This is a genomic window from Pseudoalteromonas sp. S408, assembly GCF_005886645.1.
Taxonomy (GTDB): domain Bacteria; phylum Pseudomonadota; class Gammaproteobacteria; order Enterobacterales; family Alteromonadaceae; genus Pseudoalteromonas.
On sequence record NZ_PNDY01000001.1, the window covers coordinates 403700 to 461370 of the forward strand.

Below are 57671 nucleotides of genomic sequence, written 5' to 3' on the forward strand. Positions count from 1 at the left end.
ACCGGTTTTAAGGTCGCTTTTCGCTCGTTATAAAATGCAATTAAATCATCAACCGTTGCTTGGCAGTATTCACGAATACCCGACACCACCATGTGCTTTTCACCAAAACCGACTTTTTCGCCGTTTTCTAGTAAATTAAAGCGTAAGGTAATTTTGCCGCGCTTGCCTGTGTATTCAAAACTTGGCTCAGCAAATTCAAGCGTTGGTGCTTTAATCTCAATGTTATCGAGGTTAATAATCATTGACTCGTAAATAACCATAGGCCGCGCAGGGTTAATCATCACCTCTTGCTTGCCCATTAGTGGAATAATGACATGTGGGAAAGCCGTACCAGAAAACTCAACATAGTTTTTTATTAAGCTATTAGTAAGTGTTGGGCATTTGCTTGTTTTACCTTCGCGTTTTACCTTTAAAATTACTTTATCGCCATTGGTTACATCAAACTCGTCCCCCCCTTCAGGGAAGCTAAGTTTGGTGTTTTCGTCAACCATACCAGCAAAGGTAAATTCCATTCGCTCACTAATACCATAGCGGTCTAACACTAAAGAAAAAAGCAAGTCTCCTGGCGCGCAAAACTTTTTGGCATCTTTATCATGAAGTGGATTGTAATCATCGGCAACGCATTTTGCGAAACGACACCCTTGCTCACGAGAAATAGAAACATAATCAGCGTGCTGCTGAAAGTAAGGACTTAACATAGTTTGTTCACTGCTTAAACTGCTTATAACTTACCCATACTACCAGAAAAAAATTAAAGAGAGGTCGAATCACTTACAAAATGATACAACTTACTTTTATTTTTGCTTTGCTTGCTTTTGTTTTTATTGATAATTTTTTGATGGGCCTACAAATAATAACTAAGGGATTGATCATTATGCTGCGTATTTTTGCTTTAACCTGTGTAATAACAACATTAACAGGGTGTTCTGGCGTTACCTATCATACCAATATAAACAACGATGTTTTAGCTGATGAAATTGGTACTTATGTAAATAAAAGAGATCTGCATCAATTTTATAGTGACCAACAAGCTCACGAAAGCGGTGCTTCATTGTTAGGTCGAATTGAAGGCGAGAGCTGTAATGGAGATGGCCGAGGTGAAAGCAGTAACGTTAGTTATAATCGCGCAAAATCAAGTGCCATAGATTCACTTAAAGCGGATGCAATGCGCAGAGGCGGTAATGCCTTTACTATTAATTCTTGTAGTGAAACTCCTCAATCTTATTGCGACATTTCGGTTACTTGTACGGGTCAAGCTTACGATTTGGAATAAATGCAGTAATACCGGAACTATTTAACACTGGCTCCCAAAAACAAAAAAGCCGAACTTATTTACTAAGCTCGGCTTTTAAAAATGCATCATTTAGTCATTATGCACTTGGATATGTGCGGTACGCACGCTCAATATTTTTAGCCTGCTTTTTAGAAATACCTAAATGAGCAAGCGCTACACGTAAACGCGCACGTGATAGGTCAGAGCCCAAAATTTCCATTGCATCAAGTACCGACGTCGATGACGTTTTACCGGTAATTGCTACAAATATCGGCTCTAAAAAGTCTTTAATTTTAAGCTCGTGGAATGTAGCAACCTCTTTTGCAATGGCAAAAATAGCTGGCTTTTCAAAGCTACGTAAGCCTTCTAATTGCCATACAAAAAATTGTAGCGCTTGGCGTATTACGTTTTCGTCAGCTTTGCCCGCTGTTAACAGTGCAGGGTCGTAAGTTGGAATACCGCCAACAAAGTGTCCGGCTAAATCAACCATATCCGACAGCGTGTTAATACGCGTTTTAGCTTCTGGTAATACTTTAGCTAGCATGACACCGTTAAACTTCCAATCAACAAAGCGCTTCACAAGCTCTTCGTCGGTTAGGTTTTCGCGGATCCACGTACCGTTTAACCAGCTTAACTTATCTACGTCAAATACTGGGCCACCAAGCGATACACGCTTCATGTCAAAGTGTTCAATCATTTCATCAAGTGTGAATTTTTCACGCTCGTCTGGCATTGACCACCCCATGCGGCCTAAGTAGTTGAGCACGGCTTCTGGTAGGTAACCCATTTCTTTATAGTAATTAATACTCGTTGGGTTTTTACGCTTAGAAAGCTTTGATTTATCTGGGTTACGTAATAATGGTAGGTGGCCAAGTACCGGCGCTTCCCAACCAAAATCTTCGTAAAGTTTTAATAGTTTAGGTGCTGAGTTAATCCACTCTTCGCCACGAAAAATATGGCTAATTTGCATGTGATGATCGTCTACCACATTAGCTAAAAAGTACGTTGGAAAACCATCGGCTTTTAATAGCACTTGCATGTCTACGTTTTCCCACGGGATCTCAATTTCGTCGCGTAGGTAGTCGTTAAATTTAAAGGTGCCTTCGCTTGGTATTTTCATACGTATAACGTAAGGCTTACCTGCAGCTAAGTTTGCTTTAATTTCGTCTTCGGTGTGGTTCAAACCACGACCATCGTACTTAGGGCGCAGACCTTCGGCCATTTGCTCTTCGCGCATTTGGTCAAGCTCTTCACTGGTTGCAAAACAGTAAAATGCTTTACCTTGCTCAACTAACTGATGCGCGTATTTTTTATATAAATCGCTACGTTCAGACTGACGGTACGGGCCAAAATCACCACCTACATCAGGGCCATGATCCCACTCAAGGCCTAACCAACGCAGGCTATCCATAATAGCTTGCTCTGATTCTGGTGTGCTGCGCACTTGGTCGGTGTCTTCTATACGAAGCACAAACTCGCCGCCTTGCTGTTTAGCAAAACAGTAGTTAAATAAAGCAATGTAAGCTGTGCCAAGATGCGGATCACCTGTTGGCGACGGGGCAACACGAGTACGGATTGTCATGGTAATGTCTCTTTAAATAAGTGAGATAAAAATTATATGGTTACGTTTAAGCAGCTACTTTATTTAAGTACGCAATAATATCGTTAGATTCGTAAAGCCATTGAGTTTGGCCATTTTGCTCTATACGTAAGCAAGGCACTTTAACTTTGCCACCTTGCTCTAATAACTCTTGTCGATATTGCTCATTGTCTTTTGCATCGCGTGTTTCTATGTTCAAGCCTTCGCGCTTAATAGCACGGCGTACTTTCACACAAAACGGGCATGCTTTAAATTGATAAAGTTTAAAATGAGAGGTTTGCAGATCAAGCTTGGCTTGCTCGTCGCTTGCACGCTTTTTACTACGAGGAGTAAATATAAAATTAAAGAATAAAATTATACAACCTAAAAACCAACGAACGAATTTCATGCTTAATACTCTGACTACAACAATTTAAGGAGCCAGATTTTAGCACAAATTTACAATCAAAAAAGCTCAATACTAATGAGAAACCCTGACTTGTTCGCTGAGCGTAAGCTCGTAACATGATGTCACCTTATTCCGTCCTGTTTTTTTTGAGTGATATAACGCCATGTCGGCTTGGTTTACTATGCTTGAAACGGTATCAGCGCTCTGCAGCTTTAAAAAGCCAATACTAATTGTTAACTGCTGTATGTGCTCAAAATCATGGCTGGCCACCCGCTGTTGTAAACGAGTTAGCGCATTAAGTGCATCCGTATTTGTTTGCGACTGAAATACGATTGCAAACTCTTCCCCTCCGTATCTAAAAGCATAATCTTCAATTCTAAAATTATTTTTTATGAGTTTAGCAACTTGTGCAATAACACCGTCGCCAACTACATGGCCAAATGTATCGTTAACATTTTTAAATAAATCAATGTCAACAATGGCTAAATACCAACAGCGTTTTTTATGTACTTGCTCTCGGGGTAATAAAAAACCATTGCCGGTGACTATTTCCATTACTTTTTTGTCAAAGGTTTGACGATTTAAAAGCCCCGTTAAAGGGTCTAAGCGCGACTTATGCAAAATCCATAATTGATTCGCGTATACATTTAAAATGTACATAGCTAATGCACTTATTCTATCGGTTATTAACTGCTTGGTTTTAATAATTAAAACACCCAGAATAGTATCGCTATGATTAACTGGGATGTATGTTGTTACATCATCAGTCGTATGAATAACTCTTGTTTTACTAGGCGTTGCTTTATTGAGTATTAATTGGGCTTGACTGGGCTCTAAGTATGTTAAGTTGCTTTGAGTGTTTAAAAGCAGAGGTGGGGCTTTCAAAGTAACGTGCTTATTTATGTAAATCGCAAAATTATTTTCGCTTAGTAAGTCACCTAACACGTCTATTAAAGCCGAATCTAAATGGCTTTCGTCTTCCTGACAAGTGAGTTCGACTACCCACTCGTGGCCACATGAATTGGCTTGCATTGCCACACCCTGTCTTGAATAATTTTTAACCAGTGTAGACGTAATCTATAACTTTACTAAATAATTAGACAGTTAATTAAAATTCATTCTTTTTAGTTAAGCATTAAAGTAGTACCAAGTCGTCTCTATGCAATACTTCTGAACCAGCGTCATAACTAAGCAACTGAGCAATATTATTTGAATGTGCGCCTTTAATTTTATTAACCTCCGAGCGACTAAAGCGGGTTAAACCGCGCGCAATTACTTGGTTATTTGTATCAATCAAATCTATTAAGTCCCCACGTTCAAAATCCCCAAAGGCATTGGTGACCCCTTTGGCCAATAAACTTGCCCCATTATTTTGCAGCGCACTAATAGCGCCTGCGTCTATTGCTATTTGCCCATTACTTTTAGGCCCGGCTAATAACCATTTTTTGCGACCATCTTTAGGCGCTGTTAACTTTAAAAAGCGCGTACCCGGTAATTTCTCGCTCATGCATTTTAAAATAACGTTGCTGCCAGCGCCTTTGGCAATAATAACTTCAACGCCTGCACGCCTGGCCACATCGGCCGCTTGCAGCTTTGTTGCCATACCGCCGGTACCTAAGTGTGTTCCGCTGCCACCAGCAAGTAGGCGAAGTTCATCGTTTATGTGAGCTACTTCGTCAATAAGCTTTGCATCGGCATTGATGCGCGGATCGCTGGTAAACAAGCCGTCTTGGTCGGTTAATAATAGCAATTTGTCTGCGTTGGCTAATATTGCCACCAAGGCTGATAGGTTATCGTTGTCACCTACTTTAATTTCGCTTGTGGCAACGGCGTCATTTTCATTAATAATAGGCACTACATCGTAGCTTAGTAAGGCCGTTAATGTATCGCGTGCGTTTAAGTAGCGCTCTCTGTCATCAACATCAGCGCGTGTTAACAGCATTTGCCCTACGTTTACGCCATACAAGGCAAATAAACTTTGCCATATATGAATAAGTTGGCCCTGCCCTATTGCGGCTAACATTTGTTTATCAACTAAGCTCGTACCACAGGGTTTTAATAATTGTTCGCGGCCTGCAGCTACAGCCCCACTTGATACTACAATAACCCGATGCCCTTGTTTTTTAAGCTCACAACATTGGCGAACTAACTCAACCATATGGGCTTTATCTAGTTTATCGGTGCCACCAGTTAGTACGCTCGTACCTAACTTTACAACTATTACCTGTTCCCTTTGCATTGTTTTTAGCTATTAAAATTTTATTATGATTTAATTTATACCAGCTCGGTATTTTTGAACAAGTTAAAAATTTTCATGCTAGGATCGCGCTATATTTTATCGTTTAAATAAGTCTTATGCCTGCTAGTTTATGTTTAATTATTGCCACTTTTTTATGGGGCAGTTCGTTCATAGCGCTTAAATACGCCATTGCCATTTACGATCCGGCATTAGTGATATTTTTACGTATGCTTACTACGCTCGTTATTTCATTGTGTTTATGGCGTTATGTTATTCGCTTTGAATATCAAAAAGGTGATTGGAAGTATTTAGTGGGCATGTCGCTTGCTGAGCCTTGCTTGTACTTTTTATTTGAAGGCCACGCAATGGAATATACATCGGCATCTCAGGCGGGTGTTATTGTGTCGTGCTTGCCAATAATAGTCGCATTTTTAGCATTTTTTATGCTCAAAGAATACATAAGTAAAGCCATTGTGGTGGGCTTTACGCTATGTATTGGCGGCAGTATTTTACTTACGCTTCTCTCTCCTAGCTCAGAACAAGCGCCTAACCCTATATTAGGTAACTTTTTAGAGCTAATGGCTATGGTGTGCGCTGCTTTTTATACCGTTAGCATTAAACACTTAGCAAACCGGTATTCACCACTGACTTTAATTGCATTACAAGGCATTAGCGGAAGTTTGTTTTTTGCCCCCATTCTATTTTTTATTGACCTACCCAGCGAAAATCAACACGACCTAACAGCACTTATGAGTATTTTATATTTAGGCTCTTGCGTTACCCTAGGCGGCTACGGTATGTATAACTATGCCATTAGCAAGGTATCGGTGCTTACAGCGGCGGCGTATTCAAATTTAATCCCCATATTTACACTTATTTTATCGGCTATTATTTTGGGAGAGGTACTTACACTTTGGCAGTGGCTTAGTATTTTTGTAGTCTTTATTGGCGTTATGGTTAGCCAGCGCCATCAAGAGCTTGTTGTTGATATACCACTTAGTGAATCCGGTGAAGATATTTCTGCCGATACCAATAACCTCAAATCGGTGCCCGACGCTAATGCATCAAAGGGATAACAGGTAAGTAAATAAAGCCCCGGTGTGCGTAAAAAATCATGCTGCGATTGATGAATTATATCAACCGCCGTGACTGTATACTGCTGTAATTCCCCGCTTTGTAACTGCATAGTAAACTGTTCACCCACTTTAGCGTGCTGCAAAAACGCAAAGTGGGTGTCGTTATGGCCTGCTATTAACGCTCCCTTTTGGCGATCACCCAATTCCCCAGCGGGCAAAAAATGGCTTGGTGCAAATGCTAAATTTCGACCACTCGCACCACCGAGCACACTTAATGTTTTATTATGCGATGGAAAATGAAGCTGCGCGGTTACAAAACTGTCAGCATAAAACCACGGTTTTACTTTTTCACTGGGCCGGCTTAGGGCTTGCTGCCACGCACGCTCAATAAGCACTTGTGCAAACCATGCCTTTGTTTGCATATAAGCTCCGTGGCCAAACAAGCTGAGCCCTATAATTAATAGCCCTGCACTTAACCACTTTTTCATGTTTTAACGCGTCTTTTTAATTTAAGTACACCAAGTGTTATAAGTAACATACTACCTAACATTATATGCAGCCTACTTTGACCATCGGTTTGCGGCAAACGCATTTTCATCCCTTGCGGCACTTGGTTAGCGACTTGAGCAGTTTGATCTGCAACGTCTTTAATTTGAGCATGTTCAATGGCAATAAACGCAGTAAATGGACTTAATAGTTGATGCGTTAATGCTAATTTTTGCACCTTGTCTTTAACACTACTTTGCTCGTTATATAAAAGTAGTGACTTAATTTTTTGACGCGCCCACAGTTTCGCTATGCCTTGAGCACTTGAGCTATTTTGTGTGCTTAATTTAATACTTAAAGGCCCTTGTGCTGTTTGCCCTGTAAGTATCACACTTTTAGCATCATTAAGTTTTATAGCGACCATGATAGGCTCGCCAAAATATAAATCAGGTAAGGGTGATGGCCAAAAATCTAAAGGGTTACCGTTTTCATCGCTTAAAGCTAGCTCAGTAATGGCTGGGTGGGCGAGCTTATCAAATAACTGCTGCATTTTAGGCTGTACTTCTTGTGTGCTGCCAATAAAAGTAAATGTGCCTTTTCCTATATCTGCTGCACGGCGCATAAAAAAGCTATTAGGGGCGCTACCAATTCCTACTGTAAATAAACGGCTATCACCTAATTTAGCCTGAATATTTTTAAATAAAGTAGCTTCGTTACTTACACTGCCGTCGGTTAAAAACACCACTTGGCGTACAAAACCATCAAACGAACTGCCATCAAGTACCGCATCAAGCGCGCCTTGTATTTCTGTGCCGCCATCGGCCTCTAGGCTGTAAATAAAACGCTCAGCTCGGCGTAAGTTAAAATCACTGGCTATAAGAGGCCTATCACTCATGGCTGTGACATTATTATCAAAACCAATAATGTTAAAGCTGTCGTCGCTTTCAAGTAACGACAGCGCATAAAATAACGCTTTTTTTGCCTGCTCAATAGACTGCCCATGCATTGAGCCTGAGGTATCTACTACAAATACCATTTCTCGGGGTAAGCGTTGAGTTTGCGTAAAGTGATCAGCAGGCGGCATTAGCATTGCAAGTCCGTATCGATCGCCATTGTCAAACTGCTGGGTAAAAAAGGCAGCTTGCGCGCTTTCTTTTTGCAGCGGTTTAAACTCAAGAACAAAGTCGCGGTTTATGGCATTTTGCTCGTTTAATGCAACGGTGTATTGGCCAAATGCAGGGTTATGAATATCTACGTTATGAAATTTAGAGTTTATATCCACCAACTCTAACCCAACGTCTATATCTATATTTAAACTAAATTTACTACTAGGTTCGTCGTCATCGTTACACGCCGCGCTTTGTATACTGTAAACAGGGCTTAACCAGCCGCTTGGTGCAGTATTGACGGGAGCTTGGTTTTGCTCATTAAACTCAACTTCACCGCTAATTGCGTGGTAACGTGGCGTAATGGTGGTAGGAAAACGAATGGCAAAAGTGCCACTGCGGTAACTAATAATTTCTTGATACTCAAGCTCAATAACCACCTGCTCACCAGGACCAATATTTGACACATTAGTGACAAACATATTTGCCCGTTGTTGACGCACAAGTGCGGCCTGTTTCCCTGCCTTTTGTGCGTGTGCGTATTTTTTTTCAGCCTCTATTTTTTTATCAATTTGGCCTTTGATGACTCGCTCACCTACACGCATTGTCATGGCATGTACTGCACTTTCGTCGGGTAAGGGAAATACATAACGCGCATTCACCGCAAACGGGTTTTCGTTTTGATAAGTTTGCTTGACAACAACATGGTTAATTAACCCTGTTACAGTCATTTGTGCGTCGCTTTTTAATATAATAGCTGGGCTAACGGGCTTACCTAAGGTGTCGGTTAGTTCAAGCTTTGGCGATTGCGCATAGCTGCTTTTGCTTGCTAATAGCGATATAGCCATGAATATAAAAATGCTTGCCTCAACAAGCATTTTGGTTGGGTTACTCAACATAAAATCACTCCATCGAACGCTAAAGTTAGTTACTCGCCGTTTGGCCATTTACAGATGTTAGTGAACGGGTAGTCAGCGTTACTCGACGGTCAAAAAAGTTATCTTCTAGGGTATTACTGTTTGCCAGTGTGTGTTGCTCACCAAAGGCTTGCGCGCTTAAACGTGTGTGGCTAACGCCGTGTTTTATTAAATAACTTTGCACTGCATTTACACGTTTTTTAGACAGTAAAAAATTAGCCTGTTCATCTCCTCGTTGGTCGGCAAAGCCACTTAAATCAAGCGCTAATTGAGGTTGGTTGTTTAAAAGCACAACTAACTGGTCGAGCTGTTTAGCGAAGTGGGGGGCTATTGCGCTTGAACCCGTTTTAAATTGAACGGTCATCGCAAGCAGGTTATTAATTTGAGATTGTGTTAACTGCTCATTTTGCTGTGCAAGGACCTCTAACTGCTGCTCTAACAGATTGTTATGATTAAGCACATGTTGGTAATCTTTAGTTTTTTGTTTCATTACTGCCAAGGCGCGTTGCTGCTCGTTAATTTTGTTGTCAGCAACCTTTGCATCCCCTATTAATCCACCAGCAAATGCGCCTATAAATGCGCCAATTGGTCCACCAACCACACCCCCAACAATCGCGCCTGCACCTAAGCCTATTGCAGTTTCTTGGGTTGCTTCTTTTGAGGGCGAGTGCTTAGACGTTGCTGACAATGCCGGTGCAGAAAAACTAGCAACAAGCGTTAGCGCGATTAATGCCTTCTTCATAATATGATCCTTAAAATTGATGTTAACTTTGTGATGTTTTGTTTCGATAGATGTATTAAAACAACCTCAAGTGGCAACAAAGGGGATCAAAAATGGCAAACCGCTGAGCAATTGTGGCAAAAAAATGGCAATTGCCTTTTTAACCGTACATAGCTAAAAAACTTCGATATAGTGCGCTTTATAATAAATAGGGGTGTGTAAAATGAAAAAAATAGCCATCATTGAAGATGAAACCGCAATCCGCGAAAACTACATGGAAATGTTAGGCGCACAGGGCTATCAGGTAAGTGGTTACAGCGACCGCATAACAGCAGAAAATGCATTTAAAGACGCACTCCCCGATTTAGCCATTGTTGATATAGGCCTTGGCCACGAAATTGATGGCGGCTTTTTACTATGCCAAACCCTGCGTACCTTATCTAAAACGCTCCCTATTATTTTTTTAACCGCACGCGATAGCGAAATAGACACAGTTTGCGGCCTGCGTATGGGCGCCGACGACTACCTAACAAAAGACATTAGCTTGGCTCATTTAGCTGCCCGAATAGGCGCATTGTTTCGCAGAATGGAAGCCCTTGAACAACCCGCCAATGCCAATGCACTTATAACCCGTGGGCAGCTGGTGCTCGACACACAACGCATGCAAGTGTTTTGGCAGCAGCAATTAGTGGATTTAACCGTGACCGAATTTTGGATGCTGCATTCACTGGCGCAACGCCCAGGCCATGTAAAAAGCCGTAACGACTTAATGAGCGATGCAAAAATTTATGTTGACGACAGCACCATCACCTCTCACGTAAAACGCATTCGTAAAAAGTTTATCGCCCTCGACTCACAATTTGACTGTATCGATACCGTGTATGGCATGGGTTATAGGTGGGAGCAACATTAATGCTTAGATTTGGCCTGCGCAGTAAGTTTATTGTGCTTTCTTGTTTTTTATTTTTACTGCCATGGCTAGGTTACGAATACGTGTGGGAAATGGAGAAGTTTTTACGCCAAGGCCAAGAAAAAACCCTCGTAGGCACAACGCGTGCACTTGCCACAGCTCTGCACGAACGTCCTGCTTTATTTGACGAGCAAACCAACTTTTTAGACCAAGTAATAAAAGGCCGCGATTTATACGCCTACAACCTAAAAAACCCTATTCAACTTGATGGCAAACTAACCGACTGGGAACCCTACAAAGCGTTGTTCTGGCATTACGATAAACGCTATTTACAAAAAACCAATAAAAACCACCAAGCCAGCGATTTATCGTTCGACCACATGGTAGGTAAATTTGATAACTACTTATACGCCGTTTTTAATGTGACCGACAACACACTTATCTATCGTGCTAAAAACAGCTTAAGCATCACCAATAACGACCATTTAAAAATTGGTTTAAAAACCCCTGATGGCCAGTTTAATACGTATATCATAGCCCCTAGGCAAGACGGCTGGGTTAATGCATTTAATGCAAACACCAAAGCACCATTTACAAAAATTCAGGGCTATTTTAAACGCACCCAAACAGGTTACACCGTTGAACTGCGCTTTCCGTTAGCCATGCTAGGAAACAAACTGGGTTTTGCTATTGTAGATACCGATAGCTTAAACGAGTTACCTAACGTTATGTCGACCTCCAACTTAAATAACCCAAGCGATTTAGGCTCGGTGCTAGTGCCTTCACCAGAAATTAGCCGAATTTTAAAAGGAATGGGCCACAGCGGCAGCCGTATATGGGTGGTAGATAATCACCACCGCGTGCTTGCACAATCGGGCACCATTCAAAACGCTGATGGTGTATGGGCAGATGGCCTTAAAAATCAGCCGCCTCAAAATGCATGGCAACGTTTTGAGCAAACCTATTTGCACCCACTTTATTATAAAATTTTAACCCGCCCTGAAAACGAATTTATAGATACCCTACACGACGTAGCATCTATGCAAGGCAGTCATTTAGCCAATGCACTAAAAGGCCAACCTGCATCGTCTTGGCGGCTCACCCCCGATAGCAAAGCCGTTATTTTATCAGCGGCCTACCCTATTTGGATTGAAGACAACGTTATTGGTGCAGTAATAGCAGAAGAAACCACCAACGGCGTGCGCACGCTTCGTAATAAATCGCTCGAAAAGTTATTTAACGTTATTTTAGCAGTCATGCTAATAGGGACTGTGACTCTATTCTTTTTTGCATCACGAATATCGAGCCGCATTAGGCGCCTTCGCGATACCGCAGAGCAAGCAATAGATGCACAAGGGCGTGTTACAGGCAGTATTAGTTACAGTGATTCTAATGATGAAATTGGCGACCTGTCGCGTAGCTTTGCAAATATTGTAAGCCGATTGGGCGGCTATACCGACTATTTAGAAAATATGTCGTCGCGTTTATCTCACGAACTACGTACGCCGGTTGCGGTAGTGCGCTCTTCTCTTGAAAACTTACAAAGTTTGGAGCAAACCGAACTCAACCAAAAATACCTCGATCGCGCCAGTGAAGGCGTAGAGCGCTTAGGTAAAATAATTACCACCATGAGTGAGGCCACTCGGCTTGAGCAAAGCATTCAAAGCAATGACCCCGAACCATTTGACCTGCGATCTGTTATTAACGGCTGCATGCAAGGGTATTTACTCACTTACCCTAAGCAATTATTTACGCTTGATATATGCCCCAATTCATTACCTATGCAAGGCGCACCAGAGTTTATAGCGCAGCTGCTTGATAAGCTCATTAATAATGCTTTGGAATTTAGTGAAGCTAACACAGCAATTGAAGTCAACCTGAAGCAAAGCGAAAACAAAGCAACATTAACGGTAAGTAATACAGGTACTTTATTGCCTGAAGGGTTGAGCGAGCATATATTCGATTCTATGGTGTCTGTGCGCAGCCAGCACATGCAGCAGCAACCGCATTTAGGATTAGGTCTTTATATTGTAAGGCTAGTGTGCGATTACCATAAAGGCAGTGTAACTGCGCAAAATAATACACAAAATAATGGGGTCACTTTTACAGTGAGTTTGCCGTTAGCAAATTAGTTTTTAGCCTGACTGAAAGATCTAATAAAATGCAAGAAACAAATAAGTGTAATTGGCGGGTAAAATACTAAGCGAAGCGCAGGAAACCTACGTACATTTGTACCACGCGAGCTAAGCGAGTGTTTATGCGCTTGTTATACACCTCTCACCAATTCCAAAACAGCCTTGATTGCTGTAAAAGTAAATTCAGGGTCTTGGATTGGTAAATTGTGACCCACTTTGTCTGTGACAATATGAATTGATGCTGGATTGTTTGAAATAAGTTCTTGGTGCAGTGTTCTCCAAGCAATTTTTCCCTTCTTACTGTGCCCAATCCACCAATCAGATTCTCCCACTTGAGATGATGTCACAATTACAGTTGGAATATTATGAGTAGGTTGTGAAGAGAAAAGTGCGTTGTGAGCGTAGATATCCTGAAGAACTTCCCATTCAGATTGATTTTTTAACATCGAATTAAGTCTGGCATTGTCTTTTGTGGCTTTTTCAAGGTCAATTGATTCGAGCTTTCTTTGAAAAAGCTCGTGACTAGGATCCAATAAGACCAGACCGGAAACTTGATCAGCAAAATTGTGAGCAAAGTTTCTTGCATGAAAACCACCAAATGAGTGGCCAACAAGTATTAAGTTGTCTTGTGCTTTTAGCAGAACTAAAAGTTTCTCTAATCGTAACAAAGAGCTTTTTAAAGTAACTTTAGGTGAATCACTAGATGAACCATTTCCAGCGCGTGAATATATAATTATTCTAGAATTTAGTTCGTCGGCAAATGGTAGAAAAGAATCCCAATAGCTGACCCCCATGCCGACACCTGATTCAAAGACGAAAGTGTATTTCCCTTTTCCAAAATCTAAATATTCAATTGAAATATCGTCCACTTGAACTTGTTTAGTTTGTCCAAGAGCAGAAAATGAAATCGTAAAAATCAGAGCTACAACATATCGAAACAACCACTTAATTCTCCTTGGTGTATAATAACACCCAAATAAGGGGCACAAACATGGCGGCAATAATCGGAACGAAGTGACACAGCCGCCATGTTTGTGTCCCAGCGAGCTTGCGAGCGACTTTATTTGTTTGTTATATTTTTTTTGCTCGAGCCTTTTCTCTACTTTTAATTAAGCCCTGCTCATATTTATCGTAGCTTCTGGTTACGAGATTAGTTCTTACTTGAAATAGTTTTTTAAAATGATTTTCAAAATCACGTTCAAAAGTAGCTGGGCTTACAACTAAGTCATGTATGGCGTCAGCTAAATGACCAACCAAAGCTAGTTTAAACTGCAAAGATTGAAGATTCTCTTGATTTATAAGCCGATATTTTTCTTGTTCTACGGCCGTACCCTCATTGTTAAATGGGTAAACCCATTGGCCATGAGCTAGTTTATTTCTAATTTCTATTAATATTTTTAGCTCATTATCTAATACATCTAATAAAGCGGCTCTTCTAGCTGCGTGCGCAACACCAAGATTGCGCTCATCGAGCGGTGCTTTCCTTATTTTGTGATGTTTTCTAAAAGCTAAATCTACGGTAAAACGCCACTGTTCTGATTGAGATGATTTTGAATTGACAAGTTCTCGCTCTTGCTCACTAAAACCGAATTCTTCGTTTAGTAATTTTTTTAGTCGAGTTTCTGCCCATGCACCAATTAAAAATGAGTACAGCCTTAATAGCGAGCGTAAGCTTTGTTGTGGATCTTTAGATGCGATTTCAGATCTAGCCAGGCGACTAGTATGACTAAGTGCCAACTCTAACTCTTTTAGATTAGCAACATGCTGTTTGTATAATTTAGAAGGATTTCTTGCCATATTAAATATTCACCACCAAAAGCCACTATTGAAAATGGCTTTTGGTGGTGAGGATTCGAACCTCACAAATACTCTCCATACGGAGTGTGTTTACCCTTACACCATCACCCACAGGCAGATTATCATACCTTGTTGAAATTGCTACCATATTTGTTGAAAAATATAACAACTTTGTATTCGACATATGTCGCTTTATAAGCCGGCACATGTCCAAATATTACAATCAATCTAATGTAACCAGCTAATAAACGCATGTAAACAAATAGTTATGTAGCATTTAAATATTCTAAATGTAGAAATACCCCAAAATGGTAGGGTTCAGTAATATTGAACAAAAAAGTAATGCGCTAATAAACAGTGAGGAAATAAACAGTCACCTTTCTTTGTAACTATTCACTTTTAATTCAGTCGCGTTCACATACTCTGGGGCTATATTAACGCATTAAGCAGTAGGATTTGCCGTGACCCCATCACTTGAACGAGAAGAGCTCGACTTTATTTTTAGTTTATATAAATCAGATAAAAACGCTGAGTCTGAGGCAAATAAACCACAGAATACTCAGGCAAACGACCTTTAAAAAGTACCGCGCCTTGAGGTGCAAGGCATATCGCAGTACTTAATTTGAGTTACAATAGTTAGCTTGTTGTACTTGGCTCATGACTTAAAAACGCTTTAATACAGTTTATTTCTGCCAGCTTTACCGCCTCGCCTATTTCTGGGCCTTTTTTGCCACTTTTAAGTGCCTGTTGCACTATGTGCTTTTTATCCATTTGCTGCAATTTACTATGAATGGCGCGCAACTTAATTGCCTGCGGGTAAGGCTTATTAACCAGTGTTTCTCCGCGCCCTTGCGCGTCACATTGGCAGGCTTGAGTAAAGGCTAAAAAGCGCTCAGGGTGCACCAACCCATTTAAATTAGTGACAATTAATTTATGAATAGTTTGCGGCCTAAGCTGATCAATCGTATGGCATAAAGTGTGGTTATCGCTAGTCAATACGCCAATATCACGAAAGCGATTAGGCACTTTTAAACGATTACAAAATGACTCTACCACCGCTACACCTTCGCGTTCATGACCGCGTAAATTGCCGCGTATTTTATAGCTAAGGGCTTTACCAAAATCGTGTGTAAGCGCAGCAAAGCGGGTTTCTAAATTAAAATTTAAGTCGGCTGCTCGCCTAAGCACTAACATTGTATGCACAAACACATCGCCCTCAGGGTGATGGTTAGCAGGTTGTGGTACATTTTTCATTTGTTCAATTTCTGGAAAAATGCCCAGCCCATCTAATGCTTGAAAATAAAGCTCGGGGTACTTTTCGCCAAGCGCTTTTTCGGTTTCTAGCCATACGCGTTCGGGCACTAAATGGTTAAGCTCACCTTTATTTTTAAGCTCTCGCATTAACGCATAGGTACTTGGGTGGATTTGCCAATCACTGCCATAACGTGCTAAAAATCGCGCAATGCGTAACACGCGTACCGGATCTTCTACAAATGCGTGTGTGGTGTGGCGCAGTATTTTATTTTGTAAATCGTGTTGCCCATTAAAGGGGTCAATAATTTTACCGCTTTCGTCAAGCGCCATAGAGTTTATGGTTAAGTCGCGCCTTGCTAAGTCTTCTTCGAGTGTTACGCTAGGGCTGGCGTCTACAACAAAGCCAGTATAGCCTTTACCGCTTTTTCGCTCGGTACGCCCTAATGCGTACTCTTCTTTTGTTATGGGGTGTAAATAAACAGGAAAGTCGCTACCTATTGGTAAGAAACCAAGCGATTCCATGGTACTTGGCGTTTCGCCAATAACCACATAATCGTTATCTTTTGATGCAATGTTTAGCTGTTTGTCGCGTACTGCCCCGCCAACTAGGTAAACGTTTTTTAAGCTACTTTTCACGTTGTTTCCACACTGATTTACAAACTTCATTTATAGCAATCATATCATTAAAAGCGTTGCTGTTTGCCAAGCATATGTAAGCTCATTACAATAGCGCATCATTTTTTGTTTAAGCAATTATTCAATGAAAAATCATTCATCAAAAAAAGAACTTATGCTGCTGCCAATTTTGTTGGTCGTTATTGTTATGTGTGTAGCGGGTCACTTTTTATTGCAAGCTAATTTTCAAGACAGCAACATGGTTGAATACATGTTAGCAGCTCTGCCGTTCGCTATGTTTGGCTTGGTTATTGTAGCCTTTAAGCTGGCATCGAACAGTGAAAAAGATGAGCAAAACGAACAAGAAAAATAGCAGCGTGAGATAGCTTTATTATTCAAAGTTCAGGTTACTTATAAAACATGGTAACCAAACCAATCCGGCTTTATAGGCTGAGAAAACCCGCTTGGGGTAAGCTTTATTGTTAATTGACTGTCGAGCAAGTCTATTGCAAAGCAATCGTCTACATCGTGTAAGTCGTCTTTATGAATATGACTCAGGCCTGCGAGCAAATCGTGTTTAGCGCGCTGCTTTGCCTCTTCACTGCTGCTTGCTACATACAATGCAAAGTCGTGTTGCTCCGCCATTGAGTCGCTTCTGTAAGCGCCTAAATTTACAAAATAAAGCTGCTTATTTTGTTCAACATAATCGTCTACCACTTCTACTTTGTAGCCATCAATATTATTAACAGCCATAAAGCTATCCATGTGTACGCTGTTTTTATCGCCAACCCATTGGCTTTTTAATTTGGTGTAGGTTTGCTCTATGTTTTGCCCAACCACAAACCGAATGTCGTGCATTTCTATGTGGCAACCTTGAATTCGCCCGCCTAAATACACCATAAATAACTGCATGAAGATTCCTTTAATGTTTTTTTACGCCAAACTCTCAACATCAATATTGTGTTTTTTAATGAGTTTATAAAAGTCTGAACGATTACGCTTAGCAAGTTTGGCGCCTTCTGCTACGTTGCCGCCGGCCATTTTTAGCGTATTAATAACGTAATCACGTTCAAATTCTTTTTTAGCGTCGTTTAATGAGAGTGGCTCTACGCTTTTTTCGTTACTATCGAGTGCGGCTAACACTAAATGCGCTGAAATAACCTCGCCCGGTGTTAAGGCTACTACTTGTTCAACAACGTTTTGTAACTGACGAATATTTCCCGGCCAATCATAACGTACCAATGCGTGCATAGCATCATTGGCAAAGTGTTTTTCATTTTGGTTCATGCGTTTAGCGATACTTGCGCTAAAGTATTGGGCCAAGAGGCTTATATCTTCACGGCGTTCACACAGTGGTGGTAATTTTAAATTAACCACATTTAGGCGGTAGTATAAATCTTCTCTAAACTGTTGGTTTTTAATGGCTTCGGGCAAGTTTTTGTGAGTTGCCGATACAATACGCACATCAATTGGGATCTCTTCTTGAAAACCCACTGGGCGAATGGTTTTTTCTTGTAGCACACGCAGTAGCTTTACTTGTAAGTTAAGGGGCATATCGCCAATTTCATCTAAAAATAATGTACCGCCCTGCGCTTGCTGAAATAAACCTTGGTGATCTTTTACAGCACCAGTAAACGCTCCTTTTTTGTGGCCAAATAATTCAGACTCTAAAAGTTCCCCTGGTACAGCACCACAATTTATAGCTACAAAGGGCCCGTTACTAACTTGGCTATGCTGGTGAATAGCTTGCGCTAGTAACTCCTTTCCCGTTCCACTGGCCCCCGAAATAAGCACATTAACTTGAGTAGGCCCAAGTAACTTAACTTGTTCAAGCAAGTGCAACATGGCACCACTGCGCGTTACTATATTACTTTTTGATGGGGCTTCATCGGTATTTACACCGTGAATGTCTATTGCATTTGCAAGGCTATCGAATAGCTCGTCTTTATCGACCGGTTTAGTAATAAAAGCAAAAATACCTTGTTTGGTGGCTTCAACCGCATCAGGAATAGAGCCATGCGCCGTCATCATAATTACTGGTAATGCAGGGTATCGACTTTGCAGTTGACGATGCAGCGCCATGCCGTCCATTTCATCCATTCGTAAGTCCGTAATGACGGCATCAAACACGTGGCTTTTTAAAATTTGTAGTGCTGCTAAGCCACTTTCACAAGTTGTTACTTGATAGCCTTTTGATTCAATACGAATAGCAAGTAACTTTAATAAACTTGCATCGTCGTCAACTAATAACACTTTTGCTTGGTGCGGGCTATTTCTGGTCATGGTTACTGCTCCTTAGTGTCTTCGCGAAGTAATAGCTGCTGCTCTATATCTGCTAGCGACGACAGGGTTTTCTGCATTTGGTTATTAAGTGCTTGCTGCTCTTTTTGCGCGTTTATTTGTAAGGTGATTTGCTGTTTTTGCAGCCATAAATACTGTTTTATATCATCAGGCCAAAAATAGGCTAGGTCGAGTTTAAGTAACTTGGTCATTACTGTATTTGGGTCGGTACTTACGTTTAAGCACATAAATTTAAAAAATGCTTTTAGCTCATTTTCACCTTTAAATGACCGCTTTGTTGGTGGCAATGTAAAACCGCCGCATTGATTTGCATGCAGCGCTATAACCCGCTCAGCGGAGGGGTAAACAGGGGCTAATTTAGGCATTGGCTTGGGGCTAGGAGATACATTTTTAGTATTTGATATTTTAGTATCGCCCAGCGCTTGCGTGCCATCATTAAGCTCACAACCCGATACAATTAGGCTACCTGCAAGCACACATAAAATAGTGAGTATGCGCATTGTTAATTAACTCCTAAATTTTTACTGATTGGTATTTTTATTAAAAAACGGCAACCGTGTGGTTTATTTTTCTCAACACTTAATGTGCCTTGTAGCTGCTCAACCGTCTCTTTTACTATTGTTAGGCCCAAACCACTGCCTTGTAAGGTAATACTTTGCTCATGTTTACCTTGATAAAACGCACTAAAAATATGCTTTATTTCGTGCTCTTTAATGCCACAGCCATTATCGGCCACCTCCAAACACAGCTGATGTTGCTCGCATTTTAAATTTACAATCACACCTTGGTTATCATCAGAAAATTTTAAGCTATTTGAAATTAACTGAATTAGCATCATTTCTATTAGTTCATTAGGAAGCGCAAGGACAGTGCTTGAAACAGAGTTTTGCCACTGAATAAGTTGCTTTCGAGCCGTTAGACGATGCTCAAAATGACCATTAATTTTTTTAATTAAATGATTAATATTAACCTCGCTTGAGCTGTTTATTGTTGCTCTAATAGCGTTATAACTGAGTAGGCTATCTATCATCATGCGAAGGCGCACCGTAGATTGAGTTATAAGGGAAAGCACCGCTTTTTGTTCGTTATTAATAGGGCCAACAATTTCATCGGTGAGTAAATCGGTTCCTTCAACCATAGAGGCAAGTGGTGTTTTAAGTTCGTGTGTTACGTGGCGTAAAAACGTATCCTTTTGTTGCTCAAGCATATACAGCTGAGTTTGTACCCACTGTAGTTTTTCTCCGAGTTCGACTAACTCTGACGAGCCTTTTACTGCTATCTTTTGCTGCCAATCCCCCTGCCCGAGCTTATCAATAACCCTAGTAAGCCCTTTTAAGCGCAAACTTATACGCCATAAAAAGCCGCCGCCAACCAATAAAGTAAGAGGAATAAGTGCCACTAGCCAATTTATAAACGACGCTTGTAGGCTGGCTAGCTCGTTTTGGTTATGGGTTATTTGCTCTTCGTTTTTATTTTTGAGCCACACTGTGAGCTCTGTAATTGACTCGCTTATGGGTAAAAAGAGCGCTGCTTTTTGCTGTTTTTTCTCAACGAGCTGGTGTTGTGCTGTTTGCAAAATAGTTAAAAGCTGTGTCCATTGGTTTATGTAGTCTGGGTTTGCATTAATGTATTTGAGTTCATTTATGCTCTGCACAGACGATTGCCATTTATCAACAATGAGGGTGTTGAGCGCATCACTTTTTAACACCCAATTTTGCCTTGTTGCGCGTTCAAGGCTATTAAGGTCTTGCTTTAAATTAGCGAACGATTTTGTGAGCTGGTAATGGTTACTCACAATTTGCTGGGTGGTTGCTAGCTGTTTATTTAACGCATTTAAAAAAACAATAACCACAATAGAGAGTGGCAATAACGACAGCAGCATGCTTAAAGCAAACTGCCCTATTAAATTAGGGCGCCAATTAAGCATTGCATTGTAATGTTTAGCAAACGTTGCAGCCATTGCAGTAAACTCTGTAAGTAAATAACTCGCCTATTATTATCAATACCGCCTATACACATGCTGAACCATATTCATTTTAAATCGCCATAATGTTGCTAAACAGCAACAGCACAACTGATTGATTTAACTAAGATCACAAAAAATACCTTCAACCCTGTTGCTGTATTTACACAAAATTACACACAGTCAGTGTAATTTTTACCTACAAACCCAAACTAAAAAACACAACTCATTGAAAGTAAATAAAAATAAAATTTGGCACCCTTTTTGTAATGGGTGTAATAAATAAATTTAATAGGGAAATACACATGAACATTAACACTTTGGTTTTTTCAACATTACTTGCGTTGGGTTTTGTGAATACAGGCGCATACGCTATGGACGTTGACGCTACGTTTAATGAACTAGATAAGGACAGAAACGGCCTGTTAAGCGAAGCCGAGGCAAAAATGGACGCCGTGCTTAAGGAAAACTTTGCACAAATAGACACAGACCAAAATGGTCAGTTGTCGCTAAATGAATTCAGAAAATTTATTCAATAAATTAACTTCAAAAGGAATGAAATTATGAAACAACTTATTGCTGCTTTTTTATTATTATTTTTAGCTATCAGTGCAACGGTATTAGCTTCTCCTTCGGCAGTGCGATTTGCACACTTAGATACAAACATGGACGGAAGTATCTCGTTTGTTGAAGCTAAGCAAGATAAAGAGCTACTTAGACAGTTTACCGATTTAGACGAAGACAACGACGAGATGATCTCTAAAGCAGAGTTTGAAAACTTTAAGCCATAACAGATTAAGTTTTGCTTAAGCTTTTAACTTGTAAAGTGTACTAAAGCATTTGCCATAATCCCTGAGGGAATGTGTAAAAGGATTTAATGTTGGGAGTTAAATTATGGCAAGTGCTTTATCTAATTAAGCGTAATACCTCATTATTCAATACAACTTAATTAACCTTTTGGAAGGACTACCATGAAGATACGTTACTTTGTAACCACCATAGCGTTGCTTTTAAGTTTTAATGCTTCTGCACTTGATGTAAAACAGCGCTTTGATCACCTCGATACTGATAAAAACGGTTACCTTACTCATAACGAACTAGAACGCCAGCCCCAGTTACTTAGCACGTTTATAATGTGGGATAAAAATCAAGATAAACAAATTTCATTAATTGAATTTAAAAATTACCTTACTAACAATCTTTACTGAGTACTTTAATGAATCCCATACACTTTTTTATTTTATGCGCTCTACTGGTATTTAGCGCGTCAAGTTTTGCCATCAGTGACAGCATTAATAACCAATTTAAAAAAATAGACAGAAATAAAGACGGATTTTTAACTCGCTCTGAAGCCTCAATAGACCCAGCCTTGTGGTCTAAATTTGTAAGTTACGACCAAGATAAAGACGGCCGGCTAACACTGAGCGAATACCATTTATATGCCAGCAAGTAGCACAAATTTAATTAACCTTTTTAACCTAACGTTTTAGGCAATTAATTTAATAGCTAAGCAGCTAGCTTAGCTTTAACTGTCTATTTTACGAGCTTATCGCATCCTATTGGTATTCTAAAAAAGAGTTTGCTAGTGTTATTGCACTAAAAATAACAAATCAGTGCACTATGTTACTCAAAAAATTACTTAAACCACTTATACTTGCCAGTCTCTGTGCAGGATCTAGCTTTGCGATTGCGCAAACCAAAGTTATTTATAATGCCAATGGTTATACTCCGCTTCATAAAGGCAAAATGCAAAAAGGCGAGCTTCAACAATTTAGCACTTTGGTTATAAAAGATGGCAAGGTTGTTAAAGTAGGCGGCGACACACTCAAAGAAAGCTTTCCAGATGCCAAGCTAATAGACGCGAAAGGCAACACATTACTACCCGGCTTAATTGATGCCCATGGCCATGTTATTGGGCTAGGCGATAACTTATCGCAGTTAGATGTACGCGGTGCGAAGTCGGTTGATGACGTTACAAATAAATTAAAGCAATTTGCGCAAGGCAAACAAGGTTGGATCATCGGCCGTGGCTGGAACCAAGAGTTATGGCTAGATACACGTTTCCCTAGCGCTAAAGATTTAGACAAAGTGGTAAGCGATCGTCCGGTTGTTCTATCTCGTGTTGATAGCCATGCAATTTGGGTTAACTCAAAAGCGCTTGAACTTGCAGGCATTAACGCCGACACAAAATCGCCAAAAGGCGGTGAGGTAGTTAAAGATGAATTTGGTAACCCTACCGGTATTTTTGTTGATAAAGCTGAATCGTTAATTGTTCAGCACTTGCCAGCCCCTTCAAAACAAGATATTAGCAACTCACTCGATGCCGCAGGTAAGCATTTATTAAGTTTAGGTATTACCTCTACTCACGATGCAGGGATAGATAAAGCCACATGGGAAGTGTACAAAGAGCGCGGTGAACAAGGCAATTTACCTTTACGTATTGTGGCAATGCTAAGCGGTGCTAGCCCAGACTTACCGGCTATGCTAAAAGCCGGGCCATATCACGATAACTACGACTTTATGGAAATTCGTAGTGTAAAAGTATATGCCGATGGTGCATTAGGCTCGCGTGGCGCAGCGCTTATTGAAGATTATGCCGACCGTGCTGGCCATCATGGGTTAATGCTTGAAACCCAAGAGAAACTCGAAGCTTTATTTACGCAAAGCTTTAAAAATGGCTTTACCGCCAACACCCATGCCATTGGTGACAAAGCCAATCGTGTGGTTTTAGACGCTTACGAAAATGTGTTTAAAAAAACAGGCGGTATTTTGCTGCGCAACCGAATTGAGCACGCACAAATAGTAACGCCAGACGATATACCTCGATTTAAAGCACTAAAAATTATTCCATCTATGCAACCTGTGCATGCAACATCTGACATGCATATGGCAGAGCAACGCCTAACTGAAAAGCAACTTAGCTTTGCGTACGCATGGCAAACATTTTTACAACAAGGTTCAGTGGTTGCTGCGGGCTCTGATTACCCTGTAGAGCTTGCAAATCCATTTGATGGTTTATATTCAGCAATAACGCGAATGGATCATAACAAACTGCCTGAAAACGGCTGGCGTCCAAGCGAAATATTAAGCCGCGAAGATGCACTACGTGCATTTACACTGGGCGGTGCTTATGCGGCGCATCAAGAGTTTAAAATAGGAAGCCTAGAACAAGGTAAATGGGCCGACTTTATTTTAGTGGATAAAGATTATTTTAAAGTACCCGTTGAAGATATTTACAAAACTCAAGTACTACAAACATGGATTGCCGGTATGAAGCGGTTCGATAACAAAGAGAGCGCAGCTAAATAAACAAAAAAAGGGTTAACGCAAGTTAACCCTTTTTTAATACAAACCATGTCATTTAGCTTTTTGGCTGCTGTGCCTCTGGCTGATCAACTTTTGGCTGGCGATATAATTTTACAATGTGATACAAGTTAACCAATGCCAGTAGCGCGTTGGTAAAAACAACAGGAACAGCACCAATAGCTACGCCATAAGCCGTAAACACAATACACCCTAACATGTTGTACCAACGAAGCTTTACTACATCGGTCATAGTGAGTGATGCAACCAATAAAGCTGACGCAATATAGCCTAAATATTCCCAACTCAATTGTTCTCTCCTAACCTTTGGGTTAGCATTACACTAATGCTACATTATTACAGTTGTAAGTATTGCAAAGTAATAGCACTTTGCTTAATTATGAGCGTTATTTAGAGTTTGAAAATAATTGGCTAGTAAGAGAGTAGCTCTCTTATATTAATAATTAAGCGAAGTGACACACGTAAATAAAAAGCTAACTTGCTTAAAAACCTGAAAAAGTTTGCCGGCAAAAAAACCAACAAATTCTTAAATCATTACACGGGAAATGAAGGTAAAATAATACCCATAGCAAAGCTAAAAGTATTAGTAGCAAGTTAGCGTAAATTCTTAATGTGTTAATGCTACCGTCATTAAAACATAATAAATAGGACAAATGTCCGAAGAGCATATTGATGTTTCAATACCATTTTTCTAGTTATCTTGTTGAACAGTTACTCACCTTTGCCGGTAGTAGTTATCAACAATCAAAAAAAGAAGTGCTGATCCATCAAGATCAGCCTTTAAGCAAGCTTGTGCTTGTGCGCAGCGGCACTGTGTCATTTAGTTATGACGTAGGAAACGGACGACGCCTGCTGCTAGGACAACTCGATTGTAATAATACCCTGATAGGCGAAATAGAAGCGCTCAACAACAATCCGTGTATTTATACGGTAACCTGCTTTAGCGATGTAACTTACAACCTGATTGAATTAAGACACTGGCGTGCATTATTGCTCGAAAAACCAGAGCTTAGCTTATACACGGCACAAACGATTGCTGCTAAGTTTCAAGAAAACCAAAAAATCAACTTAGATAAGTTATTACTGCCACTTAGCTATAACATAGCCAAAGACTGCTTACTGAGAGCCGAGAACAACAACCCTACACTGCTTAGAGCCTACCCAACTGTTAACGCTGAGGCTGAACGCTTTGCAACCACTGAGCGAGCTTACAGGCGTGTTGTGACAGAATTAGTCGAAAAGGGCTTAGTGCAAAGAAGCACAACAGGTTTACAAGCGGTCGATATTCCAATGCTTAGTGAATATGTAGATAGCTTTGCGCAGCTTTAAACACGCAATAAAAAAGGCCAATTAAGGCCTTTTTTATTGCCCTAAAAACGAATAATCAGTTCATAAGGCTAAATGTATATTTAATGTGCTAGGTGTATTAGTCTTCTAGTAAAATGTCGTGAATTTTTACTAAGTCAGATTTACCTTCAATAATTTCATCCGGTGTTAAACCCGATAACTCATGCGGGAATACTAACCACTCTTCCGACTCATGAATGTAGTAGTCAGGTACGGTATCTACTTTTGAATTTTTTGGTTTGTAGTATGGACAAGCAATTCGAATATCGCGCGGTAAGTTTAAGCGCATTAGCTCTGAAAGCTTTTCTTTTAGTGCAACAATACTGCGTCCTGAGTCAAATACATCGTCAACAATAAGCAGTGAATCACCCGCATTGGCGTTTTCTACAATGTAATGTAAACCATGTACTTTAATTTCTTTTGATTGTTGGCCAATACCGTAATAAGACGATGTACGCACTGCAATATGGTCAGTTTCAATGCCTTTGTAATCGTAATATTCTTGAACCGCAATACCAATCGGTGCACCACCTCGCCAAATACCTATAATAAAATCAGGACGAAAGCCGTCTTTGTATACTTGTGCCGCTACGCGGAATGAATCTTCAAGTAACTGTTGAGCTGTGATATAGCACTTATCTGACATAGTTAGAAACCCCAGTGGTGGATATAATATTTGAGTGTAGTTTAGAGTAAAACCAAATTAGTCACTCAAACAGGTATTGGCGAGGGATTTTACCGTAAATTAAATAAAATTGCTTGCTTGTGGATCAAAAAAGGCACCAAACGGTGCCTAATTTCTCTCAATAGCGTATTTTTTAGCGTTACGCTTTTTCAAGCAGCGTACGAGCAACTGTACGCATACCCTGTGTTGTTGCGCCGGCAGCCCACTGACTTGTGCTACCCATGTTAAATGCAGCCGCTAAGTCAATGTGTACCCAACCTTTGCCATCGTTTGGTACAAAGCGTGATAAGAAGCCTGCAGCATTTGATGCACCGCCATAGCCGCCACCTTTTTGCGCGCGGCTATTAGCCGTGTCAGCATAAGGTGATGGACAGTTTTGTTGGTGCCACTTTTCAAGTGGTAATGGCCAAGCGGCTTCCATTTCTTGAGAAGCAAAGCCTTCAACTTCGCGTGCCAGCTCTTTATCAAGTGCAAACAACGCATTGTATTCTTGGCCAACAGCAACCAACGCTGCGCCTGTTAATGTTGCTGCGTCAATAATTAAAGGTGCGCCCGTTTCGCCAGCAGCCATTAGACCATCGGCAAGCACTAAACGCCCTTCTGCATCGGTGTTTACAATTTCAACGGTTGTGCCATTTTTGTAAGTAAGAATGTCGCCTAATTTGTAAGCGTGGCCAGAAATTAAGTTCTCAGCACAGCATAAAAATAATTTAATACGCTTTTCAATACCACGATTAATAGCAAGTGCTAAACCAGCTGTTACTGTTGCAGCACCGCCCATATCACACTTCATCCCTAGCATGCCTTCGCTTGACTTAATTGAATAACCGCCCGAATCAAACGTAATACCTTTACCCACAAGGGCTGCACTGACTGGTGCGTTATCGTCGCCTGTAGGGTTGTAATCAAGCTCTAACAATACCGGTGGGCGAACACTCCCACGACCAACAGCATGAATACCAATCCATTGTTGCTCTAATAACGCATCGCCTTTAATTATTTGGTAGCTTACGTGCTCAGGGGCCAGTGATTGAATAAACTCAGCGGCTTTTTCTGCAAGGCTTTCAGGGTAAATATCGTCTGCAGTGCCGTTAACCATTTCACGCGCCCACGTTGCTGAGCTTTTTAAATGCGCAAGTTCTTGCAGATCAGATTGTGCGTTATCAACAAACTCAACACCGTTTAATAGTTTAGGTGTGACAAAACCTTGATAAAAAGCCCATTGGCTTTCTGTGCACCATGTATCGCCCGCAAGTTCAACGTGTTTAACGCCTTGATTGGCAATAGTACGCGCTGCTTTTTGAACATTTTTTAATGTTTCTTGCTCAGATAAATGAACGGTTGCACCACGTTCGTTAAATGACAACGTTGCGCTTTCGCCCCAATGACTCGGTGCTGCGTGTTCGCTTAGTTGAACAACAAATTTTTCACTCATGTTAGAATATCCTTGCACTTAAATGTGCTGTTGAGTTTACTATAGTGCGCCTAAGTTCCCAACAGCTTGAGATAAATAACACTCATCACACTATTAACCACATTGGACATACCATGAAGTACACACCAGCATTGCAATCGGCCACATTAATTAAACGCTACAAGCGGTTTTTGGCTGATTTAAAACTCGGTGATGGCGCTGAGTTTACCGCGCATTGTGCTAACACTGGAAAAATGACAGGCTGCGCTGAGCCAGGCTTTACTGCTTTTTATTCAACAAGCGATAACGTAAAACGAAAGTATCCACATTCATTAGAGCTGACCCAAAATGATTTAGGGCACCTTATATGTGTTAATACAGCGGTCGCTAATAAGGTGGTAGAAGAAGCAATTAATCATAATGTAATTAATGAACTAACTGGCTATGAGCAACTTCAAAGTGAAGTTAAATATGGCAGTGAAAACAGTCGCATCGACTTTTTACTCACAAGCCCAAATACTAAAAACTGCTACGTTGAAGTTAAATCAGTCACCTTGCTAAGCCAAGATGAACCGCATAGCGGCCAAGGCTATTTTCCTGATGCACAAACATTACGTGGACAAAAACACCTTCGCGAGCTCATTGAAGTGGTCGAACAAGGCCATCGCGCCGTACTACTGTTCGCTGTTTTACATGAAGGTATAAATGCAGTGAGCGCAGCAGCGCATATCGATGAAAAATACGCACAACTTTTACAAAAAGCCATTGCTAGCGGTGTTGAAGTAGTAGTGTATAAAGCACTCATTTGTGAGAATGAAGTGGTGCTTCATAAAAAAATAGCATTTATACAGTAATGTATAACCAAACAATTACATCAGGTAATTAGAACAAACAACGCGATGAAAATGATTGATGCAATAAAAATCAATTCCAGAGTTAGCCTTGTTTTTTAAAATTTTGCCCATATGTAAAGGCAAGTTTTACAAACCAGTAAGTTAGTTAATTAAGCACCATCATTAACGCACTTTTTACTCGCAAAGCATGGTTGAAGCTAATTCGTATAATTAAAAATAAATTTGCCTAGGGTATAAGTTTCTGTTATTTATACCGCCGGCTAATGCTGAGGCATTAAATTAAGGATTTAGGAGAGAGTTATGCCAGACCAAAAGAAACATGGTTTATTGGCTCAAGCCGGTTTAGAACCATACCAAGAAAAACCAGGCGAAGAGTATATGAATGAAGCACAACGTGCTCATTTCAAAACGATTTTAGAAACTTGGCGTAACGATTTACGTAACGAAGTTGATCGTACAAAGTCGCATATGCAAGACGAAGCTGCTAACTTTCCTGACCCAGTTGACCGCGCTGCACAAGAAGAAGAGTTCTCTTTAGAACTTCGCACTCGTGACCGCGAACGCAAATTAATTAAAAAAATTGAAAAAACAATTATTTTAATTAAAGAAGATGATTTTGGCTTTTGTGAGTCTTGTGGAATCGAAATTGGTATTCGCCGCTTAGAAGCGCGACCAACTGCTGATTTATGCGTAGACTGTAAAACACTTGCAGAAATTAAAGAAAAACAAGCTGGACGCGGCTAATTAACCTCATTAATTAGCATGTCACCTGCAGCCGTTACTGCGCCTATGCGCAACTATCGCGGTCGTTTTGCACCGTCTCCTTCTGGGCCACTTCATTTTGGCTCACTTGTTGCGGCTGTAGGCAGCTACCTTGATGCAAAATCAAATAAAGGGTCTTGGCTCGTCCGTATCGAAGATATAGACACCACTCGAGTGGTAAAAAATGCCGACACCGATATCCTAAATACCTTACAAGCCTATTGCCTCCACTGGGATGAACCGGTTGTTTATCAAACCAAACGGCTCGATTTATACCAAGACGTCGTCAGCTCACTTGAAAATCAAAAATGTGTTTATGCCTGCCAATGTAGCCGAAAAGAAATAAAAGCATTGGGTGGAATTTATCAAGGCCAGTGTAAAAATCTTGGGCACTCAACCGATTCAGGCGCACTTCGTTTAACACAATGCCATGCAACCACATATTTTAACGATCTGATTCAAGGTGATATCAGTGTTTGTAGTGAGCTGGCCCACGAAGATTACATAATAAAACGAAGTGATGGCTTATTTGCCTACCAATTAGTGGTTGTTGTTGACGATATTGATCAAGGCATAAATCGCATTGTTAGAGGCGCCGATTTAATAGAACCCACAGCACGACAAATCAGTTTATTTAAACAGCTCAATCATCCTATTCCTGAATTTGCTCACTTACCTTTAGCCGTTGCCAAGCCGGGCTTTAAACTATCTAAACAAAACTACGCCCCTGCAATTAGTAAAATAGAGCCAAAACCCACATTAATAAGTGCCTTTGAATTTTTAGGCTTGCCAACTCATGCTGATTTAATGGATTTAACTACCGAGCAGCTAGTTGAATGGGGTGTAAATACCTTTGAGTTAAAGCAAGTACCTAAAGTTGCTGAAATACAAATTTCTCAGTAGCAAACAACTCAAGTCAACTAATTTACTAAACTGTGTAAATAAAATCGCGAAAAACAGCTTAATTTCAACACATCAACTTAATTTTTAAACCCTGCTGGTATATGATAGCCGCCTAAATATATGCTATTTGAGTAAGACAGTAAGTATTGGGGTTTAATACCACTATTTGCGGTTGTTTTTGATTGCGATGACATGCCAATCAACACCTTCTAGGAGACGGATTATTATTTCCAAGCTTTTTCAATTTTGCCGACAGATAATTGGCCCAAATACGAGTGCTGAAAATGCCTCTGTAAGCAGCGAACCATTAGTAATCACACGCGGTGAGCATGGTATTTCTCGTAAACAATTTAGCCCAAATGCAATCAAAGTGTTATACCGATTAAAAGACGGTGGCTACGATGCCTACCTGGTTGGTGGTTGTATTCGCGATATATTGTTAGGCCAACAACCTAAAGACTTTGATGTAGTCACTAACGCAACACCCGACCAAGTTAAAAAGCTATTTAGGAACTGCCGATTAATTGGTCGCCGCTTTCGTTTAGCGCACATTGTTTTTGGCCGAGAAATTATTGAAGTGGCAACCATGCGTGGCCATCACGAAGCGCCTGAGTCTAAAAACCAAATAAGCCAATCAAGTACTGAAGGGCAATTATTACGCGACAACGTATTTGGTAGCATTGAAGAAGATGCCGAGCGCCGCGATTTTTCAATTAATGCTTTGTATTACTCAATTAACGACTTTAGCATTCACGATTACGCCAATGGTTTGGCCGCTATTAAAGCAAAACAAATTGAGCTTATTGGCGATCCCGAAACACGATACCGTGAAGATCCAGTGCGTATGTTACGCGCTGTACGATTTGCAACAAAGCTTGATATGAGCATTGCGCCTAATAGCGAAAAACCGATTAGCGAGCTTGCCAGCTTACTTGATAATATTCCGCCGGCGCGTTTGTTTGAAGAAGTGCTAAAACTGTTTTTAAACGGTAAGGCCGAAGCTAACTTTTTAATGCTTCGCCAATACGGACTTTTCCGTGCATTATTTCCTGCGCTTGATAAAATTTTAGAAGCTAACCCTAATGGGCTAGAGCATACCTTTGTTCAGCAAATGTTTCAAAATACCGACAAACGCATAAACGCTGATAAAAAAGTAACACCTGCATTTATTTTTGCCGCGCTACTGTGGTTCCCGCTTTTAGCAATAACCAAAAAGCTTCAAGCAGAAGAACAACTTAGCGAGTACGATGCCTTTGCACAAGCAATGAATAAAGTACTCAGCGAAAGCGCCCAACATATAGCGGTACCAAAACGCTTTACACTGGGTGCTCGCGATATTTGGCACATTCAGCATCGCCTAGATAAACGTGCAGGCCAACGTGCATACAGGTTAACGCAACAACCACGCTTTAAAGCCGCTTACGACTTTTTATTGTTGCGCGTTGATGCGGGTGAAACTGAGCATGAAGAACTTGCACAGTGGTGGACTCAATACCTTAGCCAAGATATTAACGGTCAAAAAGACATGGTTAAAAACTTAGGTCATCAAGGTGGTCCAAAACCGCGTAAACGTTCTCGTCGCCGCGCACCAAGAAAGCCAGCAGAGTAATAACATGAACTGTGTTTATTTAGGATTAGGTGCAAACTTAAACTCACCTAAAAAGCAGCTTGATAATGCGGTTGCGGCACTTAAAAATCTGCCGCATAGCGAGCTTGTAAGCGTGTCTCATTATTATGCAAGTAAGCCCATGGGGCCACAAGACCAGCCAGACTATATTAACGCTGTTGCCTGTATTAATACCCACCTTGAACCAGAGCAGCTACTTGATTTAACTCAAGAAATAGAACTTAAGCATGGCCGTGTAAGAAAAGCCGAACGTTGGGGTCCACGAACGCTAGACATAGATACCCTTTTGTTTGGCAATAAAATTATTAATACCGCACGCTTGACTGTGCCCCATTATGGCTTGAATGAGCGCGAGTTTGTTGTGTATCCGTTGCTTGAACTTGCGCCTGAACTTATTTTACCTAGCGGAATTGCACTAAAAACCATTGCAACTAATTTACCGCTCAACGACTTACAACAATTACCTCTGTAATTAACCTAGGCTTATGCCTGCGAGGAATATTATGTCTAAAATAACCGTTTCTACTTTAAATAAAATGAAAGCAGAAAATAACAAAATCACGGCATTAACCGCTTACGATGCGAGCTTTGCAAAGTTATTTCATGATAATGGCGTTGACGTTATTTTAGTCGGTGACTCGTTGGGTATGGTGCTACAAGGCGGTGATGATACCCTTGGCGTAACCAACCAGGATATTGCTTATCATACTCGCTGTGTACGTGCAGGAAGCCGTGAATTATTTGTTATTGCCGATATGCCATTTATGACTTATTCAAGCGTTAACGACACCTGTAAAAATGCCGCAGAACTTATGCGAGCAGGTGCAAACATGGTAAAACTTGAAGGTGGTGAATGGCTTTACGACAGCATTAAAGCGCTTACTGAACAAGGTATTCCTGTTTGCGGGCACTTAGGCCTTACCCCTCAATCTGTGCATGTATTTGGCGGCTTTAAAATCCAAGGTCGCGAAGAAGACAAAGCACAAAAGATGATTGAAGACGCCAAAGCATTAGAAGCTGCTGGCGCACAATTATTAGTACTTGAGTGTATCCCGAGTGCATTGGCAAAGCGCATTACTGATGCGCTTAGTATTCCAACCATAGGCATTGGTGCGGGTAATGTGACCGACGGTCAAATATTAGTAATGCACGACCTAGTCGGTATTTCGGCAGGTTATATTCCAAAATTTTCAAAAAACTTTTTATTAGAAACTGGCAACATGCCAGCGGCTGTTCAAAAGTATTGTTCCGATGTAAAAAGTGGCGCTTTTCCAAGCGCTGAACATGAGTTTAAATAATGCAGTCAATTACTGAAATTAAATCACTACGTAGTCAAATTAAAGCCTGGCGACAAGCAGGCTTAAGTGTGGCGTTTGTGCCAACAATGGGCAACTTACATCGAGGACACTTTTCACTCGTTGAAAAAGCAAAAAACGTAGCCGATAAAGTGGTTGTTAGTATTTTTGTAAACCCGATGCAGTTTGGTGCTAACGAAGATTTAGATAATTATCCCCGTACATTATCAGAAGATAAACAAGGCCTTGCAGAGTTAGGCACTGATATAGTATTTACCCCAAGCGTAGACACAATTTACCCAAATGGGCTTGGCGAGCAGAGCTTTGTTGACGTGCCTGGCGTGTCACTTGGGTACTGTGGCGGTTCGCGCCCTGGGCATTTTAAAGGCGTAGCTACGGTTGTTACTAAGCTATTTAACTTGGTGCAACCTGACTACGCTTGCTTTGGTGAAAAAGACTTTCAGCAACTTCAAGTGATTAAAACGATGACTCGCGATCTATCTATACCAGTTGAAATTATTGGCGTACCTACCATGCGTGAAATATCTGGTTTGGCAATGAGTTCACGTAATGGCTACTTATCAGACGAGCAAAAAATAACAGCCACCGCTTTATTTAAAGCGCTAACCCATTGTGCCGAGCAGCTTAAGCAAGGCAATAAAGATTTCACCGCGCTTAAAACTCGCGCTAAACAAAGCCTAGAGCAAGCTGGCTTAAAACCAGACTATTTTGAGATAGCTCAACGAGATACCTTAAAAACTGCTACACTCGATGATAACCATTTTGTTATTTTAGCCGCAGCCTTTTTAGGCTCTGTTAGATTAATTGACAACATGCAGGTCGATATTTAATTTATTGAGCTCACTTTAAGGATTAAAAATGCATATATTAATAAAAACAAGCGTAGTTGCCCTCACTTTTTTTGTTTTAGCGGGTTGTCAGAATCACGTTGAAAATGCTGAGATGAACCAATGTGCTCAACAAAATTTTCGCTGTGAAAGCACCTGTGATCAGCAAACAACGGCTGAAGGTCTTAAGCAACAAGTGTGCTCTGCAAAATGTGTAGAAACATACAATCAATGTAAAGCACGCGCTGAAAAGTTAGGTGGTATTTAATTCCCCCAAGCTTAAAATTTTAGACACAAAAAAACCGCTCAATGAGCGGTTTTTTTATTGCTTGGATTTATTATTTTAAACCTAGCTTTTTAAGCTCTACTTCAACTAACTTTGCAGAAAGAGGCACATAACCGTCTTTTTCTACAATTTGTTGACCGTCTTTTGAAAGAATCATTTTTAAGAATTCAGCTTCCATTGGAGACAAGGCTTTATTTGGGTGCTTATTAACATATACGTATAAAAAGCGAGAAAGTGGGTATTTGCCTTGCGCAACGTTATCAAGTGTTGCATCGACAAAGTTAGTACCTTTTTTAGATAATGGAACTGTACGTACACCTGACGTTTTGTAACCAATACCTGAGTAACCAATTGCATTTAATGAAGACGAAATTGATTGTACTACAGACGCAGAACCCGGTTGCTCGTTTACATTGTTGCGGAAGTCACCTTTACACAGTGCTTTTTTCTTAAAGTAACCGTAAGTGCCCGATACAGAGTTACGTCCGTATAATTGAATATCACGAGCTGCCCAGCTACCTTCAAGGCCCACATCGCTCCAACGGTTAACTTGCTCTGGCGCACCACATTTACGAGTTGATGAGAAAATAGCATCAACTTGGTCAATACGAAGACCTTCGATTGGGTTATCTTTATGTACGTAAACAGCAAGTGCATCAATAGCTACGCGAACTGCCGTTGGTTTGTAACCGTAACGTTTTTCAAACGCTTCGATTTCTTTTGATTTCATTGCACGGCTCATTGGACCAAGGTTAGCTGTACCTTCGGTTAATGCTGGAGGTGCTGTAGAAGAACCTGCCGCTTGAATTTGAATGTTTACATTTGGGTAAATACGTTTGTACTCTTCAGCCCAAAAAGTCATCATGTTAGCTAAAGTGTCAGAACCTACTGATGAAAAGTTGCCTGATACACCGCTGATTTTTTGATACTCAGGAATGTCTTGATCTAAAGCCACTGCTTGAGCAGATACGAAAGTTGTAACAGCCACACCCATTGCGGCAACTAAGTTTTTAAATTTCATGTGGGTTCTCCGATTTGTTCGTCCCATTTTCTAACTGCTGCTCACTCTAAAGCGAGTACATGACAATGATATGACTCTTAAATGACACTTTTATGACCTTACTGAATCTTGTTGTTTATTTATCAAATCAACAATCTTATCTGTTGAAAAATAGAAAGAAAAACAAGAGCCTTTACCCACTTCACTCGTAATATTTAATTTACTATCGTGTCGTGTTAATACATGCTTTGTAATTGCTAACCCTAAACCTGAGCCACCTGTGGTTCTGCTTCGTGCTTTATCAACACGATAAAAGCGCTCAGTAAGTCGGTTAATATGCTCTGCAGCAATACCATCACCGTTATCAATAACTGTAAAACAAGCTATATTATTTTTACGAAGCCAACTAACTTGTATTTTCCCACCTGGTTTAGTGTAATGAATCGCATTAAATACTAGGTTAGAAAACGCACTGCGTAGTTCATCTTCAGAGCCTTTAATGTCTAGTGTGCTATCTATATCAAATATTAATTCGTGACCTTTATCTTGGTTAATTGACTGGGCCTCAGTTTGAATATAACCCAGTAACTGGGGCACATTAATGGCTTTATCTTTATCTTGTCGGCGTGAGCCTTCTATGCGGGAAAGAGATAATAACTGGCTTACCAAGCTATCCATGCGTTTACACTGCTCAAGCATGGTCGTTTGTGCTTTATTCCACATTGCTGGGGGCGGTAAGTTATCGCTGTCCATCATTTCAAGGTAACCTGTAACCACCGTAAGCGGCGTACGCAGCTCATGCGATACATTGGCAACGAAGTCTTTACGCATTTGTTCAAGCTGCTTTAAACGGGTTACGTCGCGCACCACAACCATTAGCTGTGTGGTTGCATAAGGCATTACCCTAAACTCAAGTACTTGTTCAATAGCATGACCGTTATCAAGCTCTAGTGCTTCGTCAAAATTCCCCTTGTGCATATATTTTGCAAACTTAGGTTCGCGTATTAAGTTATCAAGACGTTGTCCATGATCGGTTGGCCACTGAAGTCCTAACACTTTAAGCGCCAGTTGATTACACCACACAATGCTTAAATCGTTTTGAAGCACAATAACGGCATCGGGTACCGCTTCGGCCCCATCACGAAATCGCCTAATTAAATCGGCCAGTTCATTTCGTTTTTTACGGTTACGGTGTTGCAGATGGTAAATACCTTCAAACACTTGCTCCCATGCCCCTTCTCCTTCAGGCGGGTTGAAACTGCGCTGATTTAAAAGCCAATCGCTCAAACGGTATAATTGATGATAATGCCAAACAAGAAGTGAAAAAGAGCCTAAAAATAAAAGCAAAAAAGGTGCGCCAACAAGCACACCAATTAATAGTAAGGGCAAAAAATAGATAAACAGGCGTTTAATTAACGCCTGTTTATTAACAACTCGATACATACACTCACTTTACCTTAAAGTAGTCATACACGTATAAAACTAAGCTGGTGATGAAGTAGGTTATAGTTTACTTGAAAAACGATACCCTGCACCACGAACGGTTTGAACCAGACGATCGTGTCCTAATGGGCCAATTGCTTTGCGTAAACGGCGAATGTGAACATCAACAGTGCGATCTTCAACATACACATTGGTTCCCCACACATGATCTAACAATTGTTCACGGCTGTAAACCCGTTCAGGATGAGTCATAAAAAAGTGAAGGAGCCTGAATTCTGTTGGCCCCATATCAAGCTCATTACCTTCAGAGGTAACGCGGTGAGAAATTGGGTCTAAACGCAAGCCATGCACTTCAATAGCTTCCTCTAAAGACGTTGGTGACACACGGCGAATAACCGCTTTAATACGCGCCATTAATTCTTTTGGCGAAAACGGTTTAGTCACGTAATCGTCAGCGCCTACTTCTAAGCCACGTACTTTGTCTTCTTCTTCGCCGCGGGCTGTAAGCATAATAATAGGTATTTGGCGCGTGTGTTCGTTTTGCTTAAACTTTTTAGCAATTTGAATACCGCTTCCGCCAGGCAACATCCAATCAAGCAATACCATATCGGGGTAAGGCTCAACCATTGCAGCAATAGCAGAATCATAATCTTCGGCTTCAATTGCCTGAAATCCATTTTGCTCTAATACAAAAACAAGCATCTCTCTGATAGGCGCTTCGTCGTCTACGACTAGTACTTTACGTGACATTCCAATTTATCTCTTAAGCTATCGAATAAGTTTTCATTATTATGACTAAGTATTACATTTTTATGAAAGTGTAACGTGTAAATTAAAATCGGGGTAAAAAAAAGCCAAATTAATAATAAAACCTCATTCCTGTCACAAATTTATATATTTTAAAATTGATTAACGTTATTAGGGTCTGTTGTTCTTTGCGCATTAAAATTCGTTCAAACTAGGGCTATTTAACCGCGGTGCGAGGTTTGTAACCTAGTGGGCTCGATAACTGCTTCTGCGTTATTCTAGTGACTTACATACATATAAGAATAGGTAAACTAGGTAAAGCTTCCGCGTCCTGCACACGCCACTTACCTACATCTATGTAGGTAACAAAAAACTAGATAAACCCTCGTGTTAGCACTTTGCAAAACTAACTTTTTAATATGATCTAATACTGAGATCATTACTTTACTAAGTCTGCCTATGTTTGCAATTACTCAGGTTTGAATAGATCTTGATTTTACTAAGCTTAACTTCAAAGATCAGATTTTTACCAAGGTGATCAATTTTGAGATCAACGCTCTACCTACTCAAAAAGTTAAGCTGTTGATTGTTTGTGCAAATTAAAAAAGATCTGATTACTTTTACTGCCAAATAAAACGAAAAATTTAATTAACTTAGTAAAGTAATGATCCCAAAAAGCCTGTGTTAGTAAATGAGTGATCCCTAATAACACAGTTGGTAATTGAATGATCTGCTATAGGCAGGTAATAAAAAAGCCAGCAATACTATTACTGGCCTTTATACATTGATCAGTTTAATCGGTCGATTATTTGATCTGTGGTGCTAACTCGCCGCTTAAGTACTTAAGATGCATCTCATCTAGAGAAATTGGTTTAATTTTACCTGCCTGCCCTGCCGTTCCAAACGAGTTGTAACGCGCAACACAAATCTCTGTCATCGCTTTTGTGGCTTCTGCTAGATATTTACGTGGATCAAAATTAGATGGGTTAAGCGCCAAATGACGACGAATAGCACCTGTAGACGCTAAACGTAAATCGGTATCAATATTTACCTTACGAACACCGTGCTTAATACCTTCAACAATTTGCTCAACTGGCACACCGTAGGTTTCAGGGATCTCACCACCGTACTGGTTTATGATCTCTAACCATTCTTGTGGTACAGACGACGATCCATGCATTACTAAGTGCGTGTTTGGAATTCGAGCGTGAATCGCTTTAATACGATCAATTGCTAAAATATCATCCGTTGGTGGGCGTGTAAATTTGTAAGCCCCGTGCGATGTACCACATGCAATAGCAAGGGCATCAACATGGGTTTTATTTACAAAGTCTGCAGCTTCTTCAGGGTCAGTTAGCATTTGGTCGGTCGTTAATTTACCCTCTGCGCCAACACCATCTTCTTCACCGGCTTCACCTGTTTCAAGTGAACCTAATACACCTAACTCGCCCTCAACCGATACGCCACAGGCATGTGCCATAGCAACGGTTTCGCGAGTAACTTCAACGTTGTATTCATAGCTTGAAGGCGTTTTACCATCACTCATTAACGAGCCATCCATCATTACTGATGAAAAACCAAGTTGGATTGAACGCTGACAAACACCCGGTGAGGTGCCGTGATCTTGATGCATTACTACGGGGATATGTGGCCACTCTTCAACGGCTGCTAAAATCATATGGCGAATAAATGGTGCACCGGCGTAAGCACGTGCGCCCGCTGATCCTTGAACGATTACTGGGCTGTTTGTTTTGTCAGCCGCTTCCATTATTGCGCGCATTTGCTCTTGGTTATTCACGTTAAAAGCGGGTACGCCGTAACCATGCTCAGCTGCATGATCTAAAAGTTGTCGCATACTGATTAAAGCCATTGGGTATTCTCCAATTTATCGACAGCATTTCACTGCCATCTAGTTTGAACGGATATGTTAGTTTGGCGTTTAAATAACACCACGAAAAATCACTGCCCAGCAGCAAAGTTCCGTCAAAATCAGTTATTAAATTAGGGTGAGAGGTATTTAATAACTAATTGTCGGCGAGGGTTTCCCCTCACCTTACACGGCTAAATAAATTTATTTAGCGCGCGACTCTAGCATTTCCACTGCTGGGAGTTTTTTGCCTTCTAAAAACTCTAAGAACGCACCACCACCGGTAGAAATGTAAGAAACTTTATCGGCAATGCCGTATTTATCAATTGCAGCTAAGGTATCACCGCCACCCGCAATTGAAAATGCCTTTGAGTTAGCAATTGCTTGAGCAATAGCACGTGTGCCGTTACCAAACTGATCGAACTCAAATACACCTACAGGACCATTCCATACCACCGTGCCAGCATTTGCAATAATTTTAGCAAGTTGGCTGGCAGTATCTGGGCCAATATCAAAAATCATATCGTCACTAGTCACTTCGCTTACATCTTTAAGCGTAGCAACTGCTGACTCTGAAAACTCATTACCTACAACTACATCGGTAGGAACTGGAATTTCACCATCGTTTGCTTTAGCTGCTGCACATAGACGATTTGCTTCATCCATTAAATCAGCTTCAAAAAGTGATTTACCTACCGGGTTGCCTGCAGCTGCAATAAAGGTATTCGCAATCCCGCCGCCTGTTACTAGCTGATCTACAATTTTAGAAAGCGAGTCTAATACTGTTAGTTTAGTTGAAACTTTTGAACCACCCACAATAGCCACTAATGGGCGAGCTGGGTTATCAAGTGCTTTGCCTAGTGCTTCAAGTTCAGCAGATAGTAATGGGCCAGCACAGGCTACATCTGCAAATAAGCCAACGCCATGCGTAGAGGCTTGTGCGCGGTGAGCTGTACCAAAGGCATCCATTACGTATACATCACATAATGCTGCAAGTTGTTTTGATAACGTTTCATCGTTTTTCTTCTCGCCTTTGTTAAAGCGCACGTTTTCAAATACAACCACTTCGTTATCAGCTACATCTACGCCATTTAAGTAGTCTTTTTCAAGACGTACTGTTTGCTCTAAGGCATCGTTTAAATAGTCAGCTACAGGGGCAAGCGAGTATTCTTCATCGTATTCCCCTTCCGTAGGACGGCCTAGGTGTGACATAACCATTACTTTAGCACCTTTCTCAAGCGCTAATTTAATAGTAGGTAGTGCAGCGCGAATACGCGCATCTGACGTCACTTTACCTGCTTTAACTGGTACATTTAAATCTTCACGAATTAATACGCGTTTGCCGTTTAAATCTAAATCTGCCATTTTTATGACCGACATGAATATCTCCTTAGTTAACGATACTGAACCTGAAAAATACGTTTTAAATTATTATAGTAATATAAAAAGTTACTGAGTTACTGCAACCATCGCACGCGCAGTGTCGAGCATACGGTTTGCAAATCCCCACTCATTATCACACCAAACAAGTAACTTTATCAGCCGTTTGTGACTAACACGTGTCTGTGTGCCATCAATAATACAAGAATGTGGGTCGTGATTAAAATCAACCGATACAAGCGGCTCTTCGGTGTAACTTAAAATACCTTCTAAGCGGTCTTTCGCTTGTGCTTTGAGTGCATTATTTACTGCATTTAAATCAACATCGGCGTTAACCGTTACACTTAAATCCATCGCAGTAACATTAATTGTTGGTACACGCACAGCAATGGCTTCAAAGCGGCCTTCAAATTTAGGTAATATGCGGTCTATACCACGCGCAAGTTTTGTATCTACCGGAATAATAGACTGACTCGCAGCGCGGGTACGGCGTAAATCATGATGGTACGCGTCAATCACTTGTTGATCGTTCATCGATGCATGAATAGTGGTAATAGCACCCGACTCAATACCAAACGCATCATCTAAAACCTTTATAACTGGCACTACACAGTTAGTAGTACACGAGCCGTTAGATACAATAGTGTGCTCGCTTTTAAGCTCATCGTCGTTTATGCCGTAAACAATAGTGGCATCTACGTCGTTATCAGCCGGATGCGAAAACAACACCTTTTTAGCACCAGCGGTAATGTGTAATTGTGCATGCTCACGCGAGTGATAAACACCGGTACATTCAAGTACAACGTCTACATCAAGGGTTTGCCAAGGTAACTCTACTGGGTTTTCTTCACAAAAAAGTGCAATGGTATCGCCTGCCACACTAATGGTGTCTTCACCAAGTTTTACAGGAAAAGAAAAACGACCGTGGGACGTGTCGTATTTTAATAAATGAGCAATAGCTTCAGGGTCAGCAAGTTCGTTAATCGCAACAATTTTAATCTCGTTGCTCAAACCTGACTCGTATAACGCGCGGACAATATTTCGACCAATACGACCAAAACCATTAATTGCAAGTTTGATTGCCATGAAATATAAAATCCACTCTTTTAGCGTGCAGATAAAGGCTATGTGCCTTTTAGATGGTTGTATTGTAATCGACCTTGCGCCTGATTATAAGAGGGGGCGATCAGAAACTTTAAATTAACGTTTAAAATAACCCCCTATCACTCACATTAAAACTTGTTCATAGCCCGCTGCCGTTGTATGTGCTCGTACCAGAAGATGTTCCTCCACCAAAGCTTTTAGGCGGACTTTTGGGCTTATCCTGTGAGCGATAAAATAACCATAAGCCAACCGCAGCAAAAAACGGAATTAACCAAACCAATATTACTTGCACTACTTTTTGAAACACCTCTAAATCATCGCGCTTTATCAGAAGAACACTAACGATGACGTTCAGTAATACAATGATACCAAACCCAATATAAAAATAATTTAATTCCATTACTCTAATGCCTCCTACCCTAATTGTTATTTTATCTCTAAATCAAACACCACGTTTATAGATGATTTAAATGTAATCGTTTCTTGCAGGTATCTACCTTGCTCGAATGGATTTCTAGTAACTTTAGAGCCGGTCACAACTATTCGCTCAAAACTATCTGCGCCATAACCATAACTTGAACGGTTAAAATTTGAATTAATACTGTAAATTTGTCCAAGTTCTGCCCCAAATGCTTTAGCAAGTTCGCTTGCTTTAACTATAGCGTTTTCTATTGCGCCTTGTGTTGCTTCAGCTTCTAATTGCGCAGCTTTTGAAGACATAAGCTCAATATTCGTCACTTCATTAATTTTTACACTTAGTGCAAAATCGATAAAATCGTTCACTTTTTCAATATCTCTTAATGTTACTTTAAGTGTTCTTGTTGCTACATACCCTGCATTAATTGCTGTACCACTCTCAACATTAAACATATCGTCATCATTATGAGTTAACAGGCTCGAAGCAGAAACATCAGTCTCCTTAACACCATACTTGCTTAACCCTTTAAGTAACAAATTCACTCGGTTATCAACATCACGTTTAGCATCAAGTGATTTGTCCTTAAAGCTTATTACTTCAAAAGAAACTTGAGCCATATCGGGCTTTGCTAATACCTCTGCAGTACCCTGCATTGCAATATGACGATTAGCAGGCACGCTTGAATTAGCAAAAGTGATAAGTGGTGAAAAGAGTAGAAAAATAGTAATAATAAGTTTCATATTCGTTCCTTGGAGTAACTTGGAGTAATCAGTTAAATAATGACGATATAACTGTACCTATAGTCATACTAATAACTATAAAAGTAAACTGCTCTTTATTGTAAGCGGGAGTTTATCTCGCGCGGCATCCCCCCGCCTTCAGCCAACCTACGTCAGCTCACCTACTTTTAGCTTTTTACCACAACTTATTTGATGACATTGGGCTAAAAACAGCTCAGCTGTCGCTTGTGCATCGGTAAGCGCATGATGGCAATGATAGCTTGGTAACTCATAGCGAGTGCGGCATGCGTTTAGGGTTAAATCGTCTTGTTTTATTTCAGTTGGTTGGTTAAGTAGCCGCTTTTTTTCTATGTGGAGGGTGTCGAGTATTAGTTTAGGGCGGGTGGTTATATTAGCTTGTTTTAAAGCAACTTTTAAAAACCCCCAATCAAGAGCTGCATTATGGAACACTAAAATACAATCCTTAAAATGGGCACTTAAGCTTTTTAAAATACTGTTTAAGCTACGCCCATTAGTAATGGCCTCGTTACTAATGCCATGAAAAACAGGGCTTTGTTCTAGGCTTTTTACGTCTTTATTAATAAAATGCTGCGACTCACTCATTTTTATACATTGATTATCAATCACAACCCATGCAACCGATACTATTTCGTGCTGTTTTGGGTCAAGCCCCGTAAGCTCTAAATCAATCACTAAATAGCGCTGCGATAATGCATTTTGTGCCAGTAGTTGACGGCGTTTTATATACCGCGTAAGTAGCGTTTTTACCATGAGAGCCTCACAAACTGCCTCGCGCAAATTTAAACGCCGCGCCTTGCTGTGCTTGTTTTACCAGATAAAAAGCCTCTTTAAGCTGATGACGCTCTAATGAGTTTAACTTGTTAGGGTTTATGCAGTTACTTGGGAGCCCCTCTTCATTTATTTGTGTACTTAAGCGCAGTTGGGTTAAAAAACGCCAACAGTCTTTTAAGTTGTAAATATCGTCTTTATTGATGAGGTTATACTTTAATAATGCTTCTAGGCGCTCTTGAGTGTTAGCACGTTTGATACCGGCTTTTAATGCGTATAAACGCACAATGTCGTTAATAATCACCACACCGCGTTTTTTCAAGTCTATGTATTTATGGTTGTTGTCATCTTTTTGTGTTTTAAACTTGTTAAACAACCCTATGGGCACACTGTTGTTATTTATATCGGTCGCCATGGCAGCATAAAATAAATCGTTTCGCGATATACGCACTAATTGCTCACAAAATGCGGTGTATAACGAATTTGATCCTTCAATGAAACGTAAATCAAAAAATATTTTACAGTTAAGCATGGCTTCGGGAGTTGGGCTTTTTATCCATTTAAAAAAACGCTCCGACCAATCGTTTACGCTCATGCGGCATAAGTCACTACTTGCCATAATGTTACCAGGGCAACGCCTAATACCGCATTCAACTAAATGTTCACAAACAAACTCTCCCATTTTTTTAAAATAAGCATGTTGTTCTTGGGTTAAATCGTTGGGAAGCAGTAGACCGTTATCTTGATCCGAGTGCAGTGTTTGCTCTTCTCGTGCCTGTGAGCCAAAACATATAAAGCTAAAACTGGTTGGCGCTGCGCCATGATCTTCTTGAAATAACCTGATCAAGCGCGATGTTAGCGCATCGGTTAATCCACTTAGTAGTTTACCAATAAGTGAAATATCGTCGATATTATGAGAAAAGCTTTTAAGTAAATCGGGTACTTCTTTGGCGTAACGTTTTAAATCGGTCACGTTATGCGCTTTATAAATGCGGCCAATGAGTTGCACAGGGTCACTTTTTTGTTGGCGCAGTAAATCAGTGCTAGTAAGCATACCTATAGGATTATGGCTTTCATCAAGCACTGGCAAGTGGTGAATATTATATTTGAGCATTAAATGTAGTGCAGAAAAAACACGGTTGTTTTCAAATATAAATTTAGGATTTGTGGTCATTATGCTACTAACTGCATCTTGTGGGTCTACTTCGTCGGCAAGCACACGATTACGCAAATCGCGGTCTGTGACCACGCCAACTAAATGGGCATGTTGAATAACCATAATTGACGATACACCGTGCTCTTTCATTTTTTTAGCGCTTTGGCGAATACTCGCATCGGGCGAAAGTGTAATGGCTGTGCGGGTCATGAGTTCAGATATTCTGCGCTCTGACCAACTGTCGTTTTTACTTTTATAATGTGATGAGAGTAAACGGTTTGCGTGAGCTCTAACAAAATATTGCTCAAACGGTTTGTACTCTCGGCGTAAAAAATCAAAATGTTCTTGGTTGAGCATATACACTATGCCCTCTTTTTGAACTGCCAATTTATTTTGAATGGCCTCGCCAGTTAAAAGCGAAGGAAAACCAAAATAATCACCTTGCGCTAAACGCGTCACCACATTGCCTTTTGCATCAACTAAATCGTAAAGGCCTGAACGAATTAAAAATAGCTTTGGGTGTTCACTTTGCAGCCACTGCGCCTGATTTTCTCGCGTTAAATAAATAACATCGAGATGATTTACAAAATAGTCGCAAGCACTGCTATCAAGCATGCTAAATGGCGCCTGAAGATAAACATATTGGGCCACTTCTTGTTGTTCTAAACTCATTGTTACACTCACTAAAAAGTATACACAGCACCAATGTACTCATTATTTATACAAATAAAAAGCCCGACTAAAGTCGGGCTTTTGGTACTTTACATATAAGTTGGCTTAATGCGCGTGCGCTTCTGCCGAGCCTTTAGGATTACGAATACTTTCTACCATTTCTTGTATCTCAACAGGTGTTGGTTGAGTAAATTTAAGTACTACGGCAGCAACAACAAAGTTAATAACCATACCAACTAAGCCTATGCCTTCAGGCGAAATACCTAGGAACCAGTTCTCAGGGCTGTTAAGCTCTGGGCTCACAAATTTAAAGAAGATAATATACGCGGCGGTAAAGCCAATACCCGTTACCATGCCAGCAATTGCGCCTTCTCTGTTCATTGTTTTAGAGAATATCCCCATAATTATAGCCGGGAAGAAACTCGCCGCCGCTAAACCAAAGGCAAACGCGACCACCGACGCCACAAAGCCTGGCGGATTAATACCAAAGTAAGCAGATATAACAATGGCAATCATCGCGGCTAATCGTGCGGCCAGTAGCTCTTGTTTATCACTTATATCGGGTTTAAGAGTTCGTTTGAGTAAATCGTGCGAAACAGAAGTCGAAATAACCAGTAGTAAACCCGCTGTTGTCGACAGTGCTGCAGCAATCCCCCCTGCGGCTACAAGTGCAACAACCCACGCTGGTAAATTAGCTATCTCAGGGTTAGCCAATACCATAATATCGCGGTCTACTTTTACTTCGTTTGCGCTATTTGGATCTTCGATTTTACCCGCTGTGTAGAACATTTTGCCGTCACCATTTTTATCATTAAACGTGATTAGGCCTGTGCGTTCCCAGTTTTTGATCCATGCTGGCGCTTCTGCATACGCTGTACCGCTGCCGTCTTTACCATTGATTGTGTCAATCATGTTTACACGTGCAAATGAGGCAACCGCCGGTGCTGTAGTATAAACAATAGCAATAAATACTAACGTCCATGCTGCTGAGATACGCGTATCTTTCACGCGTGGTACAGTGAAAAAGCGAACAATTACATGTGGTAAACCTGCAGTACCCACCATTAATGCACCCGTAATGGCAAATACGTCAATCATACTTTTTGAACCTTCGGTGTATTGAGCAAAACCAAGTTCTGCGCTTAACCCATCAAGTTTATCAAGCACATACATACCCGAACCGTCACTCAATGTGGCACCAAAGCCTGTTTGTGGAAAAAAGTGACCCGTCATCATCATCGAGATAAAAATAGCCGGTACAAGGTAGGCAAATACAAGTACACAATACTGCGCTACTTGCGTGTAGGTAATGCCCTTCATGCCGCCAAGAACCGCATAGAAGAATACAATCACCATGCCAATGTAAACACCAGTTTCAATTTCTACTTCTAAAAAGCGAGAAAACACAACGCCTACGCCGCGCATTTGCCCTGCAATGTAAGTAAAACAAATGAATATGGCACATAAAATTGCGACTAAACGTGCTGTGCGCGAGTAGTAACGGTCACCAATAAAGTCAGGCACCGTGAATTTGCCGAATTTACGTAAGTAAGGCGCTAAACACATAGCGAGCAATACATAGCCGCCTGTCCACCCCATTAAGTAAACGCCGCCATCATACCCTGCGAACGAAATAATGCCTGCCATAGAAATAAATGACGCGGCGCTCATCCAATCGGCTGCGGTTGCCATACCATTAGCAAGTGGAGGCACGCCGCCGCCCGCTACGTAAAATTCGTTAGTTGAACCCGCACGGGCCCAAATTGCAATGCCGATATAAAGCGCAAAGCTTAAACCGACGATTATAAATGTGAGTGTTTGAACATCCATTGCTTAGCTCCTATTCGTCTACGCCGTATTTTTTATCTAACGTATTCATTTTGAAAACGTACACAAAAATCAAAGCAACAAAGGTGTAAATCGCGCCTTGCTGGGAGAACCAGAAGCCAAGTTTAAACCCAAAAAAACGTACTTCATTAAGTACATCAACCAGTAATATGCCAAAGCCAAATGAGACCACAAACCACACTGCGAGTAGTTTAAACAGTAGTGAAATGTTTTCTGCCCAATAAGCTTTTGCTTGTTCTTCGTCTTTAAAAGCCATTTTTATTTTCCCCTTTAAGCACCGCAGTATCGCGATGGGTGGTTTTTTATCTTCGCTAATCAATTTAGCAACGCAGCTCACATATTGAATTGAGACCATAGTCGTAACAGCTAATTAACGTTTACGTAAACTGTATTTAACCTGCTTGATGAAAGCTGTTCTTTTTATTTAATATCAGCATGTTACGCTCACAGCACCTGCTATGTTTGTTGCCTAGTTACCGAGCAACTCATAAATGCGACATTAGTCTAATACGCGGCCGACTTTATTTTTTATTGTTATTATTCAGTAAGATAAATTTAAGTTTTATTAAACAATATAAAATCAGCCCTCACACTTAAGCTCAGTTCTGGTATTGTGTAATGGCCTCTTGGGTTGAGGGGCATTTAAAAATAATAAGGGTTAATAACAACATGACTGCCGTTCTGATAATTGTTGCATTAGGGTATATAGGGGTACTGTTTTGGCTCGCAAACTGGGGTGATAAAACCACGCCTTTGGCAAAGCGTATTAGTCATCACCCTTTTGTGTATTCGTTTGCAATTGGTATTTACTGTACCTCTTGGACCTATTACGGCTCAGTAGGTACCGCGGCCACCAGCAGTTGGAGCTACTTACCTATTTTACTAGGACCGGCCTTATTGTTTTTTTTCGGGCAAGGATTTTTGCGTAAACTCGTTTTGGTTAGTAAAAAACAAAACATTACCACCATTGCTGACTTCATTTCAGCGCGGTATGGCAAACGCCAAACCACCGCTATTATGGTTACTCTTATTGCCCTGCTGGCAACGATCCCCTACATTGCGTTACAACTTAAAGCGCTAAGCACTAGCTTTTTGCTATTGCAAAACAGCAATAAAATATCAGGCGATATGCTGGCACTTTCTGCCACACTCATCATGGCATTATTTGCAATATTTTTTGGCACCCGCAAAGTAGACGTAACCGAATATCGCTCTGGGTTAATGCTAGCTGTTGCATTCGAATCTTTAATCAAACTTTTTGCATTAATGGCTGTGGCAGGGCTAGCAATTTATACGTTGTTTAATCTACCCGAGGCTACATCGGCCCAGTTGACTGAATCTACTTGGTCGCACTGGAGCAACTTTAACTTTTTTAGTTTTAACTTTATTGGCCAATCGCTCATGGCAGCGGCGGCTATTATTTGTTTACCACGCCAGTTTCATGTAACCGTGGTCGACAACCAAAATAAGCGCCATTTAAACACCGCTCGCTGGGCGTTTCCGCTTTATTTATTGCTAACCGCAGCAATGATTTTACCTATAGCCACTGCCGCTATTCACCCGAGCATTGGTATTGGCTATTCGCCAGATAGCTTTGTATTGGCACTACCATTAATTAACGACAACGCCTTTTTAACGACCTTTGTATTTATTGGTGGCTTATCGGCTGCAACGGCCATGATTGTGGTTGCAACACTGACCCTAAGTACCATGATCTCTAACGATGTTGTACTACCATTAATACTGCGCCGAAAGTTTAAGCGAAATTTAATTACCACCAGCTATAAGGCACAAATTTTATTAGTCAGGCGCTTTACCATTGCCGGTATTTTAATTTTGGCTTACTTTTATCAGCAATGGTTTGGCCATAGCAGCGCACTGGCCAGTATGGGCTTAGTTGCCTTTTCGTTGGTTACTCAATTATTGCCCTCAATAGTGGGGGGGTTATATTGGCGAAAAGGCCATGCCTATGGCGTGTATGCAGGCCTTTTAGCCGGTATAACTTGCTGGGTGCTGTTTTTAATGCTCCCCATTTTAGACGCCGGTAATACGTTAAATAGTGAGCTACAACAAACATTAATAACCCGAGGAACACTAATAGCATTATTTGCAAATATTGGCTGCTACATTAGCTTTTCATTGGGAGCTGAAGAGCGTCTTATTGACAAAATTCAGGCCGCTGCATTTGTAAACCCAAAAGATCAGGCCATTTTATCGCGCCGCTTAAACAAAAATGTTAAAGCCACGGTTTACGACTTTAAAATATTACTGCAAACCTTTTTGGGCATACAACGCAGCCAACAAATTTTGGCACATTATGCACTTGCACATCATTTAAACGACAACAACGCCCACCCAGAGCCCGAATTTATTGCCTATTGCGAGCGCGCGTTAACCGGTGTTTTAGGTGCGTCATCTGCACAAGCCCTTATTCATACGGTATCGTCGGGAAAACGTATGGCATTTGAAGAGGTTGTTAACTTTTTTGATGAAACCACACAAGCGCTGCAATTCAACCAAAACCTATTATTTACCTCTTTAGAAAACTTAAGCCATGGAATTTCGGTTGTTGATAAAAACTTAAAGCTCGTGGCATGGAATAAGCGCTACAGTGCCATGTTTAACTACCCTGAGGGTTTTTTAGAAGTTGGCCAACCCATAGAAGATATTATTAGGTATAACGCTAAACGCGGTGAATGTGGGCCTGGCGAAATAGAACGCCAAATAGAAAAACGTGTTCAGCATTTAAAAAACGGCAGCTCTCATCACTTTATTCGTCATCGCCGTAATGGCCAAGTGTTTGAGATGATAGGTAATCCGCTACCTGATGGCGGGTTTGTAACGAGCTTTTCCGATATCACAACTCACATAAGCACGCAAAATGCGCTTGAAGAAATCAACATGGATCTAGAAAACCGTATTGAGGCTCGAACCCAAGAAGTACAAACTATCAATAAAGATTTACAAGCTCAAATAGATAGCCGAGTACAAACGGAGGAAGCACTCACTTTAGCAAAAAAAGAGGCCGAACAAGCAAACGACAGTAAGACACGTTTTTTAGCACTCGCTAGCCACGATATTTTACAACCGCTTAATGCTGCACGTTTATACCTTGCTGCCATTGACGAAAAACAGCTTGATGCCACTAATGCTAATAACTTTAACAAGCTTGGCGACAGCCTCGATTCAACTGTACATTTAATGTCAGCCTTGCTTGAAATAGCCAAACTAGAACAAGGCGCAATGACCCCCACACCGCGCCACTTTTACATTGAAGACATTTTAGCGCCGCTAAAAAGTGAGTACGCTATTTTATCAAGCGATAAAGGCCTTAAGCTCACCGTGCGATCTAAGGCGCAAGTTGTACATAGCGACATTACCTACCTTCGCCGAATTATCCAAAACTTAGTGTCTAATGCTGTTAAATATACAGATTCGGGCCGTGTATTAGTTGCATGTAGAAACCGAAAACACAGCTTACGGATTGAAGTTTGGGATACAGGGCCTGGTATTAGCGACGTTGAACAAGCCAAAATATTTAATGATTTTTACCGTGTCGAGTCGGGCGATAACAAAGGTGTTGGGCTAGGCCTTGGGGTAGTAAAGCGTATGGCCGACCTGCTTAGCTTGCCGCTAAGCGTGCATTCTGTACCAAATAAAGGAAGCCGCTTTAGTATTGACGTACCTTACGGCGACGCCCAGTTTGTACAGCAAAAAAGTGCAGCGAGTAACCTAATAGAAAACCGCACAGCAATAAATATTATTGCCGTTGACGACGATCCAGAAAACCTAGCAGCCATGGCAAGTTTACTTAAAAAGTGGCAAGCCAATTATACCCTGTTCGATAATGTAGAAAGTGTAATGTCGCATGCTAAAGCAAATAGCGCACCCGATGTTATTTTAATGGACTACCAGTTAGGCAATGAGTGCGATGGCATCACTTTAATTAAAACGCTTAGAGAAATATGGCAAGGCGATATTCCGGCTATTTTAATTACCGCAGTGCGCGACACCGAGCTAAAACAAGAAACCAAAGCGGCTAATATTCATTACTTAAGTAAACCTATTAAACCAGGAAAGTTAAAAGCACTACTTAATCACAGTACTTAATTTTGTTAGTTACTCAGAGCTGAGTAAGCAAAGCCCAGTATATTTACTGGGCTTTGCTTTATAAAATATCAATATTATATAACTTTTGAGCGGCTTCTAAGCTTTTGAAATAACCAACTCAACCCCACTAAAGAGAGCCCTAAACCAATAAACGACAACGCTTTTAACAGCCCAGTTAAATTAGCCATATCAATTAAAAACACTTTTACAATTACCGCTGCAAGTAACCCTAAGCCTATTTTTTGAATGAGTAACTGGTTTTTAAGGTGCCCTAATATAACCGTACCGGCGCCTAGTATTAGCCAAATAATAGAGTAGCTATACAGCTCTTCATTAGTGGCCCCTTTTGATAGATAAATATAAGGCCCTTGCCAGTATTGGCGAATAAAACTATTAATAGCAATTAAGCCAAGTAAACCTGCCACACCCAGTACAAACGGCGCTACCTTAGCGTTTATAGGTTTTATAAGTGAATATAACCAAACCGTTAAGCCAGCAGGTACTAACCAAAGCAAAAACAGCCAATTTAGTACAGGGAGTTCACCAATATAAATAGAGGTTAATAACGGGTTATCGTCGAGTAGTGTTTTAACTGAAATAAAACCCGCCCCGCCTGCTAATACACACCCTGCAATTTGATACAGTTTTGCTAAGCTCCCCGCAACACGTGCGCGATGCAAATAAACACAGCCCAGCGCAAGCCAATTACACGTAAGTAATGCTTGCTCATAAAAACTAAGCGAGTCAAATTGTGGGTAATGCCCTACTAGCTGGTAACTGGTTTCGGTAGTAATAAATAACGCAAAACAATGAAGAGCGGCCCCTTCTAACCACACTTGTAATTGTGATGTTTTATAGCATTTAGCGGCGGCAAAAAATAATGCAGTACACAGCGGATATACAATAACGCTCCAGTGCAAGCCAAATAATGTAAGCGCTTCGTAACTTGGTGTCCATGGCGCGAGCGTTAAACGAAGTAATAACGCAGCCACTAACGCCTTAATTGGCCAATGTGGCATAGGCACATTAAAACGCTTTATAAGCACACTAATTAACAATACTTGAATTGCTAATGCTATGGTTAAACCGCTGTCGCTTAATAGCATGGTGATAGCTAAGGTAATATTAGCATTTGCCCCTACCCAATAAGTAAAGCGCTGAAATAGCGTTGTATTATGCTGCGCACACTTAATTAAAATAGCCGCTACAACAAATAATACAAAAGCCCAAAAAGGGTAAGCAGTACTTAATGCGCTATTTGGAATGAGTACATACAAGGTACTTATCATTACAAAAACGCTAAACGCCGCACTAATATGAAAGGCTAATCGTTTTATCTGTTTTTTACCAAAATAAAGCCCGTAGGCCATAAAACCAAAACCAAGCAATAACCCTAGGCCGTATTCGCTTTTAAATATAAATAATCCATCATCAAAAAAAGCAGATAAAGAACTTATTTGCTCTGCACTTATAACCATTAGCGTAGCAATAACAAGAGATAGCCCTTGCCATAAATCCCAGCGACTATTTTTGAGTACTAAAAATAACAACAATCCAATGCTTAACACACCAATGGTTTGCCATTCTAAATTGTAGTAGCTTATACACATGGTAAAAATTAACGGGACTATAAAAGCCAATAATAAGAGGTGATCGGGTAATACTTTTACAAGGCGTTTTAAAGAGTGCGGACGATGTTCAATGTTTCTTAATTTAAAGCCCAAACGCGGTATGACAATGAGCCCTATAATACTGAGTAACGCAAAAGTACCAAACAGCCATGGTGTGTCGCTTTTTATCTGCATAATAATAAAACCGACTAAATACCAACCAATGTGCCCTGCCCATAATAAGTACCAAAGCCAAGCTCGCTGCACTTTTTGAGCAACCAACGAGGCAGACAAACTAACAAAGCCCACATACATAAATAACGCAAATACATTATTACTGCCGGTATTAACCCAAATAGGCACGCTGTAAGCACCAATAATTCCGAGCACTGCCAGCAATGGGCCAAGTGTTAATGCCATTACACTCGCACTTATGGCAATAATAGCTAACAAAATAAACGCGGTTGTTGGGCTAAGCATTTGATAGCTACTGTAAGCTAAAAGCGTTAACGCAAAGCAGGTAATAAAACCACCACTGGCAAGTGCTGCAGGTATGTAATTGTTAAAGCCTTCAAAAACAATACGTTTATAATGTAAGTAACCTGCAGTACTAATTAAGCCAATACCAAATAAGCCACCTAAACTAAGCCTCATTACGGGTGATAAAAGCCCTGCCTCTAAACTGTACTTAGCTAAAAATATGCCACCAAAGGCAAGTGCTATTGCACCTATCCACGTCATCCAGTTTTGCTCAAAGCCAGTGCGTAATGTTTCAAACAATGTGGTAATAAATGAAGGCGTGGCTGGTTTAGCTTTTTTAGGCGCTACAGGCTTTTGTTTTGCCGCGCCAATGGGAGCGCTTTGCACGGCTAAAGTTGGCTCGGTATTTATAGTAGTGGCATGAGGTTTAAAGTCAGGGGCTTTTACTTCACTCTGTACATTATTAAATGACGCTGCTTTAGAGGCTTGTAAATTAGTTACTTTAGCCCTCAATACTGCAATTTCTTGCTTTAATCCGTTTACTTGTATTAATGCAATTAATCCACACAAAGCACCGGTTGCAATAATCAGCATGACTATCACTATTAACCCAATAAAATCATCCATGGCACACTCTTGTTATTTTTTATGCTCTGAGTGTACCTAATTATTACTAAGCCGTTAAATTTTGTTCAATAAAAAGCCTAAATACACTCTGTACTTAGGCTTTTAACTCTCATTTTATTATTCAACACTGTCTGTAATTGTGCGCTCTAAAGACATTTTATAACCCGATGCCGTGGTTTCATCATGCTCTAAAATGAGTATGTAATTTCCCTCTTGGGTAAAGTCCATATCGCTTTGTTGAATGAGTACAATTTGCTGGCCGTTATCCTCAAAAACAGCGTACACCGTATAAATTTCGTTATCGACTACTTGCTCTTCTTGATCGTAGCGGTCTAGGCCATCAACTACATTACTGGTGTCCTCAACAGTTTCACCGTTAAGGGTAAAGTACACATCAATATCAGTTATCGACTGGCCTGCGTAACTTTCAATAAGATTAATAACCGACACCGTATGACTATAACTGCTTGGTGTTAAATGCTCTTCAACACTCATCATCCGCAAGCCATTATCTGCATCGTTATAAAAAATACCCACCGCGCTTTGCTCACGTTCGAGGGTCATTAAGAAGTTATCGGCCAGCTTGTTACCTTGCTCATCAAACATCGCCACGCTATAACTGTTTGGTAAAAGCTCAACGTAGTCGGTATAGCTGTCACTTGAAACTGAGTTAGTTGGAGTTGTTGTAGTGCCACGCGTTACACTAAAACTAACTGGTGAGTAATCATCAATAGTATTAATAAAACGCAGTTGACCTAATGCAGATTGATGCTTAAGTTCAGTAACGTAGTTATTATCGGTTACTACATCAAGCGTGATACCACTTAACTCGGTGGCATAACTTGGGCGAATAATGGCTACGTAGCTTGCCTCATCATACAAATAAACTGACGATGACTCGTAAACCACATCGCTACTGCCCGCAGGGGTAATAAAAATAGTGTAATAACCTTCATCTACACTTTGTAAATCTAATTCATTTAAGTACTGCGCAGATGCAAACAATGTTGCGCTTTCAAATACGCCATCGTCTGTTGCCAGATAAATATCGTAGCTGGTGTCCTCACCCGTGATGTTAAAAAAGCCAAGGTTAAACTCGCCTGTGTCACTACTAATAGGCACGCTTAATTCAGTAAAAGTGGGTTCAGCGAAATCGCCACTCATAACAACTAATTGCGTTTTATCACCTTTAATTGAAATTTCTTGATCGCTAATAGCGATGTAGCTATCGTTAGTGTCTAAATATTCAAAGCTAACATCAAATGTGCCAGTACTGTAATTATGGCGCGTGGTTACGTCGGCAAAGTCGGCACCTGAACGTTCTGTTTCTTCAACAAACAAGCGCGTATAAGGGCTGTTGTATGAGCCATTATACATTTGAATATAGCCTGTTGAGCTTGCGCTATCATCAGAGCCACAGCCAGATAAAACACCAAGTAAGCTAAGAGGTAAAGCCACTTTTAAAAGAGAGTTGGTCATCAAGGGGATTCCTTATTGTTAATATCCCCTCTACGACCTTTGCATTTTAATTTAATTTCATGCTTTACAAAGTATTACCTAAGCTGACATTTACTTACGAAAACGTAAAAAAGTGTAGCAAATGTGCAAATAATAAGGACCCGCTATTTACGGCTTTGCTGCGATTTCAAATTGATTCCGGCCATTGTTTTTAGCTTTGTATAAAGCTTGGTCTGCGCGTTTCATTACGCTATCAAATGATTCATTTTTAAAGCGTTTAGCTACCCCAACACTTGCACTAGTATAAAGCTTATCGGTAACCTCAATAGTACGAGCACTCGCTAACACCGACTCAGCAAACGCCTGCATTTGTTCTAGAGTGCAATTTGGTAGGTAGCCTGCAAACTCCTCACCTCCAATACGCGCAAAAATATTGCCATCTTCAAACAGAGCGTCTATTTTGCTAGCAAAAGCTTTAAGCACCTTGTCGCCCTTGCTATGACCATAGGTATCGTTAATAGATTTAAAGTGATCAATATCGATAATGATTACCGCGTAAGATTCATCGGTTTCGTTTTCAACGTATTCGTAAAAACATCGCCGATTGTAAACTTGGGTGAGATCATCAATTATAAACTCTTGGGCTAGCCTATTGTGCATTTTTTGCATAAACAACATGGTTTTAAATAAGCCATAAGCCGTAATAACGACCCCTACAGAAATGCAAAAATCTTTTATATACAAGTTAACCCACGCAGGCTGAACAACAAGTTCGTCAAGCACATCGGCCGTCATTCCCACTATCCATAACATTAAACCAATGGTGACATACTGGTAGGCTTTTTTAGCTAATTTGGAACACTGCACAACCCAAAAAACAGTCATTATGACAATAAGATTGATGAGCTCACTGGCAAAGTCAGGGATGCTTTTTTTTGCACCTAACAGAGGAAAATAAGTGAAGTTATAAATGGTGAATACCACTATAAATACTAGCAGCGCAAACATAAGTAATTTATTTAACCGCGTTATACGAGTAAAGCGGGTCAACTTAAGGCTGACAGTTTCAACATTCATCATATAAATAGATTACACTTGAGTTTATAAATCATCTTTAATAACTATAACACACCTTACAAATTTAGCCTCAAAGTAAGGTGCTGATCCCCCATCCCAGTAAAACTAAAATAGTTAAACTAATCATGGCTTTAACTTTATGCTTACTAATTATACGTTCAGCTTGGTTTCCTGCATAAAACACAACAATAGCAAGTCCAAAGTAACGAATTGAACGAGCAATTGCGCTGGCCAGTAAAAACAGGCCAAGTGAATACTTGGTAGCGCCCGCCGCAAGCATCGCTATTTGAAATGGAATAGGTACTATTCCTAAAGTAATAACAAACCAAAAACCTTGGTTGTCCATTTTTTGTTTAACATTTTCGAACTGTTCAGGGCTTGAAAAAGCACTAATCACCCAATCCCCAACTGCATCAAATAAATAGTAGCCAAGGGCATAACCAAATAATGCCCCAACAACACAGCCCAGCGTTGCCATTAATGCAATCAACCATAGTTTTTCTCGTTGTGCCTGCATAAGTGGCACCATAATCGCTTCTAAAGGAATAGGGACAATTGTGGATTCTAAAAACGACGCAACCGTAATGCCACTGAGCATATGTTTAGACTCTATAAAATTACGTGTTTTTTGTTTTAATTTTTTTTGTAAAGCCACAATTAACTCCTGCCCTATGCTTAATTATCCTGTATTTACATAGTAATAATGACACAGTTAAGTTAATACACCCTGAAACTATTAAAACTTGATACAAACAATACCCACTTAACAGGTTAACAAAATAGCAATATTTATAAGAATATTTTACTATGTACTAATAACGTTAAGCCCTATTTAAGTAGTTAAAAATTTATGCAAAATGCGCGTTTTATTCCCTTTCGCAAGCAAGACATTATTGAAATGTGTAGCAATGAGCTTGAAAACAACACACAACAAACCTCGTTTAAACAATTTTGTGACCTACTTGCTAGCCTTATTCATTTCGATTACCACGCCACACTTGAGTCGCTAAAAAATAACT

The 57671-nt window shown here is 40.5% G+C and carries 55 protein-coding genes (2 of these 55 running past the window's edge); 21 read left to right on the forward strand and 34 right to left on the reverse strand.

Features of this window, described 5'->3' with window-relative positions; all coding sequences use genetic code 11:
* Nucleotides 1–698, reverse strand: the 5' portion of a protein-coding gene (locus CWB62_RS01955) for a DUF3581 domain-containing protein (RefSeq protein ID WP_058403065.1). 4 nt of this gene lie to the left of the window's left edge; 698 of the gene's 702 nt are visible here — the first part of the coding sequence; the start codon lies at nucleotides 696–698; the stop codon falls past the left edge of the window.
* A 176-nt stretch (nucleotides 699–874) separates the two neighbouring features.
* Here CWB62_RS01955 and CWB62_RS01960 point away from each other — a divergent pair, with 176 nt between their 5' ends.
* Nucleotides 875–1273, forward strand: coding sequence for a hypothetical protein (locus CWB62_RS01960; RefSeq protein WP_138527750.1), 399 nt, complete (start codon nucleotides 875–877; stop codon nucleotides 1271–1273).
* A 97-nt stretch (nucleotides 1274–1370) separates the two neighbouring features.
* Here the strand turns inward: CWB62_RS01960 and gltX are convergent, their stop codons facing one another.
* The 4 genes from gltX to proB form a co-directional block, all read right to left on the reverse strand.
* Entirely contained in the window at nucleotides 1371–2855 is a 1485-nt protein-coding gene (gene gltX / locus CWB62_RS01965; RefSeq protein WP_058403066.1) for a glutamate--tRNA ligase, read from the reverse strand.
* A gap of 46 nt (nucleotides 2856–2901) precedes the next feature.
* On the reverse strand, nucleotides 2902–3261 hold the full coding sequence (locus tag CWB62_RS01970; protein ID WP_058403067.1) for a glutaredoxin family protein: 360 nt from the start codon (nucleotides 3259–3261) through the stop codon (nucleotides 2902–2904).
* Nucleotides 3262–3333: 72 nt separating this feature from the next.
* Nucleotides 3334–4293: a GGDEF domain-containing protein gene (locus CWB62_RS01975; RefSeq protein WP_058403068.1), complete on the reverse strand. Its 960-nt coding sequence runs from the start codon at nucleotides 4291–4293 to the stop codon at nucleotides 3334–3336.
* 103 nt (nucleotides 4294–4396) lie between these two features.
* Nucleotides 4397–5500: a glutamate 5-kinase gene (proB, locus tag CWB62_RS01980; protein WP_058403069.1), complete on the reverse strand. Its 1104-nt coding sequence runs from the start codon at nucleotides 5498–5500 to the stop codon at nucleotides 4397–4399.
* A 116-nt stretch (nucleotides 5501–5616) separates the two neighbouring features.
* Here proB and CWB62_RS01985 point away from each other — a divergent pair, with 116 nt between their 5' ends.
* The gene (locus tag CWB62_RS01985) at nucleotides 5617–6576 is read left to right on the forward strand and encodes a DMT family transporter (RefSeq protein ID WP_138527752.1); all 960 of its coding nucleotides are present in this window, start codon (nucleotides 5617–5619) and stop codon (nucleotides 6574–6576) included.
* On the opposite strand, the gene CWB62_RS01990 is transcribed toward CWB62_RS01985, so the two are convergent.
* From CWB62_RS01990 to pdsO, 3 genes are read right to left on the reverse strand one after another with little or no spacing between them, the layout of a single operon-like run.
* A complete protein-coding gene (locus CWB62_RS01990) occupies nucleotides 6471–7064 on the reverse strand; it encodes a class GN sortase (RefSeq protein ID WP_058403071.1) in 594 nt (197 codons plus the stop codon). The genes CWB62_RS01985 and CWB62_RS01990 overlap by 106 nt on opposite strands.
* Nucleotides 7061–9067 carry a marine proteobacterial sortase target protein gene (locus CWB62_RS01995; RefSeq protein WP_138527754.1) on the reverse strand — a complete coding sequence of 669 codons (2007 nt, stop codon included), beginning with the start codon at nucleotides 9065–9067 and terminating at the stop codon, nucleotides 7061–7063. The genes CWB62_RS01990 and CWB62_RS01995 overlap by 4 nt, the downstream gene beginning before the upstream one ends.
* Before the next feature lie 25 nt (nucleotides 9068–9092).
* Nucleotides 9093–9827 carry a sortase-associated OmpA-like protein PdsO gene (gene pdsO, locus CWB62_RS02000; RefSeq protein WP_058403073.1) on the reverse strand — a complete coding sequence of 245 codons (735 nt, stop codon included), beginning with the start codon at nucleotides 9825–9827 and terminating at the stop codon, nucleotides 9093–9095.
* Between the two features lie 202 nt (nucleotides 9828–10029).
* Here pdsO and pdsR point away from each other — a divergent pair, with 202 nt between their 5' ends.
* Together pdsR and pdsS are read left to right on the forward strand one after the other, a co-directional pair.
* Nucleotides 10030–10719, forward strand: coding sequence for a proteobacterial dedicated sortase system response regulator (pdsR, locus tag CWB62_RS02005; protein ID WP_138527756.1), 690 nt, complete (start codon nucleotides 10030–10032; stop codon nucleotides 10717–10719).
* Nucleotides 10719–12848: a proteobacterial dedicated sortase system histidine kinase gene (gene pdsS, locus CWB62_RS02010; protein ID WP_138527758.1), complete on the forward strand. Its 2130-nt coding sequence runs from the start codon at nucleotides 10719–10721 to the stop codon at nucleotides 12846–12848. Before pdsR ends, pdsS begins: the two co-directional genes overlap by 1 nt.
* Before the next feature lie 134 nt (nucleotides 12849–12982).
* Here the strand turns inward: pdsS and CWB62_RS02015 are convergent, their stop codons facing one another.
* The 3 genes from CWB62_RS02015 to CWB62_RS02025 form a co-directional block, all read right to left on the reverse strand.
* Nucleotides 12983–13792, reverse strand: coding sequence for an alpha/beta fold hydrolase (locus CWB62_RS02015; RefSeq protein WP_138527760.1), 810 nt, complete (start codon nucleotides 13790–13792; stop codon nucleotides 12983–12985).
* A gap of 130 nt (nucleotides 13793–13922) precedes the next feature.
* Nucleotides 13923–14648 (reverse strand): hypothetical protein, encoded by a 726-nt coding sequence (locus CWB62_RS02020; protein WP_138527762.1) that lies wholly within the window; start codon nucleotides 14646–14648, stop codon nucleotides 13923–13925.
* A gap of 636 nt (nucleotides 14649–15284) precedes the next feature.
* The gene (locus CWB62_RS02025) at nucleotides 15285–16538 is read right to left on the reverse strand and encodes a multifunctional CCA addition/repair protein (RefSeq protein WP_138527764.1); all 1254 of its coding nucleotides are present in this window, start codon (nucleotides 16536–16538) and stop codon (nucleotides 15285–15287) included.
* Between the two features lie 124 nt (nucleotides 16539–16662).
* Between CWB62_RS02025 and CWB62_RS02030 the strand changes: the two genes are divergently transcribed.
* A complete protein-coding gene (locus tag CWB62_RS02030) occupies nucleotides 16663–16890 on the forward strand; it encodes a hypothetical protein (RefSeq protein WP_058403081.1) in 228 nt (75 codons plus the stop codon).
* Between the two features lie 38 nt (nucleotides 16891–16928).
* On the opposite strand, the gene CWB62_RS02035 is transcribed toward CWB62_RS02030, so the two are convergent.
* Genes CWB62_RS02035 through CWB62_RS02050 form a run of 4 tightly spaced genes read right to left on the reverse strand, consistent with a single transcriptional unit; the run spans nucleotide 16929 to nucleotide 20778 of the window.
* Nucleotides 16929–17429, reverse strand: coding sequence for a DUF1543 domain-containing protein (locus CWB62_RS02035; protein WP_138527766.1), 501 nt, complete (start codon nucleotides 17427–17429; stop codon nucleotides 16929–16931).
* Between the two features lie 21 nt (nucleotides 17430–17450).
* Entirely contained in the window at nucleotides 17451–18800 is a 1350-nt protein-coding gene (locus CWB62_RS02040; protein ID WP_058403083.1) for a sigma 54-interacting transcriptional regulator, read from the reverse strand.
* Between the two features lie 2 nt (nucleotides 18801–18802).
* The gene (locus CWB62_RS02045) at nucleotides 18803–19318 is read right to left on the reverse strand and encodes a hypothetical protein (protein WP_058403084.1); all 516 of its coding nucleotides are present in this window, start codon (nucleotides 19316–19318) and stop codon (nucleotides 18803–18805) included.
* A 2-nt stretch (nucleotides 19319–19320) separates the two neighbouring features.
* Complete coding sequence (locus tag CWB62_RS02050; protein WP_138527768.1) at nucleotides 19321–20778, reverse strand: sensor histidine kinase; 1458 nt, start codon at nucleotides 20776–20778, stop codon at nucleotides 19321–19323.
* A gap of 308 nt (nucleotides 20779–21086) precedes the next feature.
* Here CWB62_RS02050 and CWB62_RS02055 point away from each other — a divergent pair, with 308 nt between their 5' ends.
* The 5 genes from CWB62_RS02055 (at nucleotide 21087) to CWB62_RS02075 (ending at nucleotide 24090) form a co-directional block, all read left to right on the forward strand.
* Nucleotides 21087–21320, forward strand: a complete 234-nt coding sequence (locus CWB62_RS02055; protein WP_058403086.1) for an EF-hand domain-containing protein — start codon at nucleotides 21087–21089, stop codon at nucleotides 21318–21320.
* Between the two features lie 24 nt (nucleotides 21321–21344).
* Nucleotides 21345–21572 carry an EF-hand domain-containing protein gene (locus tag CWB62_RS02060; protein ID WP_008130972.1) on the forward strand — a complete coding sequence of 76 codons (228 nt, stop codon included), beginning with the start codon at nucleotides 21345–21347 and terminating at the stop codon, nucleotides 21570–21572.
* A gap of 180 nt (nucleotides 21573–21752) precedes the next feature.
* Nucleotides 21753–21989, forward strand: coding sequence for an EF-hand domain-containing protein (locus CWB62_RS02065; RefSeq protein WP_058403088.1), 237 nt, complete (start codon nucleotides 21753–21755; stop codon nucleotides 21987–21989).
* Between the two features lie 8 nt (nucleotides 21990–21997).
* Nucleotides 21998–22234: a calcium-binding protein gene (locus CWB62_RS02070; RefSeq protein WP_058403089.1), complete on the forward strand. Its 237-nt coding sequence runs from the start codon at nucleotides 21998–22000 to the stop codon at nucleotides 22232–22234.
* Between the two features lie 167 nt (nucleotides 22235–22401).
* On the forward strand, nucleotides 22402–24090 hold the full coding sequence (locus tag CWB62_RS02075; protein ID WP_138527770.1) for an amidohydrolase: 1689 nt from the start codon (nucleotides 22402–22404) through the stop codon (nucleotides 24088–24090).
* Between the two features lie 52 nt (nucleotides 24091–24142).
* Here CWB62_RS02075 and CWB62_RS02080 read toward each other — a convergent pair whose 3' ends face one another.
* On the reverse strand, nucleotides 24143–24394 hold the full coding sequence (locus CWB62_RS02080) for a YgjV family protein (protein WP_058403091.1): 252 nt from the start codon (nucleotides 24392–24394) through the stop codon (nucleotides 24143–24145).
* 383 nt (nucleotides 24395–24777) lie between these two features.
* Between CWB62_RS02080 and CWB62_RS02085 the strand changes: the two genes are divergently transcribed.
* Nucleotides 24778–25434 (forward strand): Crp/Fnr family transcriptional regulator, encoded by a 657-nt coding sequence (locus tag CWB62_RS02085; protein WP_008130963.1) that lies wholly within the window; start codon nucleotides 24778–24780, stop codon nucleotides 25432–25434.
* Between the two features lie 97 nt (nucleotides 25435–25531).
* Here CWB62_RS02085 and CWB62_RS02090 read toward each other — a convergent pair whose 3' ends face one another.
* Together CWB62_RS02090 and pepB are read right to left on the reverse strand one after the other, a co-directional pair.
* Nucleotides 25532–26098 (reverse strand): phosphoribosyltransferase, encoded by a 567-nt coding sequence (locus CWB62_RS02090; RefSeq protein WP_006791881.1) that lies wholly within the window; start codon nucleotides 26096–26098, stop codon nucleotides 25532–25534.
* Nucleotides 26099–26276: 178 nt separating this feature from the next.
* Entirely contained in the window at nucleotides 26277–27572 is a 1296-nt protein-coding gene (gene pepB / locus CWB62_RS02095; protein WP_138527772.1) for an aminopeptidase PepB, read from the reverse strand.
* Nucleotides 27573–27685: 113 nt separating this feature from the next.
* On the opposite strand from pepB, the gene sfsA reads away from it, so the two are divergent.
* The 8 genes from sfsA to CWB62_RS02135 all read left to right on the forward strand — a co-directional run bounded on the left by sfsA (nucleotide 27686) and on the right by CWB62_RS02135 (nucleotide 34108).
* Nucleotides 27686–28405 (forward strand): DNA/RNA nuclease SfsA, encoded by a 720-nt coding sequence (gene sfsA, locus CWB62_RS02100; RefSeq protein WP_058403093.1) that lies wholly within the window; start codon nucleotides 27686–27688, stop codon nucleotides 28403–28405.
* Nucleotides 28406–28705: 300 nt separating this feature from the next.
* The gene (gene dksA, locus CWB62_RS02105; RefSeq protein WP_006791878.1) at nucleotides 28706–29149 is read left to right on the forward strand and encodes an RNA polymerase-binding protein DksA; all 444 of its coding nucleotides are present in this window, start codon (nucleotides 28706–28708) and stop codon (nucleotides 29147–29149) included.
* 18 nt (nucleotides 29150–29167) lie between these two features.
* Nucleotides 29168–30070: a tRNA glutamyl-Q(34) synthetase GluQRS gene (gene gluQRS, locus CWB62_RS02110; RefSeq protein WP_138527774.1), complete on the forward strand. Its 903-nt coding sequence runs from the start codon at nucleotides 29168–29170 to the stop codon at nucleotides 30068–30070.
* Between the two features lie 187 nt (nucleotides 30071–30257).
* Nucleotides 30258–31679 carry a polynucleotide adenylyltransferase PcnB gene (pcnB, locus tag CWB62_RS02115; protein ID WP_171034592.1) on the forward strand — a complete coding sequence of 474 codons (1422 nt, stop codon included), beginning with the start codon at nucleotides 30258–30260 and terminating at the stop codon, nucleotides 31677–31679.
* A 4-nt stretch (nucleotides 31680–31683) separates the two neighbouring features.
* Complete coding sequence (folK, locus tag CWB62_RS02120; protein WP_058403095.1) at nucleotides 31684–32169, forward strand: 2-amino-4-hydroxy-6-hydroxymethyldihydropteridine diphosphokinase; 486 nt, start codon at nucleotides 31684–31686, stop codon at nucleotides 32167–32169.
* Nucleotides 32170–32200: 31 nt separating this feature from the next.
* Nucleotides 32201–32995: a 3-methyl-2-oxobutanoate hydroxymethyltransferase gene (gene panB, locus CWB62_RS02125; protein ID WP_138527776.1), complete on the forward strand. Its 795-nt coding sequence runs from the start codon at nucleotides 32201–32203 to the stop codon at nucleotides 32993–32995.
* Nucleotides 32995–33843 carry a pantoate--beta-alanine ligase gene (gene panC / locus CWB62_RS02130; protein ID WP_058403097.1) on the forward strand — a complete coding sequence of 283 codons (849 nt, stop codon included), beginning with the start codon at nucleotides 32995–32997 and terminating at the stop codon, nucleotides 33841–33843. The genes panB and panC overlap by 1 nt, the downstream gene beginning before the upstream one ends.
* Nucleotides 33844–33871: 28 nt before the next feature.
* Nucleotides 33872–34108, forward strand: a complete 237-nt coding sequence (locus tag CWB62_RS02135) for a hypothetical protein (RefSeq protein ID WP_058403098.1) — start codon at nucleotides 33872–33874, stop codon at nucleotides 34106–34108.
* A 70-nt stretch (nucleotides 34109–34178) separates the two neighbouring features.
* Here the strand turns inward: CWB62_RS02135 and CWB62_RS02140 are convergent, their stop codons facing one another.
* The 12 genes from CWB62_RS02140 to CWB62_RS02195 form a co-directional block, all read right to left on the reverse strand.
* On the reverse strand, nucleotides 34179–35147 hold the full coding sequence (locus CWB62_RS02140) for a PstS family phosphate ABC transporter substrate-binding protein (protein WP_058403099.1): 969 nt from the start codon (nucleotides 35145–35147) through the stop codon (nucleotides 34179–34181).
* A 90-nt stretch (nucleotides 35148–35237) separates the two neighbouring features.
* Entirely contained in the window at nucleotides 35238–36569 is a 1332-nt protein-coding gene (gene phoR / locus CWB62_RS02145; protein WP_138527778.1) for a phosphate regulon sensor histidine kinase PhoR, read from the reverse strand.
* Nucleotides 36570–36629: 60 nt separating this feature from the next.
* The gene (gene phoB / locus CWB62_RS02150) at nucleotides 36630–37319 is read right to left on the reverse strand and encodes a phosphate regulon transcriptional regulator PhoB (RefSeq protein WP_006791869.1); all 690 of its coding nucleotides are present in this window, start codon (nucleotides 37317–37319) and stop codon (nucleotides 36630–36632) included.
* A gap of 802 nt (nucleotides 37320–38121) precedes the next feature.
* A complete protein-coding gene (gene fba / locus CWB62_RS02155; protein WP_138527780.1) occupies nucleotides 38122–39186 on the reverse strand; it encodes a class II fructose-bisphosphate aldolase in 1065 nt (354 codons plus the stop codon).
* 201 nt (nucleotides 39187–39387) lie between these two features.
* Nucleotides 39388–40563, reverse strand: coding sequence for a phosphoglycerate kinase (locus CWB62_RS02160; RefSeq protein WP_138527782.1), 1176 nt, complete (start codon nucleotides 40561–40563; stop codon nucleotides 39388–39390).
* 69 nt (nucleotides 40564–40632) lie between these two features.
* Complete coding sequence (gene epd, locus CWB62_RS02165; RefSeq protein WP_138527784.1) at nucleotides 40633–41649, reverse strand: erythrose-4-phosphate dehydrogenase; 1017 nt, start codon at nucleotides 41647–41649, stop codon at nucleotides 40633–40635.
* A gap of 157 nt (nucleotides 41650–41806) precedes the next feature.
* The gene (locus CWB62_RS02170) at nucleotides 41807–42067 is read right to left on the reverse strand and encodes a hypothetical protein (RefSeq protein ID WP_138527786.1); all 261 of its coding nucleotides are present in this window, start codon (nucleotides 42065–42067) and stop codon (nucleotides 41807–41809) included.
* 26 nt (nucleotides 42068–42093) lie between these two features.
* Nucleotides 42094–42825 carry an SIMPL domain-containing protein gene (locus CWB62_RS02175; protein WP_138527788.1) on the reverse strand — a complete coding sequence of 244 codons (732 nt, stop codon included), beginning with the start codon at nucleotides 42823–42825 and terminating at the stop codon, nucleotides 42094–42096.
* A 147-nt stretch (nucleotides 42826–42972) separates the two neighbouring features.
* Nucleotides 42973–43596, reverse strand: a complete 624-nt coding sequence (locus CWB62_RS02180) for a 3'-5' exonuclease (RefSeq protein ID WP_138527790.1) — start codon at nucleotides 43594–43596, stop codon at nucleotides 42973–42975.
* Between the two features lie 7 nt (nucleotides 43597–43603).
* Nucleotides 43604–45442, reverse strand: a complete 1839-nt coding sequence (locus tag CWB62_RS02185) for a DUF294 nucleotidyltransferase-like domain-containing protein (RefSeq protein WP_138527792.1) — start codon at nucleotides 45440–45442, stop codon at nucleotides 43604–43606.
* A gap of 105 nt (nucleotides 45443–45547) precedes the next feature.
* Nucleotides 45548–47272: a sodium:solute symporter family protein gene (locus CWB62_RS02190; RefSeq protein WP_138527794.1), complete on the reverse strand. Its 1725-nt coding sequence runs from the start codon at nucleotides 47270–47272 to the stop codon at nucleotides 45548–45550.
* A gap of 10 nt (nucleotides 47273–47282) precedes the next feature.
* Nucleotides 47283–47546: a DUF4212 domain-containing protein gene (locus CWB62_RS02195; RefSeq protein ID WP_004586074.1), complete on the reverse strand. Its 264-nt coding sequence runs from the start codon at nucleotides 47544–47546 to the stop codon at nucleotides 47283–47285.
* 413 nt (nucleotides 47547–47959) lie between these two features.
* Between CWB62_RS02195 and CWB62_RS02200 the strand changes: the two genes are divergently transcribed.
* A complete protein-coding gene (locus tag CWB62_RS02200) occupies nucleotides 47960–51400 on the forward strand; it encodes a PAS domain-containing hybrid sensor histidine kinase/response regulator (RefSeq protein WP_138527796.1) in 3441 nt (1146 codons plus the stop codon).
* A gap of 74 nt (nucleotides 51401–51474) precedes the next feature.
* On the opposite strand, the gene CWB62_RS02205 is transcribed toward CWB62_RS02200, so the two are convergent.
* From CWB62_RS02205 to CWB62_RS02220, 4 genes are all read right to left on the reverse strand, one after another.
* On the reverse strand, nucleotides 51475–54117 hold the full coding sequence (locus tag CWB62_RS02205) for a DUF2339 domain-containing protein (protein WP_138527798.1): 2643 nt from the start codon (nucleotides 54115–54117) through the stop codon (nucleotides 51475–51477).
* Between the two features lie 117 nt (nucleotides 54118–54234).
* The gene (locus CWB62_RS02210) at nucleotides 54235–55596 is read right to left on the reverse strand and encodes a hypothetical protein (RefSeq protein ID WP_138527800.1); all 1362 of its coding nucleotides are present in this window, start codon (nucleotides 55594–55596) and stop codon (nucleotides 54235–54237) included.
* A gap of 147 nt (nucleotides 55597–55743) precedes the next feature.
* The gene (locus CWB62_RS02215) at nucleotides 55744–56652 is read right to left on the reverse strand and encodes a GGDEF domain-containing protein (RefSeq protein ID WP_138527836.1); all 909 of its coding nucleotides are present in this window, start codon (nucleotides 56650–56652) and stop codon (nucleotides 55744–55746) included.
* Between the two features lie 70 nt (nucleotides 56653–56722).
* Nucleotides 56723–57307, reverse strand: a complete 585-nt coding sequence (locus CWB62_RS02220; RefSeq protein ID WP_058403112.1) for a YqaA family protein — start codon at nucleotides 57305–57307, stop codon at nucleotides 56723–56725.
* 195 nt (nucleotides 57308–57502) lie between these two features.
* On the opposite strand from CWB62_RS02220, the gene CWB62_RS02225 reads away from it, so the two are divergent.
* Nucleotides 57503–57671 carry the beginning of a TMEM143 family protein gene (locus tag CWB62_RS02225; protein ID WP_138527802.1) on the forward strand. It continues 1067 nt past the right edge of the window, so the window shows 169 of its 1236 coding nt (coding positions 1–169); the start codon lies at nucleotides 57503–57505; its stop codon lies beyond the right edge, outside the window.

Excerpts from the sequence above, each read along its gene's own strand:
- CWB62_RS01960 (WP_138527750.1), top strand. The coding sequence starts at position 875 with ATGCTGCGTATTTTTGCTTTAACCTGTGTAATAACAACATTAACAGGG.
- gltX (WP_058403066.1), bottom strand. The coding sequence starts at position 2,855 with ATGACAATCCGTACTCGTGTTGCCCCGTCGCCAACAGGTGATCCGCAT.
- CWB62_RS01970 (WP_058403067.1), bottom strand. The coding sequence starts at position 3,261 with ATGAAATTCGTTCGTTGGTTTTTAGGTTGTATAATTTTATTCTTTAAT.
- CWB62_RS01975 (WP_058403068.1), bottom strand. The coding sequence starts at position 4,293 with ATGCAAGCCAATTCATGTGGCCACGAGTGGGTAGTCGAACTCACTTGT.
- proB (WP_058403069.1), bottom strand. The coding sequence starts at position 5,500 with ATGCAAAGGGAACAGGTAATAGTTGTAAAGTTAGGTACGAGCGTACTA.
- CWB62_RS01985 (WP_138527752.1), top strand. The coding sequence starts at position 5,617 with ATGCCTGCTAGTTTATGTTTAATTATTGCCACTTTTTTATGGGGCAGT.
- CWB62_RS01990 (WP_058403071.1), bottom strand. The coding sequence starts at position 7,064 with ATGAAAAAGTGGTTAAGTGCAGGGCTATTAATTATAGGGCTCAGCTTG.
- CWB62_RS01995 (WP_138527754.1), bottom strand. The coding sequence starts at position 9,067 with ATGTTGAGTAACCCAACCAAAATGCTTGTTGAGGCAAGCATTTTTATA.
- pdsO (WP_058403073.1), bottom strand. The coding sequence starts at position 9,827 with ATGAAGAAGGCATTAATCGCGCTAACGCTTGTTGCTAGTTTTTCTGCA.
- pdsR (WP_138527756.1), top strand. The coding sequence starts at position 10,030 with ATGAAAAAAATAGCCATCATTGAAGATGAAACCGCAATCCGCGAAAAC.
- pdsS (WP_138527758.1), top strand. The coding sequence starts at position 10,719 with ATGCTTAGATTTGGCCTGCGCAGTAAGTTTATTGTGCTTTCTTGTTTT.
- CWB62_RS02020 (WP_138527762.1), bottom strand. The coding sequence starts at position 14,648 with ATGGCAAGAAATCCTTCTAAATTATACAAACAGCATGTTGCTAATCTA.
- CWB62_RS02030 (WP_058403081.1), top strand. The coding sequence starts at position 16,663 with ATGAAAAATCATTCATCAAAAAAAGAACTTATGCTGCTGCCAATTTTG.
- CWB62_RS02035 (WP_138527766.1), bottom strand. The coding sequence starts at position 17,429 with ATGCAGTTATTTATGGTGTATTTAGGCGGGCGAATTCAAGGTTGCCAC.
- CWB62_RS02040 (WP_058403083.1), bottom strand. The coding sequence starts at position 18,800 with ATGACCAGAAATAGCCCGCACCAAGCAAAAGTGTTATTAGTTGACGAC.
- CWB62_RS02045 (WP_058403084.1), bottom strand. The coding sequence starts at position 19,318 with ATGCGCATACTCACTATTTTATGTGTGCTTGCAGGTAGCCTAATTGTA.
- CWB62_RS02050 (WP_138527768.1), bottom strand. The coding sequence starts at position 20,778 with ATGGCTGCAACGTTTGCTAAACATTACAATGCAATGCTTAATTGGCGC.
- CWB62_RS02055 (WP_058403086.1), top strand. The coding sequence starts at position 21,087 with ATGAACATTAACACTTTGGTTTTTTCAACATTACTTGCGTTGGGTTTT.
- CWB62_RS02060 (WP_008130972.1), top strand. The coding sequence starts at position 21,345 with ATGAAACAACTTATTGCTGCTTTTTTATTATTATTTTTAGCTATCAGT.
- CWB62_RS02065 (WP_058403088.1), top strand. The coding sequence starts at position 21,753 with ATGAAGATACGTTACTTTGTAACCACCATAGCGTTGCTTTTAAGTTTT.
- CWB62_RS02070 (WP_058403089.1), top strand. The coding sequence starts at position 21,998 with ATGAATCCCATACACTTTTTTATTTTATGCGCTCTACTGGTATTTAGC.
- CWB62_RS02075 (WP_138527770.1), top strand. The coding sequence starts at position 22,402 with ATGTTACTCAAAAAATTACTTAAACCACTTATACTTGCCAGTCTCTGT.
- CWB62_RS02085 (WP_008130963.1), top strand. The coding sequence starts at position 24,778 with ATGTTTCAATACCATTTTTCTAGTTATCTTGTTGAACAGTTACTCACC.
- CWB62_RS02090 (WP_006791881.1), bottom strand. The coding sequence starts at position 26,098 with ATGTCAGATAAGTGCTATATCACAGCTCAACAGTTACTTGAAGATTCA.
- pepB (WP_138527772.1), bottom strand. The coding sequence starts at position 27,572 with ATGAGTGAAAAATTTGTTGTTCAACTAAGCGAACACGCAGCACCGAGT.
- sfsA (WP_058403093.1), top strand. The coding sequence starts at position 27,686 with ATGAAGTACACACCAGCATTGCAATCGGCCACATTAATTAAACGCTAC.
- dksA (WP_006791878.1), top strand. The coding sequence starts at position 28,706 with ATGCCAGACCAAAAGAAACATGGTTTATTGGCTCAAGCCGGTTTAGAA.
- gluQRS (WP_138527774.1), top strand. The coding sequence starts at position 29,168 with ATGTCACCTGCAGCCGTTACTGCGCCTATGCGCAACTATCGCGGTCGT.
- pcnB (WP_171034592.1), top strand. The coding sequence starts at position 30,258 with ATGACATGCCAATCAACACCTTCTAGGAGACGGATTATTATTTCCAAG.
- folK (WP_058403095.1), top strand. The coding sequence starts at position 31,684 with ATGAACTGTGTTTATTTAGGATTAGGTGCAAACTTAAACTCACCTAAA.
- panB (WP_138527776.1), top strand. The coding sequence starts at position 32,201 with ATGTCTAAAATAACCGTTTCTACTTTAAATAAAATGAAAGCAGAAAAT.
- panC (WP_058403097.1), top strand. The coding sequence starts at position 32,995 with ATGCAGTCAATTACTGAAATTAAATCACTACGTAGTCAAATTAAAGCC.
- CWB62_RS02135 (WP_058403098.1), top strand. The coding sequence starts at position 33,872 with ATGCATATATTAATAAAAACAAGCGTAGTTGCCCTCACTTTTTTTGTT.
- CWB62_RS02140 (WP_058403099.1), bottom strand. The coding sequence starts at position 35,147 with ATGAAATTTAAAAACTTAGTTGCCGCAATGGGTGTGGCTGTTACAACT.
- phoR (WP_138527778.1), bottom strand. The coding sequence starts at position 36,569 with ATGTATCGAGTTGTTAATAAACAGGCGTTAATTAAACGCCTGTTTATC.
- phoB (WP_006791869.1), bottom strand. The coding sequence starts at position 37,319 with ATGTCACGTAAAGTACTAGTCGTAGACGACGAAGCGCCTATCAGAGAG.
- fba (WP_138527780.1), bottom strand. The coding sequence starts at position 39,186 with ATGGCTTTAATCAGTATGCGACAACTTTTAGATCATGCAGCTGAGCAT.
- CWB62_RS02160 (WP_138527782.1), bottom strand. The coding sequence starts at position 40,563 with ATGTCGGTCATAAAAATGGCAGATTTAGATTTAAACGGCAAACGCGTA.
- epd (WP_138527784.1), bottom strand. The coding sequence starts at position 41,649 with ATGGCAATCAAACTTGCAATTAATGGTTTTGGTCGTATTGGTCGAAAT.
- CWB62_RS02170 (WP_138527786.1), bottom strand. The coding sequence starts at position 42,067 with ATGGAATTAAATTATTTTTATATTGGGTTTGGTATCATTGTATTACTG.
- CWB62_RS02175 (WP_138527788.1), bottom strand. The coding sequence starts at position 42,825 with ATGAAACTTATTATTACTATTTTTCTACTCTTTTCACCACTTATCACT.
- CWB62_RS02180 (WP_138527790.1), bottom strand. The coding sequence starts at position 43,596 with ATGGTAAAAACGCTACTTACGCGGTATATAAAACGCCGTCAACTACTG.
- CWB62_RS02185 (WP_138527792.1), bottom strand. The coding sequence starts at position 45,442 with ATGAGTTTAGAACAACAAGAAGTGGCCCAATATGTTTATCTTCAGGCG.
- CWB62_RS02190 (WP_138527794.1), bottom strand. The coding sequence starts at position 47,272 with ATGGATGTTCAAACACTCACATTTATAATCGTCGGTTTAAGCTTTGCG.
- CWB62_RS02195 (WP_004586074.1), bottom strand. The coding sequence starts at position 47,546 with ATGGCTTTTAAAGACGAAGAACAAGCAAAAGCTTATTGGGCAGAAAAC.
- CWB62_RS02200 (WP_138527796.1), top strand. The coding sequence starts at position 47,960 with ATGACTGCCGTTCTGATAATTGTTGCATTAGGGTATATAGGGGTACTG.
- CWB62_RS02205 (WP_138527798.1), bottom strand. The coding sequence starts at position 54,117 with ATGGATGATTTTATTGGGTTAATAGTGATAGTCATGCTGATTATTGCA.
- CWB62_RS02210 (WP_138527800.1), bottom strand. The coding sequence starts at position 55,596 with ATGACCAACTCTCTTTTAAAAGTGGCTTTACCTCTTAGCTTACTTGGT.
- CWB62_RS02215 (WP_138527836.1), bottom strand. The coding sequence starts at position 56,652 with ATGAATGTTGAAACTGTCAGCCTTAAGTTGACCCGCTTTACTCGTATA.